This window comes from Pseudomonas izuensis (genome assembly GCF_009861505.1).
GTDB classification, from domain to species: domain Bacteria; phylum Pseudomonadota; class Gammaproteobacteria; order Pseudomonadales; family Pseudomonadaceae; genus Aquipseudomonas; species Aquipseudomonas izuensis.
Map to the genome: position 1 here is coordinate 1 of NZ_WTFT01000034.1, position 57,111 is coordinate 57,111.

Sequence of the window (57,111 nt, forward strand, 5' to 3'; positions counted from 1 at the left end):
GCCTCTCGATGGGGCAAGAAAGTCAAAAGCCAAAGCAACGCGAGGCGGCCTGACAGCCGACCTGTTTTCACGAATGTACGCATTCCCCCTGTAGGAGCTGGCTTGCCAGCGAAGACGGCGGCACAGACAACATCCGTGTTGACTGGCAGTCCGCTTTCGCTGGCAAGCCAGCTCCTACAAAGACCGGGGTTGATTGAAAGGCGTGGGTTTGACGCAACACCTGTAGGAGCTGGCTTGCCAGCGAAGACACGGCGGCACAGACAACATCCGTGTTGACTGGCAGTCCGCTTTCGCTGGCAAGCCAGCTCCTACAAAAGACCGGGGATGATTGAAAGGTGGGGGTTCGACACAACACCTGTAGGAGCTGGCTTGCCAGCGAAGACGGCGGCACGTTCAACATCCGTGTTGACTGGCAGTCTGCGTTCGCTGGCAAGCCAGCTCCTACAAAAGACCGGGGATGGTTGAAAAAGGGTGGGGCTGACGCAACACCTGTAGGAGCTGGCTTGCCAGCGAAGACGGCCGTGAGTCATGCGGCTCCAGCGAAAACGCCTTCGCCGGCAAGCCGGCTCCTACAGGTTTGGTGTCGTCCAGAACATCATCGTGTGTACGCACTTACCGGGGATGATTGAAAAGCGTGGGGCTGACCCAACACCTGTAGGAGCTGGCTTGCCAGCGAAGACGGCGTCACAGACAACATCCGTGTTTACTGGCAGTCTGCGTTCGCTGGCAAGCCAGCGCCTACAAAGGCCGGGGTTGATTGAAAAGCGTGGGCTTGACGCAACACCTGTAGGAGCTGGCTTGCCAGCGAAGACGGCAGCATGGTCAACTCAAGGTTGACTGGCAGACCGCTTTCGCTGGCAAGCCAGCTCCTACAGAAGCAGGTCGGGGACGTTAGCAGGCCACCTGCGCGGCTAATTGTGTGCAGTGTCTGTCGCGACAGCTGTCAGGGTTGTCGACAGGGGGACGCTCTGTGTGACTTTGGCCATCTGGGTGATTTCCACGTGCAACTTATCCTTGCCCAGCAGGTAGTCGGCCAGTTTCTGCGAAAACGGCCAGTAGTTCAGTTCGGCAGACAAGGTGAGGGGCCCGACGGCATCGGCCGGCACCAGGAAGTTGAAGTCCTCGATAGCGTAGCCCTTGGGCAGAATGCGGTTGTCCGAGAGAATTTGCGTGGCATTCCAGACCTCGACGTCCAACGGATTGCCGTCCTTGTCGCCGATGTGCACTTTGAAATTACGTGTGTTGTCCTCGGTCTTGCCGTCCTTGATCGAGCCGAGCCGGTAGAGCTCGCGACCAGTGGCATCCAGCACCCGAAAATCGATCCACATCTCCCGTCCTTCCGGAAAGCCGGTTGGCAACTTGTGCCCGGCGCCGACATTGGCCACTTTCACCGATACCGAGGTGTATTGTCCGGGATTGATGGCTATCGGCAGTTGCTGGAATTTTATTTCCCCCGCGCTCGAAAGCATGTCGCGCCCGCGTTGCGCGCCCGCGTCCTGGCCGAGATGCTGGAGCATCATGGCGTTGGCGCCGCTGAACCAATGCGAAGCGACCTGCTCGCGGTCTGGCCCCATGATCGCGGCCTTACCCGCAAAACCCGGCATATGGCAGCTCTGGCAGGTGACATCGTTAAGGCTGTAGGAGCTCTCTTGCCATTCGTCATAGGTTCGCTCGACCGCCACGCTGCTGAACGGGTGCGTGACGTTGTGGCAGGTGCCGCAAAAGTCCGAGCGCGTGTGCAGCGCGGAATACACGGTGTCGTGATAGGGCGAAACGGCATCTTTGCGCGGGCCGAACTTGGTCGGTTTACCGTGCGCTCGAGGGCTCATGACATAAGCGCCGTTATCGAGGCCCGTGCGGGCGCTGATGTTGTGGCAGGTCTCGCAATCGACCCCGGGCATCGGATGATCTTTCGCGCTGTCTTCAACCGAGGAACGGTTGATATCCGAAGTGATCTGCCCGGTCGTGAGACCAATTGGGGTATGGCAGCCGGTGCAGAAGTTATCGACCTTGCCGTCGGTGGCCGCACTTGCACGCTTGAGCAAGGCCCGATAGATGGGTTCATCCCAGGCTTGGGACATCATCGACGAGCGCCACTGCTTGTAGATCTCCGTATGGCAAGCGCCACAGACCTGGGCATTGTCGAAGTCTTTTACATTCAAAACCAGGTTGCCGGTGGTATTGGCCCGATGCGGAAAGAACGGCATCGCGCCAGTCACGTGCATGAGTTTGGAGCGCGCCGGCTCCAGCCACTTCTCATTCGCCTGATCGTCATTGCCCTGAGGTTCATCGGCCGCCACCAGGGTTACGGTAAGCAGGCAGACCAGAAAGCATAAAAGACGACTCATATATCCAGGGCGGTTCATAAGCGATTCCCCAAGACGGTTGCAGAGGATGACTGCAGCACTTCCATCGAGTTGCAGGGGTACTTCCTGCTGTAAGCCAATGGTCATAGGTGCAACTCCTCGACGTTCCACCTTTCAGGAACGGGAGAAGCTCACTGGGTCTTTGCGTTGCAAGGAATGTGACAAAATGTGTCGGCAGCCTGAAGATCCCGTTGGCAGGGTCAGAGGCTGAAGCTTTGTGCTGATCGAGGCGCGAATACGGCTGGGGGACGGTACCCAATGTTGGGGGTACTCACTCCGAAGTCGGGGGCTGTGTGGCCGCCACTTTCCATCACCGCTTGCTAAAGGCCAGCCGCGCGGCGAACAGCACAAAGACCAGGCCTGTTGTGCGATCCATCCACGTGATGACTTTCTCGCGCCGCAGAACGCCGGCGAGCTGTTGAGTGGCGCCAATCAATGTCGACGACCACAACAAACCGAGCACCACGTGAATGCTGACCAGACCAAAGGTCCAGGCAATCAGGTTGTGCCCTTGGGGAATAAACTGCGGAAGAAAGGAGACGTAGAAAATTCCGACCTTGGGATTAAGGACGTTGCCCATCATGCCCTTCAGGAACCAGTTTGCATTCGGTCTTGCGTCCGCTTCGGCGGGCGACAACGCGCTTCGCGGGCGCAAAAGCATATTCAGCCCAAGCCAGGCCAGGTAAGCGGCACCGCAATATTTCAAGCCGTTGTACGCAAGCTCCGATACCGCAATCAGGGCGCCCAGGCCAAAGGCGACAGCGGCGCCCCATAACAGGCAGCCGGCGTTGATACCCAGTGCCGCGCGGAACGCCTGTTGCTTGCCTTCCACGGTTGCGGTTCTCAACACCAGCGCGGTATCGAGGCCCGGTGTCAGCGTCAGCAGAGTGGCTGCGAAAGTAAAAGCGAGGAGGTTGTCTGCAATGGACATTGGCGTATGACTTTAAAGTGATGACACGCGAACGTTAGCACAGGGCGAGTAGGCGTCAGCCAACATGACCGGTCACCTGGGCGCATAGTTTTGTCAGCTGTTCGGCCAAATCAATCACGCGGCGGGGGGCGTCGGGGCGCAGGTGCAGTGCGATTTCCAGCGGCGTCAATTCGGGGAAGGACTCGGCCACGCCCAACCGTCGGTGGCCGGGCAACGCCAGTCGCGAGGGCAGCACGCTGACGCCCAGACCATCGGCGACTGCCGAGCGCACGCTCGCCAGGCTCGCGCTGCTGTAGCCGATGCGCCAGCGTCGGCCGGCGCTCTCGAGCGCGTGGATCATTTCATCGCGATACAAGCCGCCGACCGGAAATACCACCAGCGGCAGCGGATCGCGTTCATAGGTCGGCTCGTTGAGGCTGTCGAACCAGGCGAGCGGTTCGGGCCAGGCGGCGTGCCCCACCACCTGTCCCGGGCGTTGCTTGACCAGCACCAGGTCGTAGTCGCCTGCACAAAACTGTTGCCATAGCGTGTTGCTCAGCCCACTGCTGATCTCAAGCCGTATGGACGGGTGAGCCCGTGCGAAGGCGCCAAGCGTCGGCGTCAACAAGTCCGAGGCGAAGTCTTCCGGCACGCCGATGTGCACTTCGCCCTGCGCGTGGCCCTTGCGTAACTCCTCCACCACCTCTTCCATCAGCCCCAGGACCCGGCGCGCATAGCCGAGCAACCGCTCGCCGTCCTCGGTGGTGACGACGTAGCGCCCGCTGCGGTTGACCAGCTCGCAGCCGAGTTGCTCCTCAAGTCGCTTCAACTGTTGGCTGATGGTCGACTGGCTCAAGTGCACGCGTTCACCGGCGCGCGTGAAGCTGCCGCTCTCCACCACCGCGACGAAACTCTTGAGCAGCAACGGATCGATCAGTGCTGACGTCATTACATTCCCCACTAATGGTCATTCGAACATTTCATTTCCGAATAATAGCACCTGCTTTTACTCTCGCAGAACAGCCGCTGAAGCGGCCCGTTGACCTGAATGACCAAGGAAAATCTGATGACCAGTGACGTGACGCTGATGCAGCAAAAGGCTGCCGAGCCAGCACCCGCAGCGGCGGCTTGCATCGCTGCGAGCGCGTCACCCACGGACAAGGTGTCATTGGCGGCATTGGTACTGCTGGTATTGCTGGGCCTGAATTTGCGGCCATTCCTGACGTCGGTAGGCCCGGTACTCGATCTGGTGCGCGCCGACATCGGCCTCGATTTTCGCGCCGCGGCAATGCTGACCACTTTGCCCTTCGTGCTGATGGGCCTGATTGCCTTCATGGGCATCGGTGTCGCACGTCGCTTCGGCGAGCGGCGGGCGCTGGCCGGTGCATTGTTGCTGTTGATGCTCGGGTGCGGGTTACGCGCCGTGGTCCGGGACGGCGCGCAGTTGATTGCCAGCGCCGGTATCGCCGGTATCGGCGTGGCGATGATCCAGGCCCTGATACCGGGTGTCGCCAAACGTTGGTTTGCTGATCGGATAGCGATGGTGATGGGGCTCTATTCGGCGGCATTGGTTGGCGGCGGGGCGCTGGGCTCGTTGGCCAGTACCTGGCTGAACGCGTATGGCGGCTGGAGGCTGGGGCTTTCCATCTGGGCGTTGCCGGCACTTGCCGTGTTCCTGCTTTGGCTGGTGTGCGCGCCACGTACTGCGCCGATAGCCGCTGGCGGACCTGCACCGGTCCTGACCGGCAGCTTCTTCAAGAATCGGCGCGCGTGGCAGTTGGCCGCCTACTTTGGGCTTACCAACAGCGGCTACTCAAGCCTGGTGGCATGGCTGCCGTCCTTCTACCAACAGCAGAGCATGAGCCTGCAAACCTCGGGCAACTTGCTCGCGTGGTTGGCGATGTTCCAGGCGACGGCGGCGTTCGCGATGCCGATGCTCGCCCGTAGCAGCATTGACCGGCGCGCGGCCTTGTGGCTGACGATCGCGCTGCAGGTCGCCGGGTTCACCGGCTTCGCGCTGGCGCCCAATGCAGCGCCGTGGTTGTGGGTCGCACTGGCCGGTTTCGGCCTCGGCGGGTTCTTCTCGCTCAGCCTGATTGTCAGCCTCGACCACTTGCCCAACGCACAAGCGGCCGGGACCTTGGCAGCCTTCGTTCAAGGGATCGGTTTCCTGCTCGCCTCGAGTGCGCCCTGGTTGATCGGCTGGCTGCGCGACGCCGGAGGGAGCTTCATCACCGGTTGGTGGTTGCACATTGGCGTGCTCGCGGCGATGGCAGTGCTGACGGTCACGTTCTCCCCGGCAAGTTATCGACGCAGCATGCAAGGGCTGTGATGAATACCTGTAGGAGCGAGCCCTGCTCGCGATGTACTTGAGAGCACCGCGTTTAATCAGCAAACACGCGTAATCGTTAACGACCATCGCGAGCAGGGCTCGCTCCTACAGGGAGCGGTGTTATATACAGGGTTGGCCATTTTTATAACCGCAATACCCACGTGCATACGGAGAATAAGATGAAGAAGTTTGCAGTTTCAGTTGTTCTGGCCCTGGCCGCCAGCGGCGTCTACGCGAAAGACTTGCAAGTCATTCGCTTCGGCGTCGACCCCACTTACGCCCCGTTCGAGTCGAAGGCGCCCGATGGCCAGCTCGTGGGCTTCGATATCGATCTCGGCAACGCGATCTGCGAAAAGCTGAAGGTCAAATGTGTGTGGGTCGAGAATTCATTCGACGGCATTATCCCGGCGCTGAAGGCCAAGAAGTTCGATGGCATTCTTTCCTCCATGAGCGTGACCGAGAAACGTCAGGCGCAGATCGCCTTCTCCGACAAGATCAGTAACGTCCTGCCCCGTCTCATTGCGAAAAAAGGCTCCACTCTGCTGCCAACCCCCGAATCCCTTCAAGGCAAGCGTGTCGGAATCGAGCAGGGCTCCACCCAGGAAACCTATGCCAGGGCTTACTGGGCACCGAAGGGCGTCACCGTCACGACCTACCAGAACCAGGACCTGGTTTATCAGGACCTGATCGCCGGTCGCCTGGATGCGGCATTGCAATCCTCGGTCCAGGCCGATCTGGGCTTTTTGAAAACCGAGAGCGGACGTGATTTTGCTTTTGCCGGCCCGGAGTTGCGCGATCCGAAAACGCTCGGCGTGGGAGCCGGGATCGGTTTGCGCAAGGAGGACAATGAACTTCGCGAACAGATCAACGGGGCGCTTGCCGAGATTATCAAGGACGGCACTTACCAGAAGATCTCGGATAAATACTTCTCCTTTGATGTTTACAACTGATTGATTTCAAGTCGCGGACTTGAATCTCTGACGAATCCAGACTTTTGCGGCATTCAAAAACAATAAAAGCACGATTGAACAAGATAGTCGGCATCGGCTGAATTATCGGGTTCAAGGAGAATGTAATGTCCTTGGCAGACTATGGGCCGCTGATCGCAAGTGGCACCTGGATGACACTCAAGCTGGCCATATTATCGCTGCTGGCTTCGGTAATGATTGGATTGGCAGGCGCCAGTTCCAAGTTGTCGGGTCATCGGTGGTTGCGCAATATCGCCACCCTCTATACCACGATGATACGCAGTGTTCCCGACCTGGTGACCATGCTGTTGCTGTTCTACAGCATTCAGATCCTGCTCAATCAGGTCACCGAAGGGCTTGGAATGGATCAAATCGATATCGATCCCTTCCTCGCGGGTGTCGCGACGCTCGCGTTCATCTACGGCGCTTATTTCACCGAGACCTTCCGCGGTGCTTTCCAAGCCGTCCCGCGCGGTCAGCTGGAGGCGGCCATGGCCTATGGCCTCAGCCCATGGCAGGGGTTCTACCGCATTTTATTCCCGCAAATGATGCGCTTTGCCTTGCCCGGTATCGCCAACAACTGGCAGGTCATGATCAAGGCGACGGCTCTGGTATCGATCATCGGCCTGTCCGATATCGTCAGGGCCACCCAGGATGCCGGAAAGAGCTCCATGCAGCTGTTTTACTTCACCGTGATCGGTGCCCTGATCTATCTCGCCATTACCACGGTTTCAAACGGCGTCCTGGCATGGCTCAAACATCATTACTCCGTCGGAATCCGGGAGGCTGAACTGTGATCGCTATTATCCAGGAATATTGGCAAGCGTATTTGTGGTCGGACGGCGCCAACTTTTCCGGCCTGGCAATCACCTTGTGGCTGCTGGTGCTGTCGATCGCAATCGGCTTTGTGCTGTCGGTGCCGCTGGCCGTGGCCCGCGTGTCGAAAAACCGCTTTATCCGGCTTCCCGTCTGGTTTTACACCTATGTGTTTCGAGGCACGCCGCTTTATATACAACTGTTGATCATCTACACCGGTGTCTACAGCCTGAGCGTGGTGCGTGAGCACGCATTTCTCGACATGTTCTTTCGCGAAGGCTTCAACTGCACGGTGCTGGCGTTCGCGCTCAACACCTGCGCCTACACCACGGAAGTCTTCGCCGGCGCGATCAGGTCGGTGCCCTACGGCGAGGTCGAGGCGGCGAGGGCTTTCGGCATGTCCCGGTTCAATCTGTACCGCCGCATCATCCTGCCCTCGGCGTTGCGTCGCGCACTGCCGTACTACAGCAATGAGGTGATCATGATGCTGCATTCGACCTCGGTGGCGTTTACCGCCACGGTGCCCGACATCCTGAAGGTCGCCCGCGACGTCAACTCGGCCACCTATGCGTCGTTCGAGGCTTTCTTCATCGCCGCATTGTTGTACGCGGTGATTGCGCTGTCGCTTGTCTGGCTATTTCGTCGCGGTGAAACCCGCTGGCTGGCCTTCCTGAAACCCCAGGCCGCCTGAAGGCCGCATACCCAGGGCATCACCATGTACAAACTGACCGTAGACGATCTATACAAGAAATATGGCAACCACGAGGTGCTCAAGGGCGTGTCGATCAAGGCCAGGGCCGGCGATGTGATCAGCATCATCGGCTCCTCCGGATCGGGCAAGAGTACCTTCTTGCGATGCATCAACTTCCTCGAACAGCCGTGCGCCGGGCGCATCACGGTGAACGCCGAGGAAATCCGCACCGAGAAGGACAGGAACGGCGGGCTGCGCGTGGCCAGCCAGAAGCAGTTGCAAGGCATGCGCACCAAGCTGTCCATGGTGTTCCAGCACTTCAACCTGTGGGCGCACATGTCGGTGCTGGAAAACGTGATCGAGGCGCCGATGCATGCGCTTGGCCTCAGCCGCGACGAGGCGGTGGCCCGCGCGCGCAAGTACCTGGCCAAGGTCGGCCTGCCGGCCAGCATGGAGGCCAAGTACCCGTCGCACCTGTCCGGCGGCCAGCAGCAGCGCGTGGCAATCGCCCGGGCCCTGGCGATGGAACCGGAAGTGATGCTGTTCGACGAGCCGACCTCGGCCCTCGACCCGGAGCTGGTCGGCGAGGTGCTGAAAGTGATGCAGGCCCTCGCCGAAGAGGGCCGGACCATGGTGGTGGTGACGCACGAAATGGCCTTTGCCCGCGAGGTGTCCAACCACGTGATCTTCCTGCACCAGGGCAAGATCGAAGAAGAAGGCAACCCGGAGCAACTGTTCAAGCACACCAAAAGTGAGCGCCTCAAGCAGTTCCTGGCCGGCAACTTGAAATAGCCCTTTGGGTCCCGTAAAGAGTGCCCCGTCGGCCACCTGGCGGCGGGGCACGCTCAATCAGTGATGAGGTTCAAATGACGTTCTGGTTGCGTAACGTCCGCCCCTATGGCGGCGAAATCGAAGACATACAGATTATTGAGGGTCGCATCGGCGATCGTCGGCCAGCCAGCGGCCATCCGGTTGCCAGCGCTGACTTTGACGGGCAGGGTCAATTGCTCGTTCCGTCGCTGGTGGAAAGCCATATCCATCTGGACAAGACTCTGTGGGGTCAGCCTTGGCGCCCGCATAGCGCAGGCCCAAACCTCAAAGCGCGCATAGCCAACGAACGGCAAATCCTGCGCGAGCTCAAGTCACCCATTGCCGAGCGTGCAGGTGCTTTGTTGGAACAATGCATCGCGCGCGGCTCGCTGCTGTTGCGCTGTCATGTCGACGCCGATCCCGAGTTGGGCATCGAGCATGTGCAAGCCATGCTGGCGCTGCGCGAACGCTACGCCGACCTGGTGGAAATCGAATTCGTCACCTTCCCACAGGTGGGCCTGGTCAATCGCCCCGGCGTTGAAGCATTGATGCGCGAAGCCCTGGCGCTGGGCGTCGAGGTCGTCGGGGGGCTGGACCCCTGCGGCATCGACAATGATCCCATCGCGCACCTGACGACCCTGTTCGAGCTGGCGAGCGAGTTTGATCGCGGTATCGATATCCACCTGCATGACGGTGGCGAGCTGGGGCTTTGGCAGATCGCGCGCATCGTGGATTTCACCGAGCGCTATCAGCGTCAGGGGCGAGTCATGATCAGCCATGCGTTTTGCCTGGGCATGAAAGACTGGGCCCAGGTGCAGCCGTTGGCTGAACGCCTGGCGGCCAATCGGATTTCCCTCATGACCACGGCGCCTTCGGATATTGCCATCCCGCCCTTTAACGAGCTGCGCTCGATCGGGGTCAACGTGTGCCTCGGTTCGGATGGCATTCGCGACGCCTGGACCCCCATGGGCAATGGCGACATGCTCGAACGCGCGATGTTGCTCGCCTTGCGTTGCGGCATGCGGACGGACCTGGAGATCTGCGCAGCATTTGACGCCGCTTCCGGCAATGGGGCGCGGGCACTTGGGCGCAGTGATCACGGCCTGGCAACCGGGCAAACCGCCAACCTGTTGTTGCTGCCGGCAGAGACGCTGAGTGAGGCCGTTGTGTCTCGCCCGCTGGCGCGCACGGTGATCAGCCGCGGCGTCGTCGTGGCGAAAAATGGCAGCCTGCTGCACAGCCGTCTGTGATCCCAAACATTTTCACCGGATGCCTTGTATGACACATCACTACGACGTCAACGCCCCCCTCAACAAAGTCGACCTGCTGATCGAACACGGCGTGGTCATCACCGTGGATGACCAGCGGCGCGTCATCGAGGACGGCGCAGTGGCCGTGCTCGGCAATCGCATCGTCGCGGTGGGGCGCACGGATGAAGTGCGGGCTCGCTTCACGGCTGAAAAAGTCATCGATGCCCGCAACAAGGCGGTGCTCCCGGGCTTGATCGACAGCCACGCCCATGCCGGCCACGCCATGCTCAAAACCATCGGCGGCGCAGAAGGCAATGCCTGGATGGAGGCTTGTCAGACCATTTATACCTCGGCCTCCGGCGTGGAGTTCTGGGAGGTCGACGCCAGGTTGTCGGCGCTGGAGCGGCTGAAATGCGGCACCACCACCGGCGTGTCGCTACTGGGCGGAGGCGATTCGATCATGCGGGTCGACGATCCGGTTTACGCGCAACGCCACGCCCGGGCCATCGCCGAAATCGGTACCCGTTCGGTGGTGGCCGTCGGCCCGTCGCGGCCACCAGCGCCGCGCACCTACCTGGACTGGTCGACCGAACCGCCCACTCGGCGCGACGTCAGTTTCGAGACCATGTTCGAAGTCTGCGAAGAAGTCGCCAGGACCTGCGACGGTATGGGTGATGGCCGGGTGCGCATCGCCATCACGTTGCCGGTGTACGCGCCACAATACGAGCCCGACCATCGGCAGTTGGCCCCTCTGTTTCGCCAGCAGGCACAGGATTACCGGGCGCTGGCCAATCGTTATGGCCTGACGTTCACCCAGGATGGCCACCGCGCCGGTACGCTGGCGCTGGCCCACCGCGAACTGGGCCTGCTCGGCCCGACCTCCTTCATGTCGCACTGCATTGATTTGACCGAGGAAGACATCGCCCTGTGCCGCGAGACGCAGACCAAGATCGTGCACAACCCGAGCGCCATCATGTCGATCCTGGGTCGCTGCCCGGTGCCGGAACTGATCGAGGCCAATGTCACCGTTGCCATCGGTTCCGACGGCGCCGCCCCGGACCGTGGTTACGACATGTTCCGCCACATGTTCCAGTGCATGCACTACCACCGCCGCCATTTTCGCGACCCGGACATCCTGCCCCAGGGCAAAGTGCTGGAAATGGTCACGATCGACGCGGCCAGGGCGCTGTCGATGGAGCATGAGATCGGCTCGCTGGAAGTTGGCAAGAAAGCCGACATCATTCTGATCGACCTGTTCAAACCGCACCTGATGCCGATGAACATGCCGGTCCACCGTGTCACGTGCTTCGCCAATGGCGCGGACGTGTGTACCACCATCGTCGATGGCAGGATCCTGATGGAAGACTACGTCGTACGCGCCGTCGACGAGGCGGCTGTGTTGGCCGCCGTGCAAGAGGAATCGGAACGCATGCTCGACCGCAGTGGCTTGCGCCATCTGACCGCCGAATCGAAAAACCTCTGGCGGGCGGCCCGCTATCACTCGGCAGGTTGAGTTACCTTGGGGCAGCGGGGCTTGTACAAAGCGACGAGTCTACTGTCACCTGCCCGGTGTCAGTCGTCTGGCCACGACGGACCTTGAACCATGCGGCGTACAACGCCGGGACGAAGAAAATCGTCAGCAGTGTTGCCACGGTGAGACCACCCATGATCGCGATCGCCATCGGCCCCCAGAACACACTACGTGTGAGTGGAATCATGGCGAGCACGGTGGCCAGCGCCGTCAGCATCACCGGGCGTGCTCGGTGAATGGCGGCATCCAGTACAGCATTCCACGGGTCGCGCCCCTCGGTGATCTCGATTTGTATTTGATCGATCAGGATCACCGCGTTGCGCATGATCATGCCACCCAGTGCGATAATGCCCAGGATCGCGACAAAGCCCAGCGGCGACTGGAACACCAGTAGCGCCGGCACTACGCCAATCAGGCCCAGCGGCGCGGTGAGCATCACCATCCACATGCGGGAAAAGTTCTGCAATTGCAGCATGAGCAACAGCAGGATGGTGACCAGCATCAACGGGGCTACCGCGACCAGCGCCTTGTTGGCCTTGTCACTTTCCTCAACCGCTCCGCCTACATCGATGCGGTATCCGGTCGGCAGCCTGGCTTCGATGTCCTTGAGCAATGGCAGGATTTCCTGCGTCACCGATACACCCTGTTCACCATCCTTCACGTCCGCACGCACAGTGATCGCCATATCGCGGTTGCGGCGCCACAGTACCGGCTCTTCCAGCTCAGCGCGCACCTGGGCGACTTGCGACAGCGGCACCACCGTGCCTTGGCGTGTGTAAAGGTTGATGTTTTTCAGTGTGTCGAGGTTCAAGCGTTCCTCTGGCACGGCACGGGCCACGATGTCGATCAGGTCCTCGCGCTCACGCAGCTGCGACAGGGTTGCGCCGTTCATCACGGTCTGGGTCGCCAACGACACATCGGCCGGCGTGAGGCCGAGCGCACTCGCCTTGTCCTGATCAAGCTCCACTTTCAGCGTACGCACCGGGTCGTTCCAGTCGAGTTGGAGGTCGCGCACCTTTTGGTTGGACGCCACTACCTTCTCCACGTCTCGGGCGATCTTGCGCACTACCTGGGTATCAGGGCCTACAACGCGGAACTGTACCGGGTAGCCGACGGGTGGCCCCAACTCGAGCCGGGTCACGCGTATCCACGCTTGTGGGAATTGTTGGTTAGCCGTGTCCACCAGCCGCGCACGTACTCGCTCGCGTGCATCCAGATCTTTGGTCATCACAACGAACTGGGCAAAACCCGGATTGGGCAGCTCGGGGTTGAGTGAGAGATAAAAGCGCGGTGCGCCGGCGCCGGTGTAGGCGGTATAGAAACGCACGTCCTCGTCCTTCGCCAGGATCTCCTCCATGTGTTTGACCTGCTCGGTCGTCGCGGCGAACGAGGAGCCTTCCTTGACGCGCAGGTCAATGACCAGTTCAGGACGCGAACTGTTGGGGAAGAATTGCTGCGGCACTAGCTTGATACAGGCCAGGGCAAGCACCAGAGCGCCCACCGTCGCACCAATGACCACCCAGCGGCGCTCGATGGCGGCGTCAATCAGGCGACGCAGGCTGCGGTAGAACTTCGTATCGTGCGGATCAGCGTGCTGGTGCTTGCCCAAGTCGTTGGGCAGCATCTTGACCGCCAGGTACGGTGTGAAGATGCCAGAACAGATCCACGAGAACAGCACCGCGGCGCCAACGATCCAGAAAATGCCCCCCGCGTACTCGCCGGTGGTGGACTTCGACAGGCCGATCGGCAGGAAGCCTACGACCGTGATTAGCGCGCCGGTCAGCCGTGGCATGGCGGTGGACTGATAGGAGAAGGCGGCCGCCTTCACGCGGTCCATGCCGGTTTCCATCTTCGCCACCATCATCTCGATAGCGATGATGGCGTCATCCACCAGCAGCCCCAATGCGATAATCAGCGAGCCGAGCGAGATACGCTCGAGGTTCCAGCCCATCGCCAGCATCACCAGCGCCACGCCACCCAGTACCAGCGGCACCGTGGCCGCGACCACCAGGCCTGCGCGCCAGCCCAGGCTGGCCAGACTGACCGCAATCACGATGACCAGCGCTTCGACCAGCGCGCGCCCGAAGTCTAGGATTGCATCCCTTACTGTGGTGGGCTGATCGGCCACCAATTCCAGCTCCACACCATGCGGAAGTTCCGACTGGATCTTGGCGACTGCCGTGTCCATCGCCTTGCCAAGGTCCACGATGTTGCCGTCGCTGGTCATCGTGATGCCGAGCATCAGCACGGGCTGGCCGTTGTGACGCACCGTGTAGGTCGGTGGATCCTCGAAGCCACGGGTAACGGTCGCGACGTCGCCGAGCTTGATCAGCCGCCCGCCCGCGGAGATCGGCACGTTGCGGATGGCCTCTTCGCTGGCGAACTGGCCACTCACGCGCACCATGACGCGGTCGCCATGGGTGTCGATCTGGCCGGCGGGCAGCATGGCGTTCTGGCTCTTGAGGCTTTCGGCGATGGCCAGCGGTGTAATGCCCAGCGCTGCCAGGCGCTCGTGCGAGAACTCGACGTAGACACGCTTGGCCTGCTTGCCGATGAGATCGATCTTCTTGACCATCGGCACCTTCAACATCTGGCGCTTGATGTCCTCGGCCGCGTCCGACAACTCGGCGTGGCCGATGCCGTCGCCTTTGACCGCATACATCAGGCCATACACGTCGCCGTACTCGTCGTTCAGGATCGGGCCGATCACGCCGTCAGGCATTTCCAGGCTCAAATCGTTGAGCTTCTTGCGCGCCTGGTACCAAGCCTCGCGCTGGTCAGCCTTGGAGGTGCCGCCACGTACGGTGAGCGTCATGCCGGCATAGCCTTGCCGCGCATAGGTAACCACCTTCTCGAAGTTGTCGATCTGCTCGAATTTCTTCTCCATGCGGTTGAGGACCTGGTCCTGCAACTGTTGGGCAGTGGCGCCTGGCCAGATGACCATAGCGGTCATGGAAGGCACGGAAAAGTTCGGGTCTTCCAGTTGGCCAAGCCGGGTGAAGCTGAAGGCACCGGCCACTGCAACGATGAGCAGCATGAACAGGACAATGGCGCGGTGGCGCAATGCCCAGTCGGTGAGATTGAAGTTGCTCATCGGGCGGCCTGCTGCGTGGTGTCTGTTTCATTGATTGCGGCGTTGGGGAGGGCGACCTTTAATCCTGAGGTCATCTTCTGTACACCGGCCGTAACGACCAATGTGCCAGCCCGCGGCCCAGTGACGAGCACCTCGTCATTGCGATAGCCCCAGACGGCCACCCGCTCCAGATCGACCACACCTTCCGGCGAGACGGTCCAAAGCGCTGGCTGACCGCCACTTTGCGTGAGTGCCGTCGCCGGAACCGTTGCCACTGCGACACTGGTCATCACGCGCTCGGCCGTTACCGTTGCGGTGGCACCCAGTGGCAGGGCCTTGGCTGGTTTAAGTCGAGCGCGGTAGGTGCGCGTTTGCGTCGCAGCCTGTGGCGACAATTCGCGCAAGGTGGCATCGAAGCTTTCGTTTGGCGCACTGGCCAGCGCACCTTTGAAATGCGCCTCCTTGAAGACAGACAACTGGTCTTCGGGGACATCGATGACGACCTCGGATTCGTCCGGATTGGCAATCGTAATAACCGGTTGGCCTTCTGCCACGACTTGTCCATCTTCGATGCGTACCACCGTGACTACGCCGCTACGGGAGGCGCGCAGTACGGTGTACTTGAGGCGGTTGCGTGCGAGCTCAAGCTTTCGCGCTTCAGCCTCGGCAGTCGCATGCGTGGTCTGGGCATTGGTATGTGCACGCTCATCGTCGGCCGCGCTGACTGAGCCATCCGCCTTCAGGGCCGTCAGGCGCTGGCGATCGGATTCTGCCTGGCGCGTCTGCTCCACGGCAGCGGACCACTGCTGTTGCGACGCTTCTTCCGCGAGGCGGTAGTCGTTGTCATCCAGCACAGCCAGGATGTCGCCTTCGTGCACCAACTGACCCACGTCGACCTTGCGTTGGGCTACCTTGCCGCCCACACGGAAGGATTGGTCGACTTCATGGCGCGACTGCACGGTTCCCACGTAGCGACTGACGTCGCGGGCATTGTCGTAGTTGATTTCAACGGTACGTACCGCTCTGGGGACCGGCACGGACGGCTGGTCCGGGCTGCACGCGCACAGCATGGCGACGACGGCCAGGGTGCCGACCGCAGTAAGGGAATTCTTCAAGACGGTTCCTCTTTGGAAAACGACAAATGCTTAGGAAAGTGGTGGCCGGTCGGCTTTGACGGATGCGGTTGGGTTGGAGGGTTGTTCGAACACCTGCCAGCCACCGCCCAGTGCCTTGTAGAGCTGCACGCTGTCGAGCAGCAGTCGGGTGTTGCTTTCGTTGGAATTCAGGCGTGCCGCCAGTCGCGCCCGCTGCGAATCCAGTAAAGGCAACAGGTCAATCTGCCCGCGGTTATAGAGCGACTGGGCGCGACTTTGAGCCGACTCCGCGGAAGCAGCGGCCAATTGCAGCGACCCCGAGCGGCGGCGCTCCTGCGCAAGCGTGACAAGGGCGTTTTCCACATCCTCGAGCGCTCGCACGATGCCGTCTTCGGCGCGTAGTACTGCCTCTTGTTGAGCGCTTTCTGCCGCTTCGTTGATGGCTTGCGTGCGTCCGGCGTTGAACAGCGGCATAGCCAGCAGACCCGCGACATTGGTGAAGCGCGCAGCCCCAAGATCGGCACCGTTCAGGTTTAGGCCCTGGCGGCCGAAGGACGCGCCGAGAAAGAGTTGCGGGAACCACTCGGCTTTCGCTTGCTGGCGACGTGCATTGGCGGCATCGAGCTGCGCCATCAACGCCAGGACGTCAGGTCGGCGTTGTAGCAATTCGGCCGGCTGCCCGGGCTTGGCCTCAGGCACATCTGTCATGTCGCTGTTCGAGGGTTGAATGTTGGTGGTGTTGAAAGACTGGTCGGCGATCAGCACCGCGATACGGTGGCGCGCCACCGTCACTTGAGTTTCCAACGGCGGAATTTGCGCCCGCGCGGACAAGGCGTCGGTTTGTGCGCGTTCGACGTCGAACGCGGAGGCCAGCCCCACCTGTTGACGCGCGGTGACCAGACGCAGCGTCTCGTCCTGCATCGCCGAGATAGCGCGCAGTGTTGCGACCTGGCGCTGTGCACCGACCAGTGAGAAGTAGTTGCTGACGACATCGCTCATCACCAGCAGGCGCACACCGCGCATGCTGTGTTCCGCGGCTAGCGCATCGGCATCCGCCGCCGCTGCGCCGGCTCGCAGGCGGCCACTCAGGTCGAGTTCCCACGAGACGTCCAGGCCCGCACTGGCGGTCTTGATATCCGGATAACCCTGTTTGACGGCCGAATTGAAGCCGGTGCTGTGGTCACTGCCGGAGACCGACGCACCGACGCTCGGAAGCAGCCAGGACTGGCTGACCGTTTCTCCGGCCCGCGCGGCACGCAGTCGCTCGGCGGCAATCTTGACGTCGCGATTCTCCCGCGCGGCTCGGCGCACCAGGTCCGTCAGCAATGGGTCGTGATAGACCTCCCACCAGGCCGCCTCGGGCTCCATCTCGGACGCCGTACTGGCGGCGAAGTTGTTTGGCACGTCGATCGAGGGTTTGAGGACCGGTGTGGAGCAGCCAGAAAGGGCGAAGGCGATCGACATGGCCAAGGCAGCCGCCATGGCAAACGCGGTCGGGCACTTGGTACGTAGTAAGGTTGTCCCACCGGCATGGCAAGGCAGCGGATGGAGGGGGGAAGGTTGGCGCATTAGAAATGGACTCGTGTCGTTCGAGGTGGCGTCAGCGTAGGGGGACTGTGTAGGCAAAGTCGTCAGCGAACCGTCAGCGTTCGGTCGCGATGTGCTTTGTCTGTCGATGCGGGAAAGGATCATTCACCATCGACGTCTACCGCCTGCTCACTGGCGGCTGTCACCAGATCCGCATCAATCGACTCCAGCAACTCTTTGCCGGACGAGAACTCGCGCTGACGTCCGGTGACCAGGTTCTCCAAACGACCCACCAGGGCGCCCGGTTCGGCATCACTGCGCAGCTTGAGAACGTAGGTGCGGCGGCTCGGGTATTTGGATTCAGGGTTAAGGCTCATCGCAGACCTGGGATCAAGAAAGTTCGATGCCAGCGTAAGCCGTCCCCCTGGGTCGAGTCGTAAGCAAAAGGTCAGACTTCGGTCGGTTCACCTTTGCTCTCACAACCGTCACTTCAAGCCCGCTTAGCAGCCTCAAGCAGCGAGCGTGCACGTTTTACCTGTTCGGTTCCGTGCGTTTCGGGCAATTGGCCAATCAGCATTGCCAATGCCTGGTGATCCTCTGGCCCGGCATCGTGGTACTCACACAACTCAACCAGTGCGAGCAGCTCCAACCATGATGCTTCCTGGGCGCGCGCCTCCTCAATCGCACGCCGCACCGTCGCGTTGCTGACGTCCGGCCGGCCCTGAGCTCGCGCGAGCGCGGCCTCCAGCAGCAACAGCTGCGGCAGGTATACACGCTCGCCCAGTTCCTCACCTGTCCGGAATGCTTCCTGCAATTGGACTTGTGCTGCATCGTAATCGCCTGCCAGGAGCAGCGCCTCGGCGGCATAGCCGAGTACTTCGCTGGCACCGGAGCGCATACCGAGGCCGGTGTGTTCCTCATAGGCCTCACGGATGTGCCGGTAGCCGTCGTGGGGGGCACCGTTGCGCGCGTCGGCCCATCCGCGCCACCAGCGACAAGCCGTACGACCGAGTGCGAGCGAATATTCGTCGACGAGTTTCTGCATGTTGTCCGCCAGCGCTGCCACCCGCACAGGGTTTCCCAGTCGCACTTCGATCAACACCTCCTGCCAGGTAGCGACCAGCCATGTCATGGGTTGTCGGAGCGTATGTGCGCGGGTTCGGGCCTGCTGCATATGGGAACGCCCTTGCTCAATCAGGCCAGACCGCACCAGCTCGATGGCCAGCATACCGTGCAGCATGACCTGGGGATCTGCGGCAAAGATCTCGTTTGTCCCAATGCCCAGCGGCTCGGCGATCGCGAGGGCGCGCTCCAGCCAGCTGCGTGTCGTTTTCGTGCGGCCCTGGAGGTGATGTATCTCGCCCTGAACGATGCACGCTGCCAGCATGAGCGCTTGATCGTTTGCGTTCAGGGAGAGCGCTTCAGCACGCTCAGCCACTTCCAAAGCCTGCGAATAGTCGCCGCGCAGGCCGAGCAGATAACCGAACCCATGCAGGAGGCGTCCGCGCATGGGGTGCTCGGGTACATCCGTGAGCAACGTGTACGCCCGTTCGAAAGCGCCCTTGGCTTCGCTGCCGACACCGAACATGTGGAAGGCCGAAACCCCCTGCAACGTGGCCAAGGTAATTTCGAGCGTATCGCGCTCCGTCCCTTCGGGTGCCTGCATAAGAAGGATTAGGCCACGCTCGGTGAGGCCGATGCACAAGTCCGGGCTGAAGTGCAGTAGCGCGGCTTCTGCGGCCTCGGCGTAATAGCGCAGCGCGAGCATCGGCAGTCGAGCACGGTCGAAGTGCATCGCCAATTCCGAAGCCGCAACCGGCGCACCGGCGGTGCGTTCACGTTCGAGGGCAGTACCAACCTGGCGATGCAGATCGATGCGCAACGAACGCGGCGTGCGGTCGTACAGCACCTGGCGAAAAAGGGCGTGACGGAACGAGTAAGGTAGCTCTACCGCTTCGTCAACATCAGATGCCCGCGATTGTGTGAGCCATACCTGCTCACGCATCAGTTCCTCACAGGCGCCGATCACCGAAGAGAGATTGCGCTCGAGGGCCAGCGAAACCGTCTCAGTCCGGAAATCGGACCCGCACACTGCCGCCGCGCAGAGAAGTGTTCGTTGCTCGGGAGCCAGCTTGGCAATGTAGTGATCGATGATGGCCGCCAGGTTGTCGGGAACCGCCAGATCGGCCAGCCGAGCTTCGATGGTGGTTTCGTCCTCTTTCGCATCCATCACTTCAGTGATGATCGAGGAAACGAACAACGGCACGCCGTCGGTCCGTTCGTGCAGGGCGCGCACGAAGGCTTCATCGCATGCCAGTGAGGCTGAACGCAACGCTACATAGTCGGCGACCTCGGTTTCGGAAAACGGGTCGAGCACCACTTCCTCGCACAAGCGTTGCAGACGCAGTTCGTGGCGCAATGAGCTGAGCGGATGGTCGAGCGCCACCACTTCGGCAAGGCGGAAGCTTGACAGCCACATGAGCCGTGCGGGGCCACGGCGTCGGGCCATGTAGTTGATGAGCTGGAGCGTTGCCCGGTCGCTCCAGTGCAGGTCTTCGGTCACCAGCAATAGCGGGCGCAGCGCTGTATAGCGGTCCAACAGTTCGCCGAATTCCCTCAGCATGCGTTCCGGGCCGACGCCGGCCAGCTCGCGCCGCAACGCGTCTCGCTCCTGCGTACTACTGAGCCATGGCAATTGCAGCAGCCAGGTGGGTGCCACTTCGCGCAATAACGCCGGCAGGGTCGGGTCGCTGCGGCACAGATCGGCCAACGCCTCCAGGACCGGCAGGTACGGTTCGCCGGTGCCGAAGTGCTCCATGCAATGGCCGCGTGCGCAAGCGATGTCGCCAAGGCCGGCGAGGAAATGTTCGATCAACGTGGTCTTGCCGATCCCCGGTTCTCCAGCCAGCCAGACCACGGCCCGCCGGCCGCCACCGGCTCGCTCCCATGCCCGTTGCAGCCTGGCGACTTCGGCAATGCGACCGATGAATGACGGCAACCGAGGTGTGTCGGGCGCCGGAACCGCCGTGGATGCAGGAGGCACCGAAGCAGCAGGGGGCGACACGGCGATAAAGCGATAGCCGCGCCGCGACACTGTCTCGATAAAACGAGGGTGCCTGGGGTCATCGCCCAACACTTTGCGCAGATCGCTGATGGCGGTCTTCAGGACTGATTCACTGACAAACCGATGCCCCCACACGGCATCCAGCAAGGCGTCTTTGGATACCAGCGACCCTGTCTGGCGGGCGAGAACGCATAACAGCAGGAAAGGGGTTGGCGCCAACGCCACCGCTTGCCCATCGCGCAACAAACAAGCGTTGGCCTCGTCGAGCTTGAACTCGCCGAAGTCAAGCAGGACGGAGGTCGGATGGGACTGCGGACGTGCCACGGTTGATTCCTGAAAACCTGAAACAGGGTGCTGAATATTCGCACGGATCGGTCATCTTCGACCTTACGCAAATTACAGTCTGGTATTGGGTTGGTCCGTTGTTCAAGCCGGGGGGCTGTCAGACGGTAGCAACAGCTCGACACCCTGTTTGCGAATGCCATCGGCGGCGGCTGGGGTCAGCGCGTCGTCGCTGAGGATGATGTCGAACTGCTCCAGCCCAGCGATCTTGTACATACTGAAAGTCCCGTACTTCGAACTACTGGCGATCAGCACCACTTGCGACGCCGATTGCATCGCGGCTTGCTTGACCTCCACCTTCAGCGCCGAAGGTGTGGTGAGGCCACGACGCAAATCCCAGGAGCTGGTCGAGATGAACGCGATATCGGTGACAACCTGGCGCAAGGTGGCAACCGCCAGACCGCCCACGCATGATTGATTGGAGTGATCCAACTGCCCGCCGGTGTGAATGACTGTGACATGGGGTGCATCGATCAATGCCTGCACAATTCCGAAGTCGTTGGTCACCACGGTCACGCCCGTCAGCGCCTTGATATACGGGACGATCTCCAGCGTGCTCGTTCCCGCATCCAGATAAATCGTCATGTCCGCATGCAGTAACCGCGAAGCCATCCTGGCCATCGCCTGCTTCTGCGGCAACTCGACCACCGCCTTGGACTGATGGCTGGGCTCGCTGTGGAGCTGGCTCGCGATTCGCACGCCACCGGTTACCGAGTAAGCACGGCCTTCCTGCTCCAGCAGCGCTATATCACGGCGTATGGTCATGTGCGAGCAGTCGAACATCTCTATCAATTGATGAACGCTCAGCACCTGATGCTTGCGCAACTGGCGCAGCATCAACTCACGGCGCTGTTCTGGAATCATCGGTGCGCCGCGTTCGTCGGCGATGTCCTTTTGACTAGGCATCCGGGCTCCAAAGTAAAAATCCGCATGAAAGGAAAGCGGGAAAACATAGTAGCGAATCTACGGTGAAGGGACGAGCTGTGGCGAATGTTTGTTCTCATGAGGCAAGGAGCGGGGTTCCCTTTGGATGACCCTTCCATGGTAAAGGCTCAGATGCAGTGTTAAAAAATGTTATTTCAAAAAAATACTTCACATAATCTGCTCATTGGGGGATTATCTACCCAACCTGTATGACGACCTGATTACAAGACAAAAACAGGGTGGCCAAGATGTTCGATAAGGTCCCGACTCACGTGCTCAGTGACAGTGTCGCTCAGCAGCTGCTGGACAAGATTGCAGCCGAAGGCGTGCTGCAATCCCGACTAGGGCGCGGCATCTTCGTCACGGCCAATGCCAATATCCGCCCGCTGCGAATTGATTACGCAGAAGGCGATCGTCGCGGCCATTCGGCTGGGCGACCCGCTCGCCGCCGGGCATGCCGCCCGCGCACATATCTACAATGCGGCCTGCCGTCTGCGCCTTGCTGGCGTTGAATAAGCCGCTGTTTTTCTCAGGAGTCTTCCCAATGAATAACAAGAATGTCGGTGTTGTCGGTCTGGGCGCGATGGGTCTGGGTATTGCCCGATCGTTGTTGCGCAGCGGCTTCAATGTGCATGCCTGTGATGTGCGCACTGCCGTCACAGAACAGTTCGCGGGGGAGGGCGGGGTGGCTTGCCCTTCGCCGTCACACATGGCCGCTGAGTGTGACGTGATCATTACCGTGGTGGTCAATGCCGAGCAGACCGAAACCGTATTGTTCGGTGAGGAGGGGGCCGTGGCTTCACTGCGGCCGGGCAGTCTGGTGATCGGTTGCGCTACCGTAGCGCCGACCTATGCCGTGGACCTGGGCCAGCGCCTGGCCGCGCTGGGGCTGCTGTATCTGGATGCACCGATTTCCGGGGGTGCCGCCAAGGCTGCCGCTGGCGAGATGACCATGATGACCTCGGGGCCGGCCGACGCCTATGCCAGGGCCGAGTCGATCCTGGCTGGCATGGCCGGCAAGGTTTATCGCCTGGGTGACGTCCATGGCCTGGGTTCGAAGGTCAAAATCATCAACCAGCTCCTCGCCGGGGTACATATTGCCGCCTCTGCCGAAGCCATGGCGCTGGGCCTGCGTGAAGGGGTCGATGCCGATGCGCTGTATGAGGTGATCACCCACAGCGCCGGTAATTCCTGGATGTTCGAAAACCGCGTGCCGCACATTCTCAAGGCTGACTACACGCCGTTGTCCGCCGTGGATATTTTCGTCAAGGACCTGGGCCTGGTGCTGGATACCGCCCGGGCCAGCAAATTCCCGCTGCCGCTGTCGGCGACCGCTCACCAAATGTTCATGCAGGCGTCCAGTGCCGGGTTCGGCCGTGAGGATGATTCGGCAGTGATCAAGATTTTTCCGGGCATCGAATTGCCGACTGCCAAGCCCCAGTCCGTTTGAAGCCTGAACCCGTTTGAGGAACACCCCATGACAAAATCCACCGCCCGCCCGCTGCTGGGCTGCATCGCCGACGACTTCACCGGTGCCACGGATCTGGCCAACATGCTGGTGCGCGGCGGCATGCGTACCGTGCAGAGCATCGGTATCCCGAGCGCGGAAATTGCCGCCGGGCTTGATGCCGATGCGATCGTCATTGCCCTGAAATCGCGTACCACGCCGGTCGCCGAAGCCATCGAGCAGTCCCTTGCCGCGCTGGCCTGGTTGCGCGAGCAAGGTTGCGAGCAGATCTTTTTCAAATACTGTTCGACGTTCGATTCTACCGCGGCCGGCAATATCGGCCAGGTCAGCGAAGCGCTGCTGGCCGCACTGGATAGCGACTTTACCCTGGCGTGCCCGGCGTTCCCGGAAAATGGCCGGACGATCTTTCGCGGTCACTTGTTTGTGCAGGATCAACTGCTCAACGAATCGGGCATGCAGCATCATCCGCTGACGCCAATGACCGATGCCAATCTGGTTCGGGTGCTGCAATCGCAGACCCGCCTGAATGTCGGTCTGTTGCGCTACGACACCATTGCCCGCGGCGCTGAACAGGTGCGGGCACGAATCACAGAGTTGAAAGCTCAAGGTGTCGGCATGGCAATCGCTGATGCCCTGTCGGACAGCGATCTATATACCCTCGGTACCGCCTGCGCCGATCTGCCTTTACTGACAGGTGGTTCGGGGCTGGCCTTGGGCCTGCCGGAAAACTTCCGTCGCGCCGGCAAGCTGCGCGACCTCGATGCCTCGAAACTCCCGGCGGTGTTCGGCGGGGAAGTGGTGTTGGCCGGTAGTACTTCGATCGCCACCAATGGACAAGTGGCGGCCTGGCTCGAAGCCGGCCGGCCGGCCTTGCGCATTGATCCATTGGCCCTGGCGGCGGGTGAACCGGTGGTCGCGCAAGCCCTGGCCTTCGCTCGTGATAACGAACAAACCGTATTGATCTACGCCACCAGCTCACCGGAAACGGTCAAGTCGGTGCAACAGCAACTGGGGGTGGATCAAGCCGGAAGTCTGGTGGAAAACGCCTTTGGCGAAATTGCACGAGGTCTGCGCCAGAGCGGCGTGCGCCGTTTTGTGATCGCCGGCGGAGAAACCTCGGGTGCTGTGGTGCAGGCACTGGGCGTACAGCTGCTGCAGATCGGCGCGCAAATCGATCCGGGTGTCCCCGCGACCGTCAGCAGTACTGACGAACCTTTGGCGCTGGCACTCAAATCGGGCAATTTCGGTGGCCGGGATTTCTTCAGCAAAGCCTTGAACCAACTCGCCGGGGGTGTGCAGTGAGTAACGAAAACGCCTTGCGCGAAGAAATCTGCGAGACAGGCCTTAGCCTTTATCAGCGCGGTTACACCGTCGGCAGCGCCGGCAACATCAGCGCGCGCCTGGACGACGGCTGGTTGATCACCCCGACTGACGTCTGCCTCGGACGCCTCGATCCGGCAACCATCGCCAAGGTCAATTTGGCGGGTGAATGGGTGTCCGGTGACAAACCTTCAAAAACCCTGGCGTTGCATCGCCAGGTCTACGATCGCAACCCAAGTGTCGGCGGCGTGGTGCATACCCACTCCACTCACTTGGTGGCCTTGACGCTGGCCGGTGTCTGGCAGGCGGATGACATCCTGCCACCGCTGACGCCGTATCAGGTCATGAAAGTCGGCCACATCCCGTTGATCGGCTACCAGCGACCCGGTTCGCCGAAGGTTGCCGAACAGGTCGCCCAACTGGCCAACAGCGTTCGCGGCGTGATGCTCGAACGGCTGGGCCCGGTGGTCTGGGAGAGTTCGGTGTCCAGGGCCAGCTACGCCCTGGAAGAACTCGAGGAAACCGCGCGGCTCTGGCTGATGAGCAATCCCAAGCCTGAACCGCTCGACCAGGCGGCGCTGGAAGAGCTGCGAGCGGCTTTTGGTGCGCACTGGTAAGGCGTTGGCTTAACACGACCGATCGATAAAGCAGGCCCTGACCGGGAGACGCGCAGCGACTCTCGACGGACTCGGCTGGCCAAAAAATACAATAACAAGAGGAAAACCAGGCATGACTCATCTTCATGGCGGCATGTTCAGATCCACTGGCGGAACCGTTTCGTTCACCCGGTGCGGAGGGTGTGTGCAATGAGCCCGCTAATCCTGCTGATTACCGCGGGGCTCGGAATCGCTCTGCTGTTGTTCCTGGTGCTCAAGTACAAGTTTCAGCCCTTCGTGGCCTTGATGCTGGTGAGCATTCTGGTGGCGTTGGTGGCCGGGGTGAAGCCGGCCGATCTGGTCGCCACCATCGAAGGCGGCATGGGCAAGACCCTGGGTCATATTGCGATCATCATTGCCCTGGGCGCGATGATCGGACGGATCATCGAGCTCTCCGGCGGTGCCGAGGCGCTGGCCAGGACGCTGATTACCCGTTTCGGCAGTCGACGTACGCCGCTGGCGTTGACGATGGCCGGCTTCATGGTCGGGGTGCCGGTGTTCTTCGAGGTGGGCGTGATCATCCTCATGCCGCTGGCCTATGGTGTTGCGCGCAGTGCGCGCAGGCCGCTGTTGGTGTTCGCGTTGCCGATGTGCGCGGCCATGTTGACGGTACACGCCTTTCTGCCGCCACATCCCGGCGCAGTGGCCGCTGCCAGTCAGTTGGGCGCGGATCTGGGCCGGGTGCTGATGTTCGGTCTGCCGATCACCGCGTTCCTCTGCTATGTCGGCTACCGCGTGGCCGGACGCATGACCCGTCGGGTGTATCCGATGACCGACGATGTTCGTGCCGAGGTCTATGGCCCGCATGTCACCAACGAAGATCTGGCCGCCTGGTCCAATGGCAACCACACGAACACTGCGCAAGCAGCCGTGGCTGCATCACATATGGGTCTGGAGGAGTCCACGAGCAGCATCGTTGCCAAGTTGCCGCCGGCACCCGCACCGGGGTTTGGTTTAATCGTCAGTCTGATCCTGCTACCCATCATTCTGATATTGCTGGGAACGCTGTCCACCTCGTTGCTGCCTGCCGATTCGGTCCTGCGCGGCATCATGACCGTGCTCGGTGCCCCGCTGGTGGCGTTGCTGCTCGACACCTTGCTGTGTGCCTGGCTGCTGGGTACGCGTCGGGGCTGGAGCCGCAGTCAGGTTTCCGATGTGATCGGTTCGGCGTTGCCTGGCGTGGCCATGGTGATCCTGATTGCCGGTGCCGGGGGGGTGTTTGGCAAGGTACTGGTGGACACCGGTATCGGTGCGGTGGTTTCCGACATGCTGCGCACCACCGGTCTGCCGGTGCTGGCGCTGGGCTTTCTGCTGACCCTGTTGCTGCGCGCAGTGCAGGGTTCGACCACCGTGGCGCTGGTGACCACTGCCGGCATCATCAGCCCGCTGATTGCGACCCTCAATCTCACCCCGAACCACATGGCCTTGCTCTGCCTGGCCATGGGCGGTGGCGGATTGGCCATGTCCCATATCAATGATGCCGGTTACTGGATTTTCACCAAGCTGTCCGGGCTGAACGTGGCGGACGGCCTGCGTACCTGGACCGTGCTGACCACCTTGCTCGGCACCTTGGGTTTCTGTATTACCCTGCTGATCTGGCCCTTTGTCTAACCCGCTATCTCAGGAGCTACCATGCCTCGTTTTGCTGCCAACCTCAGCATGCTCTACCCGGAACATGCGTTTCTGGATCGCTTCGCCGCCGCGGCTGCTGATGGTTTCGAAGCGGTGGAGTATCTGTTTCCCTACGACTACAGCGCCGAAGAGCTCCAGCAACGCTTGAGCGACAACGGCCTGGTGCAGGCACTCTTCAATGCACCGCCCGGTGATTGGGCGGCGGGCGAACGCGGCACGGTATCGTTGCCCGGCCGGGAGACTGAATTTCGAAGTGGTTTTGATCGCGCCCTGGAATACGCCGGCGTGCTGGGCAATTCACGCATCCATGTCATGGCCGGCCTGCTGCCCGCCGAGATTGACCGGGCACGGCATCACGGCATTTACCTGGAAAACCTCGCCTATGCCACCGCTCAAGCAGCCAAGGCAGGCGCCACGGTACTGCTCGAGCCAATCAATACGCGTGACATGCCGGGCTTTTTCCTTAATCGGCAGGATCAGGCTCAAGCCATCTGCAAGGAAGTGGGTGCCAGTAACCTAAAGGTCCAGTTCGACTGCTACCACTGCCAAATCGTCGAGGGCGACCTGGCCACCAAACTCCGCAGGGACTTCGACGGCATCGGCCACATCCAGATCGCCGGCGTGCCGGACCGACATGAGCCGGACCTGGGAGAAGTCAATTATCCTTATCTGTTCGAGCTGATCGATCAGTTGGGCTATGACGGCTGGGTAGGGTGTGAATACCGGCCGCGTGGCAATACCTCGGCCGGCTTGCAGTGGTTACGCGACTGGAAATCGCGTTAAGCGCTAGAAAAACCAATCTATTGAAGCGTTTCTCCAGCAATGGTCCGACATCACGACATGAGCCATTTCACCCACGGCGCCCATGCTGTGCCCGCTCAAACGGTAAAAATCATCGGCGTACCTGCACATTTTGATCATTAAGTTGTCAGTTACGGTCATTGAGCGGTCTTCGCGGTGCTCATAGTCTGTAACCCATGACTGAGGGGCGCCGAAGAGCGCCCGCTTTTTTCCGTGATCGCTCGATGTGGAGTTACCGATGACCGCCGCTCATTACCCGCACCTGTTGGCCCCGCTGGACCTGGGTTTTACCACGTTGCGCAACCGTACCCTGATGGGCTCGATGCACACCGGTCTCGAGGAGAAGCCGGGTGGCTTCGAGCGCATGGCGGCGTACTTCGCCGAGCGTGCCCGTGGCGGTGTCGGCCTGATGGTGACCGGCGGTATCGGTCCGAACGATGAGGGCGGTGTGTACTCCGGCGCCGCCAAGCTGACCACCGAGGCAGAAGCGCTCAAGCATCAGATCGTGACCCGTGCGGTACACGAGGCGGGCGGCAAGATTTGCATGCAGATCCTTCACGCCGGCCGTTATGCCTACAGCCCGAAACAGGTCGCGCCAAGCGCCATCCAGGCACCGATCAACCCGTTCAAGCCTAAAGAGCTGGACGAGGAAGGCATCGAGAAACAGATCAGCGATTTCGTCACCTGCTCGACCCTGGCGCAACAGGCCGAGTACGACGGCGTCGAAATCATGGGGTCCGAAGGCTACTTCATTAACCAGTTCCTGGCCGCTCACACCAACCACCGCACCGACCGTTGGGGTGGCAGCTACGAAAACCGCATGCGCCTGCCGGTGGAAATTGTGCGCCGGGTGCGTGAAGCGGTCGGCCCGAACTTCATCATCATTTTCCGCCTGTCGATGCTTGATCTGGTGGAAGGCGGCAGCACCTGGGAAGAAATCGTGCAGTTGGCCAAGGCCATCGAGCAGGCCGGGGCGACGATCATCAACACCGGTATCGGCTGGCACGAAGCGCGGATCCCGACCATTGCCACCAAAGTCCCGCGTGCGGCGTTCAGCAAGGTCACGGCCAAGTTGCGCGGTTCGGTGAACATTCCGTTGATCACCACTAACCGCATCAACACCCCGGAAGTGGCCGAGCAAATCCTCGCCGAAGGCGATGCCGACATGGTTTCGATGGCGCGGCCGTTCCTTGCCGACCCGGACTTCGTCAACAAGGCCGCTGAAGGTCGCGCCGATGAAATCAACACCTGCATCGGTTGCAACCAGGCGTGCCTGGATCACACCTTCGGCGGCAAGTTGACCAGTTGCCTGGTGAACCCGCGAGCCTGCCACGAAACCGAACTCAATTACCTGCCGGTGCAGCAGCTCAAGAAGATTGCCGTGGTCGGTGCCGGCCCTGCCGGTTTGTCTGCCGCGACCGTGGCGGCCGAGCGTGGTCATCAGGTCACGCTGTTTGATTCGGCCAGCGAAATCGGCGGCCAGTTCAACGTTGCCAAGCGCGTGCCGGGCAAGGAAGAGTTCTATGAAACCCTGCGTTTTTTCGGCCGCAAACTGCAAACCACCAACGTCGAGGTGTGCCTGAACACCCGCGTGGATGTGGCCGGACTGGTCGAGGGCGGTTACGACGAAATCATCCTGGCCACCGGCATTGCGCCACGGCTGCCGGCGATTCCCGGCGTGGAGAATGCAAAGGTATTGAGCTACCTGGACGTGCTGCTTGAGCGCAAACCGGTCGGCAAGCGTGTCGCGGTGATCGGCGCCGGCGGTATTGGTTTCGACGTCTCGGAATTCCTCGTTCACCAGGGCCAGGCCACCAGCCAGAATCGCGATGAATTCTGGAAAGAGTGGGGCATCGATACGCACCTGGAGGCGCGTGGCGGTGTCGCCGGGATCAAGGCCGCGCCCCATGCACCGGCCCGCGAAGTGTTCCTGCTGCAACGCAAGAAATCCAAGGTCGGCGACGGCCTGGGCAAGACCACCGGCTGGATTCACCGCACCGGTCTGAAGAACAAGCAGGTGCAGATGCTCAACAGCGTCGAATACCTGAAGATCGATGACGATGGCCTGCACATCCGCATCGGCGAAACCGGCGAGCCGCAAGTGCTGCCCGTGGACAATATCGTGATCTGCGCCGGGCAGGACCCGCTGCGTGAGTTGCAGGAAGGCCTGGTGGCGGCGGGGCAGAACGTGCATCTGATCGGCGGCGCGGATGTCGCGGCGGAGCTGGATGCCAAGCGCGCGATCAATCAGGGTTCGCGGTTGGCTGCCGAGTTGTAACTTACAGATCAGCCAAGCCAGACACATATCTGTGGCGAGGGGATAAATCCCCTCGCCACAAGTACTGCTAAGATGCCGGCTCTTTACCCGGAACCGGCATCGATGCTTTTCCCTCCCAACGACTGGCTCAAAACCGCCGGCATCGAGGCCGCGATCCTGCGCCTGGACCTGATCGACCCACTGATCAGCGGCAATAAGTGGTTCAAGCTCATCGAGCATCTCAAGGCCGCTGACCGGGCGGGTGCCGAAGGCATCATCAGCCTGGGTGGCGCGCACTCCAATCACCTGCATGCACTGGCCGCGGCCGGCAAGCGGTTTGGTTTTGCCACGGTCGGCCTGTTGCGCGGCCATCCTCAGGAGACGCCTACGGTTAAGGATTTGCAGGCGTTCGGCATGCAGTTGCACTGGCTCGGCTACGGCGGCTATCGGGCGCGGCATGAGGCGGGATTCTGGGAGCCATGGCACACGCAGTATCCCCATCTGTTTCCGGTCCCGGAAGGTGGCGGCGGTTTGCAAGGCGCAACGGGTTGCGAACAGCTAAAGACAATGGTCAGCGCACAACTGGACGGATTGGGGTGGGATGACTACGACGGTTGGTGGCTGGCCTGTGGAACCGGCACCACCCTGGCCGGACTGGTGTTGGCCGAAGCGGGGGAACACCCGGTTTATGGTGCGTTGGCGGTGCCTGACGATCATGGTGTGGCGCAACAGGTCGAGCGGATCGTGGAGGAGGCGGGCGTGACGGGGCCGGCTCATGAACTGTTTGACGCCAGCCGTGGCGGCTTTGCCAAGGTCGATCCGCTGTTACTCGAGTTCATCGAGCAGATAGAAACAGCCAGCGGCGTTCCCCTGGAACCGCTGTATACCGGCAAGGCATTGCTGGCATTCAAAGAACAAGTCGAGGCGGGGAAGTTTGCCGCAGGCACGCGATTGATTTTCGTGCATACCGGCGGTTTGCAGGGACGGCGGGGGTTCAATCCACAAATCTGAAAGGCACCGCAATCCCCCTGTAGGAGCGAGCCTGCTCGCGATGGCGGCGGTACATCCGGCACCGATGTGTCAGACAGTCCGCTATCGCGAGCAGGCTCGCTCCTACCGTTGTGATTCGTTGGGTTCAGGTACTGCGATTTACCCCTTTGGGCATCATCCGCAACAAGGTGTTATCGCCCACCACATAGTGGTGATACAGCCCGGCCACGGCATGCAGGCCGATCAGCCAGTAGCCAATGGTTCCGGCCAGCTCGTGCCATTCCTGCAGTTGCCTGGCGAATGCCTTGTCTTCAGCCACCAGCAGCGGCAGGTCGACGCCGTAGAACATCACTTGATTGCCTTTGGCGCTGGTGGTCAGCCATCCGAGAATCGGCGTGGCGATCATGAACAGGTAAAGCGCCCAGTGCATCAGCCTGGCCAGCATCGTCTGCCACTGAGGCGATGCCGGAAAAATCTGTGGTGCCGGGCCGAAGCTGCGCGCGAACAACCGCAACCAGACCAGGACAAACACCGTCAGGCCGAGCATGAAGTGCGACTCCACAATCAGCGCTCGACCACCACTGCCTTTGGGGAATATCCCACGCAGTTCGATGCAGGCGTAAACCAGCACCAGCAGGACCAGCATCAACCAATGCAGCACGATCGATACGGTGCTGTAGCGCGACGCGGAATTTTTCCATGGCATACGGCGTTCCTCACAGGTCGGGTCAAGCCACCGTTCCTGGTCAACGGTGTGCTTTAACTGTAATCCTGTTTCAGCGGATTTGCCTCGGGCTGTTTAACGCTGAAGGCTCTGTTCAGGTAATTGACAGGAAGACGCAATACCCCGGCTTTACCCCTGTAGGAGCGAGCCTGCTCGCGATGGACGAAAGGACAACGCGGGGCATCAGGTAGCCAGCGTTATCGTTGACGTCCATCGCGAGCAGGCTCGCTCCTACAGGGTGGGCCGTGGTGAATCAGCTGTTTTGTGGCATCTCACCACGGGCCAGGCGCTTGTTGATGTCGGCGATCACTTCAGGCAAGTCGGTGATGGTGTCGATCATGTAATGCGGGCGAGAGCCTTCGAACATGGCGTGGATACGTTTGCGTTCGCTGTCCAGTGTATCGCTGCCGAGGGCGCGATAACCCTCATAGTCCAGACCCAACGCGTTGCCCGAGCAGATCAGTGCCACGGTCCACATACCGGCGCGGCGCCCTTCGAGAATGCCCGGCACGGTGTCGTCGATCTTCACGCAGGCGGCAACGTCGTCGATGCCCAGGGCGATCACATTGGCCAGGGCCTGGGCCGGCCATGGGCGGCCGTTCGGTACTTCATCGGTGGCGACGACGTGGTCGGCGACGTAACCGTTGGTGGCGGCCAGCTCGACAACCTTGTCCATGACCTGTTTCGGGTAGCCGGAGCAGGAACCGATCTTGATCCCTTGCCGGCGCAGGTTGGCGATGGTGTCCAGGGCGCCTGGAATCAACGCCGAGTGCTCGGCGATTTTCTCGATCTGCAACGGCATGAAGCGCTGGTAGATGGCGGTGACGTCATCGTCGGTCGGTGTGCGGCCGAACACCTTGCGATAACGCTCGGCGACTTCCGGCAGGTTGCACAGGGTACGGATGTGGTCCCACTTGCCCATGCCCATCGGGCCACGGGCTTCTTCGATGGACACCTGCACGTCGAATTCGGCGAAGGCTTCGACAAAAATCTGCGTCGGTGCGAAAGAACCGAAATCGACGACGGTGCCGGCCCAGTCGAGGATGGCGGCTTGCAGCTGGGTTGGGTTGGTGTAGTTCATGGTGATCAAATCCTGAATTGGCAATACGGTTCAATGTAGGAGTGAGCCTGCTCGCGATGAGGCTCGGTCAGTCGACATCAATGGTGGATGTCAGACCGAAATCGCGAGCAGGCTCGCTCCTACAGGGGAATGGGGTGGGGTTTAGATCTCGAGTACTTCCATCTCGCGCAACACTTCGCCGATGGCCGCCACGGCTTCACGCATTTCCGCCGGTTGGACGTGGCCGATGCAGCCGACGCGGAAGGTTTCGACCTGGGTCAGTTTGCCGGGGTAGAGGATGTAACCCTTGGCCTTGACCCGCTCGTAGAATTCCTTGAACTGATAGCGTGGGTCTTTCGGCGCGTGGAAGGTGGCGATGATCGGTGCCTGGATCGCGGCCGGCAGGAAGCTGCGCAGTCCCAGTTTGGCCATCTCATCCATCAGCGCCTGGCAGTTGGCGGCATAACGCGCATGCCGCGCCGGCAGGCCACCTTCTTCGTTGTATTGCAGCAGGGCTTCGTGCAGCGCCGCGACCACATGGGTCGGCGGGGTGAAGCGCCACTGGCCGGTTTTCATCATGTAGGCGTGCTGGTCGAACAGATCCATCGCCAGCGAATGGGAGTTACCGGCGGATGCGGCCAGGGATTCTTTGTTGGCAAACACGAAACCCATGCCCGGTACGCCTTCCAGACATTTGCCGGAAGCGGCGATCAACGCGTCGAACGGCACCTGTTGCGCATCGACCGGCAGCGCGCCGAAGGAACTCATGGCGTCGATGATCAGGCGTTTGCCATGCTGCGCGACGACCTGGGCGATGTCCGGCAAGGGGTTGAGGATGCCGGTGCTGGTTTCGCAGTGGATCAGGGCGACGTGGGTGATGCCGGCGTCGGCCCGCAGCAGGCGGTCGACATCGGCGGCGGTAGTCGGTTCGTCTTCGGCGGTTTCGAAGGTGCTGAACGAGCGGCCGAGCACTTCGCAGATTTTCGCCAGGCGTTTGCCGTAGGCGCCGTTGATCAGCACCAGGACTTTGCCATCGCGAGGCACCAGGGTGCCGATGGCCGCTTCCACCGCGAAGGTGCCGCTGCCTTGCAGGGGCACGCAATGGTGGCTGGCGGCGCCGTTGATGATCGCCAGCAGTTGCTCGCAGAGGCTGGCGGTCAGTTGGTTGAAGCGGTCATCCCACGAACCCCAGTCGACCATCATCGCCTGGCGGGTGCGGGCCGAAGTGGTCAACGGGCCGGGGGTGAGCAGGATGGGGGCGGCAGTACTCATTCTCGTGTCCTCGCAATCGATGGGATGAAGCTACGGGGCTTAAATTGCAATTTGCCGAGCTATCAATCAAATTGTTTATTGTTATGCCAGCCATCAGTGAGGGTTATTCATGAACCTGTTTCAGCTCCGTGCGTTCGATGCCGTGGCCCGCGAGGGCAGCTTCACCCGCGCCGCCGCACGACTGTTCATCAGCCAACCGGCGGTGACCGGGCACATCAAGGCGCTGGAAGAGCATTACCAGATCACCCTGTTGCGCCGCACCGCGCGACGGGTGGAGTTGACGGAAGAGGGCACCAAACTGGCGGCAATCACCCGGGCGATGTTCGGCCTGGCCGAAGAGGCGCAGGTGATGCTGGAGGCCAACCGGCAGTTGCTCACCGGGCGCCTGGAAGTGGCGGCGGACGGCCCGCACATGGTCATGCCTATGCTCGCGAGCCTGCGGGCGCGCTATCCGGGGATCACCGTGAACCTGCGTCTGGGCAATGCCCAGGAAACCCTGGCGGCGCTGTTATCCGAGCATGCCGACGTGGCAGTGCTGACCGAAGTCGAGCCGCGCAAGGGCCTGCATCTGCAGGCGCTGAGCGAGTCACGCATTTGTGCATTGGTGCCCGACGGCCATCCTTGGGCGCAACGGAGCAAGGGTGTGCCGCTCAAGGAGCTGGACCAGGTGATTATGGTGCTTCGTGAACCGAGCTCGATCACCCGGCGCACCTTTGATGAAGCCTGCGTCCAGGCCAAGGTCAATCCACGGGTGCTGTTGGAACTGGACAGTCGTGAAGCCGTCACCGAGGCGGTGGCGGCCGAGTTGGGGGTAGGCGTGGTGTCGTCGGTGGAAGTCAGCCACGATCCGCGGGTGGCGGCGGTGCCGATCATTGGCGAGGGGTTGGTGAACCGGCACATGATGGGGTGCATGGAGCGGCGGCGGGATTTGCGGTTGATCCAGGCGTTTTTCGGCTTGGCGCCGGTCAGGTAGACCGTGGTGCGGCCATCGCGGGCAAGCCTTGCTCCCACAGGTTTTGCGCCGCACACAAAATAGGTGGTCAGCCTCAATCCCTGTGGGAGTAAAGCTTGCTCCCACAGGTTTTGCGCCGTACGCAAAATAGGTGGTCAGCCTCAATCCCTGTGGGAGCAAAGCTTGCTCCCACAGGTTTTGCGCCGCACACAAAATAGGTGGTCAGCCTCAATCCCTGTGGGAGCAAAGCTTGCTCCCACAGGTTTTGCGCCGTACACAAAATAGGTGGTCAGCCTCAATCCCTGTGGGAGCAAAGCTTGCTCGCGATGGGGCCAGACCTGCCTATACAAGACTCTCGCGGACCATCTCCAGAAACGTCGCCACAATCCGCCGCGAACTCTGCTCGCGCAAGCACACCAGCGTCTCGGTCAAACGCCGTTTGCAATCGGTGATCGGCAACGCGCACACCCTGGAATCCGCACCGAATTCGGCCGCCGAGACCACACCCACGCCAATCCCCACCACCACCGCCTCCCGCGCGGCTTCGCGTCCTTCCACCTGAATTGCCGGGCGGATGCGAAATCCCGCGCCGGCCATTTCTTCTTCCAGGGTCTGGCGGGTCACCGAGCCGATTTCCCGCAACACCAGCGGGGTGTCGTCGAGGTCCGCCAGGCAGATGGACTCGCGATCGGCCCAGGGGTGCGTGCGCGAGACGAACGCCACCATCGGGTCATTGCGCAGCGGCAAGGAGATCAGGCGCTCATCGCTGACATCACGGCCCAGCAACGCCAGGTCCGCCTGGTAATTGAATAGCCGAAACAACGATTCATCGGTGTTTCCGGTTTCGATCTTTACGCTGATGCCAGGGTAGCGCTCACAGAACCGGGCGATCTGCGGCAATACATGCACCGGCGCATCCACCGCCAGAATCAGGCTGCCGGTCTGCAACGCCTGGGAGTCCTGCAACAACTCCTGGGCCTCGGCTTCGATCACGAACAGTTTCTGGGTGACGCCGAGCAAGCGCTCACCCAGGTCCGTGAGACGTACCGAGCGCTTGTTGCGGTGGAACAGCAACACACCGTAGCGCTCTTCGAGTTTGCGCACCTGGTCGGAAATGGCCGGTTGCGTAAGAAACAACCGCTCGGCGGCTTTGGTGAAGCTTCCATGGACGGCCACGGCGTGGAAGGCTTTGAGCTGGGCGTGGGAAACCGACATCGAAATCTCCAGGTACAAGCTGAGCTTATATTGGAAATACGATAAATCGATTTAACTTATTAATCAGTAATTGTTTTTATCACCTCAACCCGCTGACTGGTCGGTCGAACAGCAGCGAGTACCATGAGCCCGTGCGTGCAACAGCAGGACTCATCTGACCGCAATCGCCCACAGGGATCAGGCGATTTCGCAGTGCTCAACAATAAAAATACAGGCGTTTTCTTCCAATTCTGCCGGCACACTCACACCCTGAGGTCAGAACCACAATGAACAAGCACATCGGCACCATCAAGCGCTGGCGCGTGCAGATCTTCGCGATCACCTGGCTCGCCTACGCCGCTTTCTACTTCACCCGCAAAGCATTTTCCGTCGCCAAACTCGGGATCGGCGAAGACCCGACGTTCATGCTCGACAAAATGGCCATGGCCAACCTCGACGCCATTTACCTCACCGCTTACGCCATCGGTCAATTCACCTGGGGCATCCTCGCCGACCGCTTCGGTCCAAGGGTTGTCGTCCTCGGTGGGTTGCTGATTTCTGCGGCCGCGGCGCTGGTGATGGGCAGCTTCGCCACGTTGCCGATCTTTGCCTCCTGCATGCTGATCCAGGGTCTGGCGCAGTCCACGGGATGGTCGGGGCTGTGCAAGAACCTCGGCAGTTTCTTTCCCGCCGAGCAGCGCGGGCGGGTACTGGGGCTGTGGAGTTCCTGCTACGCCTTTGGTGGTCTGGTGGCGTCGCCGTTTGCCGGTTGGTGGGCGTATACGCTGATGGGTACCTGGCACGCAGCATTCATTTCCAGTGCGGCGGTGGTTGGGCTGGTCGCCGTGCTGTTTTTTATTTTTCAACGCAACAAACCCGAAGACGTGGGCTTGCCGGCCGTGGAGCCGGAGCCCGAGTTGACCGCTGAAGAGGCGTACGCCCAGAGCAAGATCAGCGTCCTGGAGCCGTTGAAGGAAATCCTGCGCAACCGCACGGTGCTGATTCTCGGTCTCGCGTACTTCATGTTGAAGCCGGCGCGTTATGCGATTCTGCTCTGGGGCCCGGTGATCGTTTTCGAACAGATGCCCTCGGTGGGCAAGGTGGGCGCGGCGATTATCCCCACCGCATTCGAACTGGCCGGGTTGCTGGGGCCGATCATGATCGGCCTGGCCTCGGACAAACTGTTCGGCGCCCGCCGCATGCCGGCCTGTGTCCTCAGCCTGTTGGCGCTGACCGTATCGCTGGCCTTCTTCATGGGCGCCTTGCATACCGGTAGCGTGGTGCTGGTGGTGGCATTACTGTTCGTCATGGGCCTGACCCTGTATGGACCGGACTCGATGATCAGCGGCGCGGCCGCCATCGATTTCGGCACTGCCAAGGCCGGTGCCACGGCGGCGGGCTTCGTCAATGGCTGCGGCTCGGTCGGCGCGATTCTCGGCGGGCTGCTGCCGGGTTACTTTGACACCGTCACCGTATTCATCGTCTTCGCCGGCTGCGCGATGTTCTCCGCGCTGGTGCTGATCCCGCACTGGAACAGCCGCCCCGGTGGCCTGAAAACCAACTATCCGTTCGTGCCTGACCGGGCGATGAATGTAAAACCCCTGCGTACCTGAACCCGGCATTGTCGGGAGTCCGAGCCTGGACGTGCGCCTGGCGAAGTTCGCCGCGGCGGCAGGCAAGGCTGATAAGGGCTGACGGTCAGGGTGCAGGGTCCGTGGGGTTGATCAGCCAGTCGAGCAGCAGGCGGGATTCGCCACGCGATGTTCCGGAACGGACGGGTCGAGGCGTGGGGCGCTGCCTGAGACTTGCACAAAACATCGGACGGTCGGCGTCGCCGTCGAGGAAACAGACCAGCCCGTCGCTGCCAGCCAATGGCAGCACGGACGGATCAATACGATTGTCCGACGCCCCCAGGGCAATCGGTATCCAGAGTCCGTCGGACTCGGGATCAGCGTCCGCCGTGGGCCATAAATCCACCTGTATTCGGCCATGGTCATCCAGCGTAGCCGGTTGCCCCATCGGGCCGCACACTCGGGCAGGCTGATAACCGGGAATACCCGGCCTGACCTGTTCGAGTGCTGGACGCAATACCGTCGACCAGGGAATGGCGGTGAACTGATTGTGGTAACGCGGCGGCGTGTCCGGTGCCAGAATCGAGCCCTGTTGCCCCTGATGCCGCGTCTGGATCACCAGCCATTGATCGTTGAAACCTGGCAGGGGGTGTTCGGCGACCTGGACGATCCGGCCGCTGCGTAATTCGTGATGATTGCTTTTGCCGTGGATTTGCACTTGCCGGCAACGCAGGCGCTCCAGGTGCCGGCGGGTGCGTTGATCGCGATGACGCAGTTCGACAGCGGGGCGGGGCGTGGGCGGCATTGCCGGGGCAAGGGGCTGATTGGCCGCGCTGTCGTTACATCCTGCCGCACCGCGATCCCTGGGATCCAGTCGTGGGGACAAGGGGGGCGCATCATGGCGCTGGAACAGTTCGGTGATGGTCGCAGGGCCGCCTGCCTCGGGGGCATCGCCGTCAAACGGCATCAGGAGCGGTTCTTGCGGGAGGCTCAGGCTGTCTTCGGCGAAAACCAGCACATGGGCATCGCGATGATGTTCAAAGTGATAGTGAATGCCTTCTTCCTCGCACAACCGTTGCAGCAGGGTCAGGTCGGATTCTTCGTACTGAATGCAAAATGGCCGCAGCGGATAGTGCCCGGTCCCCAGTTCAAAGCGGTAACTGCTGTCGGGCAGCTTATGTTCCTCCAGCAACCGGCGCAGGAGCATGGGCACGCTGAGATGCTGAAAGACACGCCGTGATCTGTACGTGTCCAGTGCTTGCAACGCGGGCACCAGCACCAGTTTGTAGCAGATCCAGTGCGGCCCGCGATGTTCACGACTGACGCTGTGCAGCACGCCATGAATTCCCTGACCTTGCCCCAGGCTCAAGTGCGCCGGTTGTTGCAGCAGGCGATTGAGGTCCATGACCGCTGCCAGGCCGAGCACCTCGATGTCGAATCGATAGGGTTGGTTGAGGGCCTCGTGACCGCTGAACTGCACCACCTGCAAACTCAGGTCGTCGTCGAGGAGGGTCAGGGTGAAGGGACTTTCCTTGTCGTTGTGCATCGAATGCGCTTCTGCCATGGGATACGGGCACAAAGGGTACGAAACCGCAGTACTTTATAGTCATCGCAAACTGAAGTTTCAGAATCGCCCTACAACGGTGGGTGAAGATGTCGATCCTGAATGCCGATCAGAGACGCGGGGGGCAAGTCATATTTTTTGGTCGATTGCCAACTTTAGGCCGTATAAACTTGGCACCATGCGTCGGCCAATAGATGTCTCGGCGCCATAGACAAGAGAGTGAGTAATGGGCGCACAGTGGAAGGTTAAACACAAAGAAGCGGCAGCCAATGCCAAGGGCAAGATCTTCGGCAAACTGGTGAAGGAAATCACCATTGCTGCGCGCAACGGCGCCGATGTTGCCACCAACGCACACCTGCGCCTGGTGGTCGAACAGGCCAAGAAAGCTTCGATGCCCAAGGAAACCCTGGATCGCGCCATCAAGAAAGGCGCGGGTTTGCTGGGCGAAACCGTGCAATACCATCGCGTGACCTATGAAGGCTTTGCGCCGCATCAGGTGCCGCTGATCGTCGAGTGCGTGACCGATAACATCAACCGCACCGTCGCTGAAATCCGCGTCGCGTTCCGCAAGGGCCAGTTGGGCGCTTCCGGTTCGGTGGCCTGGGATTTCAACCACGTCGGCATGATCGAAGCCTCGCCGGACACCCCGGATGCCGATCCGGAAATGGCCGCCATCGAAGCCGGTGCCCAGGATTTCGAGCCCGGTGAAGACGGCGCGACCCTGTTCCTGACCGAGCCAACGGACCTCGATGCGGTACAGAAAGCCCTGCCTGAGCAAGGCTTCACTGTGTTGTCGGCCAAGCTGGGCTACCAGCCGAAGAACCCGGTCAGCGGTCTGAGCGATGAGCAGATGGCTGAAGTCGAAGCCTTCCTCGAAGGCCTTGATAACCATGATGACGTGCAGGACATGTTTGTCGGGTTGGCGGGTTAATCTGTTTCTTCAGTGACACCCTCATCGCGGGCAAGCCCGCTCCCACAGTTGACCGAGTTGCCTGGACGGACACGGTCCAATGTGGGAGCGAGCCTGCTCGCGAATGACCGCGAAGCGGTCACCAGCTATTCAACTCCGTAACAATTTCGCTGAACCCCGGCCGCGCCAGCACCTCCGACTGACAACAGCATTGCTGCAACGCGTTCAGCTGCACACGCCGTTCATCGCTCAACCCCGAGTCGATCCGCTCCAGCAATTCCCCCAGCAAGATCCCGAACGCTCGCACTTCGATCCGTTGCAATGCACGGCTTTCCAGGCTGTCCGTCGTGGCGTGGAACGACGCCGCGCCAAAATCGCCCAACAGGCAATCACCGTGCTCGTTCCACAGGATATTGTGACCATAGAGGTCGCCGTGGGTGATGCCCTGGTGGTGCAAATGGCCGGCCACCGAAGCAATGCCACGGGCGATGCGTAGCGCGACTTCGGCAGTGAAGCGAGTGTCGTCGGCGTAAACGTCGCGGCTGCAGGTGGCCAGGCTCGGCAGCGCGGCGAGGTTGCGGTAGCTCGGCTCGATCAACTGCATCACCAGCCCGGCCGTTTGCTGTGGGTGATCGATAATCCGCCCTTCAATGCGGATCAGGTTGGGATGGGTGCTGGCGGTGATGCAGGCGTTCATTTCGTGCAGCGGCGAGCCATCGCTGGTCATTTCGCCTTTGTAGAGTTTGACCGCCACCGGCGTGTCCGGTTGTCCCGGTCGTGCCCATGTCGCCCGATGAATCACCCCGGAAGCGCCTTCGCCGAGTTTTTGCTCCAGCTCCAGCGCCGTCCATGGAATGCTAGCGGTGGCTTCAAGGGCGGCCGCATCGGCTTCGGTTTCCAGCGGGTTACCGGCGTAGGCCAGCCAGGTCAGGCCTGGCAGGGAGAGCAGCCACTCGGGCAACTCAGTCAAGCAGTTGGCGGCGATGCGGATCAGCTCGAGCCGATGGCAGTTGCGCAAGCTGTCAGGCAAGCGCTGCAAGCGGTTACCCGCCAGCATGAGTTTTTGCAGATAAGGGCGCTCACCCAGCTCGGTTGGCAGCTCAGTGATGCGGTTATCCGTCAGGATCAGCCAGCGCAATAATGGCGGCAGGGCCTCACCCGGTACGTGTTCGATGCGGTTGGCCTTGAAGGCGACCATGGTCAGTGTCGCGCATTGACCCACGCAAGCAGGCAGTTCGGTGAACTGGTTATCGGAGCAAAACAGCACGCGCAGGCGCGTCAGGCGGTGCAAGTCATCCGGCAGGCTGCTCAAGGCATTGCCACTGAGGTTGAGCACTTCCAGGGAGTCCGCCAGGTCGAAGATTTCCCGGGGGAACTCTGTCAGGCCGCAACTAAGGTCCAGGCGAGTGATGCCTGTCAGCGTGCCGGCGCGCAGTTGTGCAAGGGTGTGCATGAACGGGTTCGCTATCGGTCGAAGGAATGGGCGGCATGATAGCGGGAATAGTGTGCTGCCTGCTCGCGAAGAGGCCGGTACTGCCACACAAAACCAGCGTTTAAACCGATTCCCGGACCTCAACCAACTGCCCCAGCCGACTGCGCGTGCGCGCCAGGTCGATGGCCTCGCCGTCCAGGCTTTCGCGCAACGAGCGCTGTCCGAGCAATATCAGGTGCTTGTCCTGATCGTATAAAACGTCCACCAGATTGATAAAGCGTTGCTGGGCGGCAATCGAACAGTCGGCCAGGCTGGGCAGTTCGTCGATGATCCAGTGATCGAAACGCCGGCACAGTTCCAGGTAATCCATGACGGCGGTGGGGTGGTCGCACAGGTCGCTGAAGGTAAAGCCGATGGTACGTCCTTCGCAGTAGCGAGCGGGCAGGTGGCGGGTGCCGACCGGCAGGGCAATGGCCGGGGTTTGGGCGGCAGGCAGGTTCGAGGCCTGGCGCTGTGCCGGCGTGGCGGGCCAGACATACTGCCCCTGGGTAAACAGTTGCTGCGCGTGAGTCCGGGCCTGGCTGCGGTAGTCGTGCGGCCCGCCGACTTCCATCACCTGCATGCGCGCGTTGATCAGGTCGATCACCGGTTTGAAACGCGCGTGGTACAGCGGGTTGGGCAACAGACCTTCGGGCGGGTAATTGGAGGTGACCAGCAGCAGGATGCCTCGGCGGAACAACGCCTTGAACAACCGCGTGATCAGCATCGCATCGCCGATGTCGTGGACATGGAACTCGTCGAAGCACAGCACGCGGCAGTCACGCAGTAACTCATCCAGCGTGGTGGCCAGCGCATCCGGTTGATCGCGATGAGTGAACATTCCCCGATGCAACCGGGCAAAAAACTCGTGGAAGTGCAGGCGCTGTTTTTCCGCAAGGGGGATGGCCTGGAAAAAACCGTCGAGCAGCCAACTCTTTCCGCGACCCACAGCACCATGCAGGTAAAGCCCCGGCAGGGTTTTCGCCCCGGCACCCAGCAGCGTCGCGGCGTGCTGCGCCATGCAGTCGATCACGCGCTGCTGGCTGAGGCTGAGGGTGTAACCCTGGGAATGGGCCTTGTGGTGAAAGTAGTCGTGGATGACCCGACCGCTCGCGACACCGTTGGCGGGTGCAGTCGTTGCCTTGCCGAAGAGGCGGCGCAGCGATGGCCAGCGGTTGGGCGGTCGAACGGCCACTGTGATGTCACCCCGTGATCTTCAGGCAGGCTCCCCGAGCTGCGGCGGCATAGTGTAACCAGAGGCGGGAATTCGCATCCAGTTGTGTCTGATTTTTGCGGATGTCCCCGATCTCCTGTAGGAGCAAAGCTTGCTCGCGATGGCGGCAGGTCAGGCACAGCGTCGTTGACTGTACTGGCGCCATCGCGGGCAAGCCATGCTCCCACAGGAGATTTGTGTCGTTTGCGAGAGGGTGTTGTGCCAGTGATTTAGCGCTCGATACTCCGATTCCACCGCGCGTTCCACGCCGGGCGCTGTTCGTTGACCTGATCCCAGTCCACCGCGATCGCCGTCTGCAGGTACTGCTTCATCGCCTCTACCTGCCCGCGGGTACGGTCTGTGGTCGGGGTATTGGGGTTGGACGGAATCTGGTCGCCATCCTCAAGCGCGGCAGCCTGGGCTTCGGGGGTCAGCAGGAACGCGGCGAGCTTTTGCGCCAATTGCGGCTGCGTGTTGTTGGCGATGGCGCACTCGGCGACGTTGAGCACCACGGCACCTTCTTTCGGTTGTGCGTATTCCACCGGCATGCCCTTGAGTTTCAGGGCGGTGACCTGGGTCGGGGTCAGCGGAAAGAGCGCTGCTTCGTCGGTCTGGAGCATTTCGGAAATCTTCGCCGAGCTCGGAATGTATTCCAGCACGTTGCGCCCGACGCTGTTCGGCCAAGCCTTGAACCCCGGTTCGACATCGGTCTCGCTGCCGCCCTGGATACGGTTGAACATCAGGAAACCATGCAGGCCGAAGGTGGAGGAGGCCATCGACTGGAATACCACCTTGTCCTTGAAGCGCGGGTCGGCCATGTCCATCCACGAAGTCGGCGCACTCCAGCCTTTTTCCTTGAACAGGCGAGTGTTGTAGGCCAGACCGGTCACGCCGAGGCTGACGGCCACCGCCTGATCCTTGATCCGGCCCTTGGCCGGGATCTGCGCCAGGGTCGGGTTGTCTTCGAGCTTGTCGCACAGGCCCATGCCGATGGCGCGGTACATGATGCCGTCGTCGAGGAACATCACGTGCATCTGCGGGTTGCCCTTGCTGGCCTGGACCTTGGCCAGGATATCGGCAGAGGTGCCAGGCACGATCACCACTTTGACGTTGTTGGCCTTCTCGAAAGCCGGCAGTACCTTGTCGGCGTACAGCCGCTCCATGGTCCCGCCGTTCATGCCCAGGTACAGCGTCGGCTCGGCGTGGGCCTGGGCGGCGGCGAGCAGGGCGCTCATGCAGGACAAACCGAGCAGAGCAGTGCGTTTGACGTTATTCATTGGCGCGACCTTCCTCTATCAAGCTACGGAGATGGAGTGAAACCGGGTGATGGAAAACGCATCCAGCGACGTCTTTGACGCGCCGCTACAGATGATCTCGGTGAGCGCCTGGCCCACCGCCGGGCCGATCTGGAAACCGGCGCCGGCAAAGCCGAACGCATGCAACAGACCGGGCTGGGTATGGCTGTGCCCGATCACCGGTTGGCGATCGGGCAGATAACCTTCGGTGCCGCTCCAGGTGCGAATGGCCTGGGCGCCCTCCAGAAACGGGTAAAGTTCGACGGCCTGGCGCAGGATTTCCAGCACCGCGCCTTGACCGGGGCGGGCGCGGGCATCGTCGAGGGCAAAGCCCTGGCCGCCGCCCAGCACGCAATTGCCGCGCGCGACCTGGCGTGCATAGATACCGCCGCCCTCGACGCCGGTGCTGGCATCCATCACCAGAGGCAAGGGCTCGGTGACCAGCATCGCCGGGTGTCCGGAATGCATCGGCACCGGTTCATCGAACTGCGCGGCCAGGCTGCCGGCCCAGGCGCCAGCGCAGTTCAACAACCAGGGCGCATGCAACTCCAGGCCGGTTTGCGTGCGCACGCGAAAGCGCTGGCCGTCGTGCTCCACGGCCGTGACTGCGCATTGCTCATGCACCTGTACGCCATGGCGTCGCGCGGCCCGGGCGAACGCGGGGGACACCAGGCGCGGATTGGCATGACCGTCATCCGGACAATAGGAGGCGCCCACCGCGACGTCTCCCACCCATGGAAAACGCCTGCGCAGTTCGGTGCGGTCAAGCACCTGCAAATCGAGGCCGAAGCCCTGGCTGCTGACTTCATAGTTCTGTAGTGCTCGCAAATCGTCGAGGCTGCGAGCAAGTTTGAGGTGACCGCTGCGTTGATATTCACCGTCGATGCCAATCAATTGCGGCAACTGCGCCCAGATGGAATGGGCACGTTGCGACAGCGGCAATTGCGACAACGGTCGGCCTTGGCGACGGACGCCGCCGTAGTTGACGCCGCTGGAATGCGAACCGCAGAAGTCCCGCTCCAGCAGCACCACGCGGCGGCCGGCCTTGCCGAGAAACAGCGCCGCCGAAGCGCCGACAATGCCGCCGCCAATGATCACTGCATCGACTTCGATCATGCTTCGACCTCCAGGCCAAAGGGCAGCGGTTTGATGGGAGCCTGGGCTCGCAGCCGGCCAATGTCGGACACGTCGCGCCGGCTTTCGCAGGCAATGATTTCCGCTGCGGCCGCGCCACACATCCGGCCCTGACAGCGACCCATGCCGACCCGGCAGTGGGCCTTGACCCGGTTGATTTCCCAGTGCCCTTCGCGTACCACCTGACGAATATCGCCGGCACGAACTTCTTCGCAGCGGCAGACCATCACGTCATCGTTGATGCCCGCAGCCCAGTCCTCGGGAAAGGCAAAGGCACGCTCCAGGCCCTGACGAAAATCGCCGATGCGTTCCAGCGATTGTTCAAGCTGCGCGGGGCGTTGCGCCGGGATCAGGTGGCCGGTGTCTTCGAGCAACGCCAGCGCGGCGCGCTCGCCGGCCATTTCCGCAGCGTCGGCGCCCATGATGCCGGCGCCATCACCGGCCAGGTACACCTCGACGACACTGCTGCGACCGGCGCGGTCGCGTTGTGGCAGCCAGGCGCGGTTGAGTGGGTTCCAGGCGAACTCGCAGCCAAGCAGGTCGGCGAGCTGGGTTTCGCTGCGCAGGCCGTGGGCGAAGGCGGCGGCATCGCAGTCCAGTCGATGTTGGCCTTTTGCGTCCGACCAGATCAGCGCCTGCGCCCGTTGCTCGCCTTCGACGCCTTGCAACGTCGTGCCCTGGTGCACCGGGATGCCATGGGCGGCGAGCCAACCGCGGTAATAGAGCCCTTTGGCCAATGTGGCCGGTTGCGCCAGCAGGCCGGGCAGGGCGCGGGCCTGGGCGCTGAAGGGGGAGCTGTCGAGCACCGCGACCACCTTCGCGCCAGCCTTGGCGTATTGATAGGCGACCAGATACAGCAACGGGCCGCTGCCGGCGAACACCACGCGCTCGCCGATGGCGCAGCCCTGGAACTTCAAGGCGATCTGCGCCGCACCGAGGCTGTAGATGCCGGGCAAGGTCCAGCCCGGTACCGGCAGAATCCGGTCGGTGGCGCCGGTGGCGACGATCACCCGGGAAAATTCCAGCCGCGCGGCACGCCCGTCGTGCAAGGTGTCGAGGGCACCGTCCTCGGCGTTCCACACCAGCGTGTCGGGGCGATAATCGAGTTGTTCGCGCAACTGATCGATGGTCTGGTGCAGGGCCTGGGCCTTGCGTGCTTCGAAGCCATACAGCTTGACCGGCGAGCGCTTGAAATTGGCCGGCTGGCGTCGATAAATCTGTCCGCCACCGCGTGCGGCTTCATCCAGCAGTACCGGGCGAACACCATGGGCGACCAGGGTTTGTGCCGCACGAATACCGGCCGGGCCGGCGCCAATAATAATTACAGGTTTCATACCCGTCCCCCTGTAGGAGCGAGCCTGCTCGCGATGACGGCGGAATAGGCACCATTGATTGAGGCTGACAGACCGCTATCGCGAGCAGGCTCACTCCTACAATGGATTGGAAGTTGCCGCAGCTTTTGTGCCCGACGCAGCGCCCCTGTAGGAGCTGGCTTGCCAGCGAAGGGGGCAGCACAGGCAACATTGATGGTGGCTGACAGACCGCTTTCGCTGGCAAGCCAGCTCCTACGGGGGATTGGGTGTTTGCAGGTGATAGAGGTGTTCATAGCGATCGCCCCGGCTCGCGGCTGATCTGTTGTCCGGCCTCGAGCAACGTCGAGCAGGCGCGGACCCGGCGGCCGTCGCCCAGGCGTACCCAGCAGTCCTGGCAGGCGCCCATCAGGCAGAACCCGGCGCGGGGCTCGGCGCTGAAGTCGCTGCCGCGCAGGTGTTCGCTGCAGGTCAGGACCGCCGTCAGTACGGTGTCGCCGAGCAGGCCGCTGGCCGGTTGGCCATCGAGGGTAAAGTCCAGGGCCGGGCGGTCGCCTTCGGCCAGTCGTTTCAGCAGAGCCATGGCGCCCTCATTGTTTGCCCACCAGAACCCGATCCAGGCCGTAGACCCGATCGAGCAGAATCATGGTCAGCGCGGTCAGCGCGATCACCAGTGCCGACACCGCCGCCATCATCGGATCGATGGACTCGGTGGCGTAGACGTACATGCGCACCGGCAAGGTCTGCGTGGCCGGCGAGGTGACGAAGATCGACAGCGTGACTTCGTCGAAACTGTTGATGAACGCCAGCAGCCACCCGCCGGCGACCCCCGGCAGAATCATCGGCAAGGTGATCTGGCGGAACAGCGTGAAGCGCCCGGCACCCAGGGATTGCGCGGCGTGTTCGGCGCTGCGGTCCAGGCCGATGGCCGAGGCCAGCACCAGTCGCAGTACATACGGGGTGATGACCAGCACGTGGGCGAAGATCAGCCACGCAAAGCTGCCGTTGACCCCCATCAGCGCGAACAGGCGCAGCAATGCCACCCCCAGCACCAGATGCGGAATGATGATCGGCGACAGAAACAGCCCGTTGAAGAAATCCCGGCCGGGAAATTCGAAGCGGGTGATCGCCAGCGCCGCGGGCACCGCGATCAAGGTGGCCAGCGAGGCGGCGCTGAACGCCAGGATCAGGCTGTTGTAGAACGCATCGACAAAGTCGGCACGCTCGAACACGGCGCGGAACCAGCGCAGGGAAAAATCGCTGGTCGGCAGGCTCAGGGTGTTCTCCGGGGTGAAGGCGACAAGGCACACCACCATCAGCGGCGCGAGCATGAACAGCACCACCAGAGCATGAAACAGCAGGGCGAAAGGACCGTTCCTGGACATGACGAATTACCCCAATGACTTCTTGTAGCGGCCTTCGATCATGCGGTTCCACGACAGCATGATCAGCAGGTTGATAAGCAGCAGGGCCACGGCGATGGCGGCGCCCATGGGCCAGTTGAGTTCCGACAGGTATTGGTCGTAGATCAGCGTGGCGACCATCTTCAGGCGGCGTCCACCGAGCAGGCCGGGAATGGCAAAGGAGCTGGCGGCGAGGCCGAACACGATCAGGGTTCCGGAAAGGATGCCGGGCATGACCTGCGGCAGCACCACCTGGCGAATCACCGTGAAGTGGCTGGCGCCCAGCGACAGCGCGGCTTGCTCGGCGGCCGGGTCGAGCTTCTGCAGCGAGGTCCAGACCGGAATGATCATGAACGGCAGCATCACGTGGACCAGTGCGATCACCACGGCGAACGGCGTATAGAGCAACTTCATCGGTGAGCCACCGAAGGCTTGCAGGACCTGATTGACCAGGCCGTCGGCACCGAGCAGCAGGCTCCAGCCAAAGGCGCGCACCACCACCGAAATCAGCAACGGGGTAAGGATCAGGATCAGGAAAATCGAGCGCCATGGGGTGCCCATGCGGCTGAGGATGTAAGCCTCGGGCACGCCGATCAGCACGCAGAGCAGCGTGGTCAGCGCGCTGATCCACAGGGTGCGCAGGAAGATCTCGTAGAAGTACGGATCGCCCAGCAGGCTGCCGTAATGCTCGGCGGTATAGGCGTCGGCGTTGATGCCCGAGCCGTAGTCGAAGACGTTGAACGACAGCACCAGGGTCAGCAACAGCGGGATCACCAGCAGGCTGACGTACAGCGTCAGGGCCGGTGCCGACAGCCAGTAACCCTGGCGTCCCTGGCGGATGGCGGCGAGGGTGCTCATGCTGTCACCTCGTCAATGCTCAGTACCCGCAACAGCGCCGTATCCCAATCCAGGCCCACCGCTGTGCCTTCGTTCAGCGGGGCCGAACCGTCGTTGCGGCGTACCACACTGAGTTCGCCGAGGTTCGTCGACACACCGTACAGCCATTGGCTACCCAGGAAGAAGCGGCTGCTGACCTTGCCTTGCAGGCGCCCGTGACCCGCCTCGCGCAGGTCGATTTTTTCCGGACGCAGGCTCAGGGTCAGTTCGCCGGCGCCATAGGTGCACACCTGAACCGCGCCGTTCGCGTCGCGTTCACCGGGCAGCAGATTGGCCTTGCCGACGAAGCCGGAAATGAACTCGGTGCGCGGGTGTTCGTAGAGGGTGTAGGGCGCGTCGATTTGAGTGATACGCCCGGCCTGCATCACCACCACGCGATCGCTGATCGACAGCGCTTCGGACTGGTCGTGGGTGACCATCAGTGTGGTGATGCCCACTTCGCGTTGAATGCGGCGGATCTCGAACTGCATCTCTTCGCGCAGGTTGGCGTCGAGGTTGGACAGCGGTTCATCCAGCAGCAACACCGGCGGCTGGATTACCAGCGCACGGGCCAGGGCGACGCGTTGGCGCTGGCCACCGGAAAGCTCCCGTGGATAACGCTCGGCGTGCTGATGAAGGCGTACCAGCTTCAGCACCCGATCGACCCGCTGCTGGATCTCAGCATTGGGCACCTTGCGCATGCGCAGGCCGAAGGCAACGTTGGCCTTGACGGTCATGTGCGGGAACAGCGCGTAACTCTGGAACACCACCCCCAGGCCGCGACTGGCGGGTTTGGCGTGGGTGATGTCGCGACCATCCAGCACGATGCGCCCGCTGGTGACGTCGACGAAGCCGGCGATCATTTGCAGGGTGGTGGTCTTGCCGCATCCGGAGGGGCCGAGCAGGGAAACGAATTCGCCTTTCTCCACCGAGAGATCGGTGGCGACCACGGCGTCGATTTCACCGTAGCGTTTGCCAAGTTTTTGAAGTTGCAAAAAAGCCATGACTGCGCCTCCACCTGAGATTGTTATGCGCGCCTCGGGGCGCGCTCTTTTGTATGGGCAGATACGAAAAAATGTTTGCGGGGTGCGTTGGCGCTCGACTTGGGTCGGCTGCCGCTGTTGTTCGAATCGCCCCTGTGTGGACGCAGATTAGGACGAAGACTAGGATGGGCTCAATGGCCTATTTCACTGAATCGATGACTATTTTCTGTTTCATTCGGTGAGTAAATTAATATGCGAGAAAACTCATGTCAGATTCCATTGAGCGGAATGAAAACAAAAATGAAGTCGGCGTCGGCGCCGTCTCAAGGTTGTTTGCGGTGTTGCGGGCATTGGGCGATACCGTCGAGGGCGGCGAGCGCGTGACGCAACTGGCCCAGCACATCGGGTTATCACAACCGACCACCCACCGCTTGCTGCGCAGCCTGATGGACGAGGGCATGGTCGAGCAGGATGGGCGCAGCAAACGCTATCGGCTCAGCCTGGATTTTTTCGCCCTGGCGGCTCGAGCGGGCAACAGTGGCAACCTGCGCGAACTGGTGCGCCCGGCTTTGCTGCGGCTTTCGGCGTCGCTCGGCGATTCGTTGTTTCTGCTGGCACGCAGCGGCTTCGATGCGATCTGCCTGGACCGCAGCGAAGGGCCGTTTCCGATCCGCACCTTCACCGGTGACATCGGTGGCCGGGTGGCGCTGGGCGTGGGGCAGGGCAGCCTGGCGATCCTGGCGTTTCTGCCGGAAGAAGAACGCGAAACAGTGATCCACTACAACCTGCCGCGGCTCAAGGATTTCCATCTGTATGACGAGGTGTTCCTGCGCTCGGAAGTCGAGAATGTGCGCAAGCTCGGTTACGCCGGACGCAACACCGGTGTGTTGCAGGGCATGGCCGGGGTGGCAGTGCCGATCCTCGATCGTGAAGGCCGGGCGGTGGCGGCGTTGAGCGTGGCGACCGTGAGTGACCGTCTGGGGCCTGATCGCTTGCCGACAGTGGTGGAGATGCTCAAGCGTGAAGCGGCGTTGATCGGGCCGCGGATCAATCCGTTTGATCCTTTGCTACGGCGGCCGTCTCAAGTGTTTGGGCAAAGCTGAAAAGAAGGCGAACGTGCCCTGTAGGAGCTGGCTCGCCAGCGAAAGCGGTCTTCCAGTCGAAAGAAATGTTGTCTGACCCACCGCTTTCGCTGCGGTGCGGCGATCCGACAAGCCAGCTCCTACAGGGGGGGGTGATCAGAATTGTGTGGTCTGCCTGAGCATCTGCGCCGCCGGCGTATCCGACGGGCTGACCATCGCATAGTTGTAGCCACCCCCCGACCAGTATTCGGCCTGCAGCCCGCCATCACTGCGACTGCCCCTGGGTAACATGAAGTTCTTTGGCCCCGGTGGCCGCACATAGAAGCTGATCTTGTGCCCGCCCTGATCCTCATAAACCACCATCGCCGCTGGCCCTTGCTCTGTGCTGAGCAGGCGGCCGCTCACCGGTTTGAACCCGGCGCCGGTCAGGTCCGGCAAGCGATTGGCCTGGGTGAAATAACGGTCGAGCCAACCCTGCATGTCGCTGTATTCGCCGGCCTTGTAGTCCGCTGGCAGCAGCCCCTGCTCGGCAATCAAGCGGTAAGCCTGCATGGCATCGGCCATCGGTTGCGCTGCGCTGAGGAGCGTCATCTCCCGGGCCTGCCAGCCGCTGACCCCGCCGAGGCTGACAGCAATCAGCAACACCGCGGCGCTGGCTAGGTGGCGCCGGGACTGGCGTTTAAGGCGCTGGCGAATCAGCGCCGGATCGAGGTCCGGGTTGGCCGGTTGCTGCAAGGCGCCACCGAGGGCGGCTCGCAGTTGTTGGGCATCCTGCTGCCAGGCGCGCACTTGTGCGGCAACTTGCGCATTGCTGGCGAGAAAAGTCTCGACCAGGTGTCGATCGTCCTCGTTGAGTTGGTGGTCGACGTAGGCGTGCAAGTCGCGCTCGCTGGGGGGCATGCTGATCATTTGAGTCTCCGCAGGGCAGGGCGGGTGATTTCGCCATCGCTGAGTTGGCGCAGGGCCTGGCGGGCCCGGGACAGGCGGGACATCACGGTGCCGGTGGGTACGTCGAGAATCTCGGCGACCTCTTTGTAACTCAGGCCTTCCACCGATACCCACAGCAACAGCGCGCGCTGTTCGGTGGGCAGTTGGTCGAAGGCATTGAGGGTGGATTGGGCGATCACGGTGCGCTCCACCGACGGCTGCGCATCATCGCGCCCGGTGAAGAATTCGAGCATCCGCGCATAGCGTCGGGAGCGGCGATGCGCATCGAGAAACTGTCGATACAAAATCGCAAACAGCCAGGCGCGCAAGTCGCCCTCGACGCGTTTATTGCCCCAGCTCGACAGTGCACGCTCCAGGCACGATTGCACCAGATCGTCGGCGCTGCTGGCGTTACGCGTCAATGACACGGCAAATCGCCGCAATCCGGGAATGATTTTTCTCAGTTGTTCGTCGATATCGTTCATGAAGTGCTGACTAGTCACTACGCTAGGGACTAGGAAGACGCCCGATAACCGAGGTTATTCCACACCCGAAAAAATAAACACCGCACGATGGAATAAACCTGTGTGCGGTTCGTCTGCTTGATTCTTCTCACTTGTGGCCGATGGCCCTGGAGTCTTTCATGGTAGATCGATCATCACCGCCACCCTTGAGTGCCGCCAGCGTTGCGTTGCGTCTGGCGGGCATTGCCGTGGTTGTCGCTGTCGTGGCCGGGGCGTTTGCCTACGTCAACGGCACCTTGGACCCACAACGGTTGACGCCGAAAAAACTGATCAATGTGCTGGAAACCAATAACGGCGTGCACCCCGGATTCCGACGCAATCATGCCAAGGGTGTGTGCGTGATCGGCCATTTCGAGAGCAGTGGCGAGGCTCGCAGTTATTCCATTGCGCAGGTATTCAATGAGCCGCGCACGTCGGTGGTCGGTCGTTTTGCCTTGCCGGCGGGTAATCCCTACGCGCCGGACAGCGCCGTGCCGATTCGCAGCCTGGCGTTGCGCTTCACCCAGGCCAACGGCCAGCAATGGCGCACCGGGATGAACAGCATGCCGGTGTTTCCAGTGGGCACGCCCGAAGCGTTCTATCAATTTCAGCAGGCTCAGTCGCCGCTTCCCGCGACCGGTAAACCGGACCCCGCCGCAGTGCCGGCGTTCTTCGGCTCGCACCCGGAATCGGCACCGTTCCTGGCATGGATCAAGACCGCCAAACCCTCGGCCAGTTACGTGACGGAAACCTACAACAGCGTCAACGCGTTCTATCTGGTCAACGCCACCGGCCAGCGGCAAGCGGTACGCTGGAGCATGGTGCCGGTGGCTCAGGACGCGCCCGGCGCCACGGCACCGCAGGGCAGCGATTTTCTAGAGAAAGACCTGGTCCAGCGGATCACCGCCGGCCCGTTGCGCTTTCAGCTGAACATCACCCTGGCCAACCCCGGCGACCCGGTCAACGACGCCAGCAAGGCCTGGCCCGAAGGGCGCAAGGTGTTGAATGCCGGCACCCTGGTGCTGGAAAAAACCCAGCCACAACTCAACGGCGAGTGCCGTGATATCAACTATGACCCACTGGTATTGCCTGCCGGCATCGAAGGGTCCGACGACCCATTGCTCGCCGCTCGTTCAGCCGGCTACTCCGATTCCTACCTGCGTCGCACCAGCGAAGTCAGCCAGTTGCCCGCCGCCAAGCAGGAGGTTCAACAATGAATACTCAACCCAACCATTTCGCTCCCTTGGCGCGACTGCTGCACTGGCTGATGGCGCTGATGATTATCGCCATGCTGTTCATCGGCGCAGGCATGGTTGCTTCTGTCTCCGAACGCCATGAATGGCTGATCCACCTGCACAAGCCCTTGGGCGTGGCGATTTTGTTGCTGGTAATCGTGCGCCTGGTGGTGCGCTTCTCCACGCAACAGCCGCCGTTGCCCGCGGACCTGCCGGGTTGGCAAGCGCTGGCGGCGAAGGCTTCGCATGTGTTGCTGTATGCGTTGATGCTGATTCTGCCGTTGCTCGGTTGGGCGATGATTTCGGCGTCGGGTGAACCGGTGATGCTAGGCAGTTCGATGCATTTGCCGTCGATTGTGCCGGCCAATGCCCAAGTGTTTGCCTTCCTGCGCAAGGCCCATGGGTATCTGGCGTATTTGTTGTTTTTGACGGTGTTACTGCATTTGGCAGCGGCGTTATTTCATGGGTGGATACGCCGTGATGGTGTACTGGAGAGCATGTTGCGGGGCAAGGATCGCGGTTAAAGACTGGTATACCTGTCAACTTTGACAGTATCGAATCCCTGAAAAAGCACGTTCAATGCTCACAGACTGCAGTGGCCCGGAAAAGGCCAGTCGAACCGCACTGATCGTGTCATTCAGGGAGACGTATCATGTTCAAAACTGCAGGTATGCGTTTCATGCAGCGTGGTTTTTCAGCGCTGTCGATTGTGTCGTTGGCTGCGTTGCTCGGTGCTTGCGCGCAACAACCGACGAATGAGTCCGGTAAGCCGGAAAACTGGGTTGTCGAGAATGTTAAGAATAAAACTACGGCAGATTTGACTGCGGACTTCATTGCACCGGGCGTTTTTGTACGTTCGAATTCAAAGGTTATTAATGGTTATACCGTCGAAAGTGGAATGTTGCGGATGCCAGATAAGCCCGAGGGTTCGTTGGTTACGGTTCGCTCGGCCGATGGAAGCTTGACTGCCTTGATCGACACCCCGGAGAAGGGTGGTTTGTTGCGTGTTGATAGTAAGGGAGGGAGTTATTTCATTTCTGAACCTCAAACCGATCCACGTATCGACGACTGGGTGGAAGATGCGAAGGGCAAGGTCGCCTCTTCGCCCGTAGATCCAGCCTCGGCAGAGACTTATGTGATAGATCTTCTGATGGGCTACTCCCAAGCAGGACTTGATCGTGCAGGTGGAGATGCATTGGCCGATTCTTTGGCAAAAATAGAGTACATTAATATGGCACTCCGAAATTCATTAGTAACTAATGTGTCGTTTAGGCTGATTGGTATTCAAGTTGTCGAGCAGGATTATCTGGTTACTACTGAAACGCTCGGTAAAATTTCGACTATTTTTGCTGAAGGTATTTCGACATTTAAGCCAGATGTGGTCTACGGAAATTTTCTAACTACCGAACCGGGAGGGGCTATTGGGTGGGCTAATCGGCCCGGGCGGTTTGGAATAGGGATAGCGAGCGGTCATGTTACATTCGCGCATGAACTTGGGCATAACGCGGGCAGCACTCATTGTAATGTACAAGGAGTAAATGACTATAGATTCGGGTACTTTAACGGAAGGTCGGGTAGTCTTTTATGCGGAGCTAATCGTCAGCCTTACTATTCGAATCCCGATGTCAAAGACGAACATGGCCTGCCACGAGGAGATGCTGTAACTGCAAATACAGCGCGTGTTTGGCGCGAACAAGCCCGACGACTCTCTTCCTACGCGCCACCGCCGACCCCACCTACAGCCCCAGGAAACTTTGCCAAAGTGGGTTCAACTGCTAACACTATTACCTTTAGTTGGAGTCCATCGCCTAAAGCTGTTCGATATGAAATATACAGTGCGAAAACCATTGGAAGCCCCACACCAAAAAAAATCGGGGACAGTATAGGGTCAACATTTACAGCGACTAATATATCTGGAGAGGCATTGTACTTCGTTAAGGCCGTTAGCTTGATTGACATGGTATCAGTGCCAAGTAATACCGTAGTTACAAGGCCCTAGCAATTCCAAAAAATGGCATGACCTGGGTTTCAGGTCATACCGTTTTTTCTATAAGTTAACGCAGTACTTCGACCATCTCGGCTACCGTCGTCAACACATCCTTGCCCAACTGCTTCGAACGCTTGCCGGACCAGCCGGTCTCCGCGTTCGGATGATCGTCATGATCCTTGAACGGCATTTCCAGGGTCAGGGACAGGCAGTCGTATTTCTGGCCAACGGCGTTGCAGGCCAGGGTCATGTTGGCTTTGCCCGGTTCGTCGCGGGTGTAGCCGTGCTTGGTCTGGAAGTCCTTGGTGGTTTTCTTCAGATGGCTGCGGAAGTGCTCTTCGAGTTTTTCGATCCGCGGCGTGTAGCCCGGATTGCCTTCGCAAGCGGCGGTGAAGACGTGGGGGATTTCCTCGTCACCGTGAACGTCGATGAACATATCGACGCCGTACTTTTCCATTTGCTGCTGTACGAAAAAGACTTCCGGGCTGATTTCCTGGCTGGCACTCTGCCACGCGCGGTTCAGGTCCTGGCCCATGGCGTTGGTGCGCAGGTGGCCGTGGAAAGCACCGTCCGGGTTCATGTTCGGCACCAGGTACAGGTCGGCGCTGGCCAGCAGTTTGTTCAACACCGGGTCGTCGTGCCGTTCCAGGCGTTCGATCACGCCTTCCATGAACCACTCGGCCATGTGCTCGCCCGGATGTTGCTGGGCAATCATCCACACCTTGCGCCGGCCTTCGGCGCCCGTGCCTTTGCGCAGCAGTTGAATGTCACGGCCTTCGACGCTCTTGCCGGTGGCCAGCAGTTCGGTGCCGGCCTTGGTCAGCGCCTGCTCGATCAGCCAGTCATGGCGGCCGCGGCTGTAGGGTTCGAAGTAGGCGAACCAGGCGTGGGTTTGCGTGGCTTCAAGGCAGAAGCGCAGGCAGTCGCCTTCGAAGATGGTCGGTACGCGGAACCAGTTGACGTGATCGTAGGAGGCTACGGCCTGATAGCCGGTCCAGGCCTTGTTGTACGAGGACTGGCTGGCATTGTTCAGGCGGAACCAGTGCTCCTGGCCGACATGCAGACCGCTGGCCTTGAAGTGGAACCATTGAAAGTGATTGCTTTTGGTATCGGGTCGAATGGCCAGCAGGGGCTTGAGCGGGTCGCTGACATCGATGACCTGGATGTTGCCGCTGTCGAAGTTGGCACTGATGTCGAGAGTTTTAGCCACGGTCAGGGTTCCTGATTCAGATTTTTATGGTGGCTACTTTACACGCAAGAGAAGGGCGTTAGGAGCGCAGAAAAACGTTTCACCCAACGTGTCGAAGATTGGGTTCGTGGCTTGGGGGGTAGACTGGTTTCTACGGGTATTGCGATCGATGATCGGCGGGATGTACGAAGCGGCAGCAGGAGGATATGGGCTTGAAATAGGGGGGGGCGTCCTCCCTGACGCCGACGCAGCTTAGAGACTGTCCAATTGATTCTCAAGCGCTATCTGCGATTGGTTTTTCCTTAATGATCAACGGCTTCTCTTGCCAACAAATATTCTTTTGATATCATCCGCGCCATCGAATTTGCAGCACCTACAGACTTCATTAGCCTGAAGCCATAAGCCAGAAAACTGGCAAAAAAAGACCCGGCAAA

General features: G+C 61.1%; 48 protein-coding genes. 22 read left to right on the plus strand and 26 right to left on the minus strand.

What is annotated here, in order from left to right:
• Positions 1–911 precede the first annotated feature (911 nt).
• From GPL81_RS23955 to GPL81_RS23965, 3 genes are all read right to left on the minus strand, one after another.
• Positions 912–2,366 carry a multiheme c-type cytochrome gene (locus GPL81_RS23955; protein WP_160108726.1) on the minus strand — a complete coding sequence of 485 codons (1,455 nt, stop codon included), beginning with the start codon at positions 2,364–2,366 and terminating at the stop codon, positions 912–914.
• 310 nt (positions 2,367–2,676) lie between these two features.
• Positions 2,677–3,297 carry a LysE family translocator gene (locus tag GPL81_RS23960; protein ID WP_160108727.1) on the minus strand — a complete coding sequence of 207 codons (621 nt, stop codon included), beginning with the start codon at positions 3,295–3,297 and terminating at the stop codon, positions 2,677–2,679.
• Positions 3,298–3,352: 55 nt separating this feature from the next.
• Positions 3,353–4,225, minus strand: coding sequence for a LysR family transcriptional regulator (locus GPL81_RS23965; protein WP_160108728.1), 873 nt, complete (start codon positions 4,223–4,225; stop codon positions 3,353–3,355).
• A 117-nt stretch (positions 4,226–4,342) separates the two neighbouring features.
• On the opposite strand from GPL81_RS23965, the gene GPL81_RS23970 reads away from it, so the two are divergent.
• The 7 genes from GPL81_RS23970 (at position 4,343) to GPL81_RS24000 (ending at position 11,656) form a co-directional block, all read left to right on the plus strand.
• Positions 4,343–5,608, plus strand: a complete 1,266-nt coding sequence (locus tag GPL81_RS23970; protein WP_246218974.1) for a cyanate transporter — start codon at positions 4,343–4,345, stop codon at positions 5,606–5,608.
• A 179-nt stretch (positions 5,609–5,787) separates the two neighbouring features.
• Positions 5,788–6,558 (plus strand): ABC transporter substrate-binding protein, encoded by a 771-nt coding sequence (locus tag GPL81_RS23975; protein ID WP_096510045.1) that lies wholly within the window; start codon positions 5,788–5,790, stop codon positions 6,556–6,558.
• Positions 6,559–6,683: 125 nt separating this feature from the next.
• The gene (locus GPL81_RS23980; RefSeq protein ID WP_096510046.1) at positions 6,684–7,373 is read left to right on the plus strand and encodes an ABC transporter permease; all 690 of its coding nucleotides are present in this window, start codon (positions 6,684–6,686) and stop codon (positions 7,371–7,373) included.
• On the plus strand, positions 7,370–8,083 hold the full coding sequence (locus GPL81_RS23985) for an ABC transporter permease (protein WP_160108729.1): 714 nt from the start codon (positions 7,370–7,372) through the stop codon (positions 8,081–8,083). The genes GPL81_RS23980 and GPL81_RS23985 overlap by 4 nt, the downstream gene beginning before the upstream one ends.
• 24 nt (positions 8,084–8,107) lie before the next feature.
• Complete coding sequence (locus tag GPL81_RS23990; protein WP_096510048.1) at positions 8,108–8,875, plus strand: ABC transporter ATP-binding protein; 768 nt, start codon at positions 8,108–8,110, stop codon at positions 8,873–8,875.
• Between the two features lie 74 nt (positions 8,876–8,949).
• A complete protein-coding gene (locus tag GPL81_RS23995; protein ID WP_160108730.1) occupies positions 8,950–10,143 on the plus strand; it encodes an amidohydrolase family protein in 1,194 nt (397 codons plus the stop codon).
• Between the two features lie 28 nt (positions 10,144–10,171).
• Positions 10,172–11,656 carry an amidohydrolase family protein gene (locus tag GPL81_RS24000; RefSeq protein WP_160108731.1) on the plus strand — a complete coding sequence of 495 codons (1,485 nt, stop codon included), beginning with the start codon at positions 10,172–10,174 and terminating at the stop codon, positions 11,654–11,656.
• Between the two features lies 1 nt (position 11,657).
• On the opposite strand, the gene GPL81_RS24005 is transcribed toward GPL81_RS24000, so the two are convergent.
• The 6 genes from GPL81_RS24005 to GPL81_RS24030 all read right to left on the minus strand — a co-directional run bounded on the left by GPL81_RS24005 (position 11,658) and on the right by GPL81_RS24030 (position 21,680).
• Positions 11,658–14,768 carry an efflux RND transporter permease subunit gene (locus GPL81_RS24005; protein ID WP_160108732.1) on the minus strand — a complete coding sequence of 1,037 codons (3,111 nt, stop codon included), beginning with the start codon at positions 14,766–14,768 and terminating at the stop codon, positions 11,658–11,660.
• Positions 14,765–15,784, minus strand: coding sequence for an efflux RND transporter periplasmic adaptor subunit (locus GPL81_RS24010; protein ID WP_246218975.1), 1,020 nt, complete (start codon positions 15,782–15,784; stop codon positions 14,765–14,767). The genes GPL81_RS24005 and GPL81_RS24010 overlap by 4 nt, the downstream gene beginning before the upstream one ends.
• Before the next feature lie 108 nt (positions 15,785–15,892).
• Positions 15,893–17,410, minus strand: coding sequence for a TolC family protein (locus GPL81_RS24015; RefSeq protein ID WP_160108734.1), 1,518 nt, complete (start codon positions 17,408–17,410; stop codon positions 15,893–15,895).
• 119 nt (positions 17,411–17,529) lie between these two features.
• Positions 17,530–17,745, minus strand: coding sequence for a hypothetical protein (locus GPL81_RS24020; protein ID WP_160108735.1), 216 nt, complete (start codon positions 17,743–17,745; stop codon positions 17,530–17,532).
• A 113-nt stretch (positions 17,746–17,858) separates the two neighbouring features.
• On the minus strand, positions 17,859–20,756 hold the full coding sequence (locus GPL81_RS24025; RefSeq protein ID WP_160108736.1) for an AAA family ATPase: 2,898 nt from the start codon (positions 20,754–20,756) through the stop codon (positions 17,859–17,861).
• A 102-nt stretch (positions 20,757–20,858) separates the two neighbouring features.
• Entirely contained in the window at positions 20,859–21,680 is an 822-nt protein-coding gene (locus tag GPL81_RS24030) for a DeoR/GlpR family DNA-binding transcription regulator (RefSeq protein ID WP_096510056.1), read from the minus strand.
• Between the two features lie 266 nt (positions 21,681–21,946).
• Between GPL81_RS24030 and GPL81_RS24035 the strand changes: the two genes are divergently transcribed.
• The 8 genes from GPL81_RS24035 to GPL81_RS24070 all read left to right on the plus strand — a co-directional run bounded on the left by GPL81_RS24035 (position 21,947) and on the right by GPL81_RS24070 (position 30,843).
• Positions 21,947–22,210, plus strand: coding sequence for a hypothetical protein (locus GPL81_RS24035; RefSeq protein WP_246218977.1), 264 nt, complete (start codon positions 21,947–21,949; stop codon positions 22,208–22,210).
• Positions 22,211–22,242: 32 nt separating this feature from the next.
• The gene (ltnD, locus tag GPL81_RS24040) at positions 22,243–23,148 is read left to right on the plus strand and encodes an L-threonate dehydrogenase (protein ID WP_160108737.1); all 906 of its coding nucleotides are present in this window, start codon (positions 22,243–22,245) and stop codon (positions 23,146–23,148) included.
• A gap of 27 nt (positions 23,149–23,175) precedes the next feature.
• A complete protein-coding gene (gene otnK, locus GPL81_RS24045; protein WP_160108738.1) occupies positions 23,176–24,468 on the plus strand; it encodes a 3-oxo-tetronate kinase in 1,293 nt (430 codons plus the stop codon).
• The gene (gene otnC / locus GPL81_RS24050) at positions 24,465–25,103 is read left to right on the plus strand and encodes a 3-oxo-tetronate 4-phosphate decarboxylase (RefSeq protein ID WP_096510059.1); all 639 of its coding nucleotides are present in this window, start codon (positions 24,465–24,467) and stop codon (positions 25,101–25,103) included. Before otnK ends, otnC begins: the two co-directional genes overlap by 4 nt.
• Positions 25,104–25,292: 189 nt before the next feature.
• Positions 25,293–26,753 (plus strand): GntT/GntP/DsdX family permease, encoded by a 1,461-nt coding sequence (locus tag GPL81_RS24055; RefSeq protein WP_160108739.1) that lies wholly within the window; start codon positions 25,293–25,295, stop codon positions 26,751–26,753.
• Positions 26,754–26,774: 21 nt separating this feature from the next.
• Positions 26,775–27,557: a 2-oxo-tetronate isomerase gene (gene otnI / locus GPL81_RS24060; protein ID WP_160108740.1), complete on the plus strand. Its 783-nt coding sequence runs from the start codon at positions 26,775–26,777 to the stop codon at positions 27,555–27,557.
• A gap of 256 nt (positions 27,558–27,813) precedes the next feature.
• Entirely contained in the window at positions 27,814–29,853 is a 2,040-nt protein-coding gene (locus GPL81_RS24065) for an oxidoreductase (RefSeq protein WP_160108741.1), read from the plus strand.
• Between the two features lie 102 nt (positions 29,854–29,955).
• Complete coding sequence (locus GPL81_RS24070; RefSeq protein WP_246218978.1) at positions 29,956–30,843, plus strand: 1-aminocyclopropane-1-carboxylate deaminase/D-cysteine desulfhydrase; 888 nt, start codon at positions 29,956–29,958, stop codon at positions 30,841–30,843.
• Between the two features lie 124 nt (positions 30,844–30,967).
• On the opposite strand, the gene GPL81_RS24075 is transcribed toward GPL81_RS24070, so the two are convergent.
• From GPL81_RS24075 to GPL81_RS24085, 3 genes are all read right to left on the minus strand, one after another.
• On the minus strand, positions 30,968–31,528 hold the full coding sequence (locus GPL81_RS24075) for a cytochrome b (protein ID WP_160108743.1): 561 nt from the start codon (positions 31,526–31,528) through the stop codon (positions 30,968–30,970).
• Between the two features lie 271 nt (positions 31,529–31,799).
• Entirely contained in the window at positions 31,800–32,627 is an 828-nt protein-coding gene (gene phnX / locus GPL81_RS24080; protein WP_160108744.1) for a phosphonoacetaldehyde hydrolase, read from the minus strand.
• A gap of 141 nt (positions 32,628–32,768) precedes the next feature.
• The gene (locus GPL81_RS24085; protein ID WP_160108745.1) at positions 32,769–33,878 is read right to left on the minus strand and encodes a 2-aminoethylphosphonate--pyruvate transaminase; all 1,110 of its coding nucleotides are present in this window, start codon (positions 33,876–33,878) and stop codon (positions 32,769–32,771) included.
• A gap of 109 nt (positions 33,879–33,987) precedes the next feature.
• Between GPL81_RS24085 and GPL81_RS24090 the strand changes: the two genes are divergently transcribed.
• A complete protein-coding gene (locus GPL81_RS24090; protein ID WP_160108746.1) occupies positions 33,988–34,851 on the plus strand; it encodes a LysR substrate-binding domain-containing protein in 864 nt (287 codons plus the stop codon).
• Between the two features lie 321 nt (positions 34,852–35,172).
• Here the strand turns inward: GPL81_RS24090 and GPL81_RS24095 are convergent, their stop codons facing one another.
• Positions 35,173–36,045 (minus strand): LysR family transcriptional regulator, encoded by an 873-nt coding sequence (locus GPL81_RS24095; protein ID WP_160108747.1) that lies wholly within the window; start codon positions 36,043–36,045, stop codon positions 35,173–35,175.
• Positions 36,046–36,311: 266 nt separating this feature from the next.
• Between GPL81_RS24095 and GPL81_RS24100 the strand changes: the two genes are divergently transcribed.
• Entirely contained in the window at positions 36,312–37,637 is a 1,326-nt protein-coding gene (locus tag GPL81_RS24100; RefSeq protein ID WP_160108748.1) for an MFS transporter, read from the plus strand.
• A gap of 85 nt (positions 37,638–37,722) precedes the next feature.
• Here GPL81_RS24100 and GPL81_RS24105 read toward each other — a convergent pair whose 3' ends face one another.
• Positions 37,723–39,141, minus strand: coding sequence for a type VI secretion system Vgr family protein (locus tag GPL81_RS24105; RefSeq protein ID WP_160108749.1), 1,419 nt, complete (start codon positions 39,139–39,141; stop codon positions 37,723–37,725).
• A 244-nt stretch (positions 39,142–39,385) separates the two neighbouring features.
• Here GPL81_RS24105 and GPL81_RS24110 point away from each other — a divergent pair, with 244 nt between their 5' ends.
• Complete coding sequence (locus GPL81_RS24110) at positions 39,386–40,090, plus strand: YebC/PmpR family DNA-binding transcriptional regulator (RefSeq protein WP_008020881.1); 705 nt, start codon at positions 39,386–39,388, stop codon at positions 40,088–40,090.
• Between the two features lie 118 nt (positions 40,091–40,208).
• Here GPL81_RS24110 and GPL81_RS24115 read toward each other — a convergent pair whose 3' ends face one another.
• From GPL81_RS24115 to GPL81_RS24155, 9 genes are all read right to left on the minus strand, one after another.
• Complete coding sequence (locus tag GPL81_RS24115; RefSeq protein ID WP_160108750.1) at positions 40,209–41,522, minus strand: leucine-rich repeat-containing protein kinase family protein; 1,314 nt, start codon at positions 41,520–41,522, stop codon at positions 40,209–40,211.
• Between the two features lie 100 nt (positions 41,523–41,622).
• Positions 41,623–42,735 carry a cell division protein ZapE gene (zapE, locus tag GPL81_RS24120; protein WP_160108751.1) on the minus strand — a complete coding sequence of 371 codons (1,113 nt, stop codon included), beginning with the start codon at positions 42,733–42,735 and terminating at the stop codon, positions 41,623–41,625.
• 248 nt (positions 42,736–42,983) lie between these two features.
• Positions 42,984–44,030 carry an ABC transporter substrate-binding protein gene (locus GPL81_RS24125; RefSeq protein ID WP_096510072.1) on the minus strand — a complete coding sequence of 349 codons (1,047 nt, stop codon included), beginning with the start codon at positions 44,028–44,030 and terminating at the stop codon, positions 42,984–42,986.
• Between the two features lie 18 nt (positions 44,031–44,048).
• Positions 44,049–45,164 carry an NAD(P)/FAD-dependent oxidoreductase gene (locus GPL81_RS24130; protein ID WP_160108752.1) on the minus strand — a complete coding sequence of 372 codons (1,116 nt, stop codon included), beginning with the start codon at positions 45,162–45,164 and terminating at the stop codon, positions 44,049–44,051.
• Positions 45,161–46,516 (minus strand): FAD/NAD(P)-dependent oxidoreductase, encoded by a 1,356-nt coding sequence (locus tag GPL81_RS24135; RefSeq protein ID WP_160108753.1) that lies wholly within the window; start codon positions 46,514–46,516, stop codon positions 45,161–45,163. The genes GPL81_RS24130 and GPL81_RS24135 overlap by 4 nt, the downstream gene beginning before the upstream one ends.
• A gap of 268 nt (positions 46,517–46,784) precedes the next feature.
• A complete protein-coding gene (locus tag GPL81_RS24140) occupies positions 46,785–47,075 on the minus strand; it encodes a (2Fe-2S)-binding protein (protein ID WP_059406554.1) in 291 nt (96 codons plus the stop codon).
• Between the two features lie 7 nt (positions 47,076–47,082).
• Positions 47,083–47,877 carry an ABC transporter permease gene (locus tag GPL81_RS24145; protein WP_160108754.1) on the minus strand — a complete coding sequence of 265 codons (795 nt, stop codon included), beginning with the start codon at positions 47,875–47,877 and terminating at the stop codon, positions 47,083–47,085.
• Between the two features lie 6 nt (positions 47,878–47,883).
• Positions 47,884–48,753 carry an ABC transporter permease gene (locus GPL81_RS24150; RefSeq protein WP_096510077.1) on the minus strand — a complete coding sequence of 290 codons (870 nt, stop codon included), beginning with the start codon at positions 48,751–48,753 and terminating at the stop codon, positions 47,884–47,886.
• A complete protein-coding gene (locus tag GPL81_RS24155; protein ID WP_160108755.1) occupies positions 48,750–49,775 on the minus strand; it encodes an ABC transporter ATP-binding protein in 1,026 nt (341 codons plus the stop codon). The genes GPL81_RS24150 and GPL81_RS24155 overlap by 4 nt, the downstream gene beginning before the upstream one ends.
• A gap of 245 nt (positions 49,776–50,020) precedes the next feature.
• Between GPL81_RS24155 and GPL81_RS24160 the strand changes: the two genes are divergently transcribed.
• Positions 50,021–50,857 carry an IclR family transcriptional regulator gene (locus tag GPL81_RS24160; protein WP_160108756.1) on the plus strand — a complete coding sequence of 279 codons (837 nt, stop codon included), beginning with the start codon at positions 50,021–50,023 and terminating at the stop codon, positions 50,855–50,857.
• A gap of 135 nt (positions 50,858–50,992) precedes the next feature.
• Here the strand turns inward: GPL81_RS24160 and GPL81_RS24165 are convergent, their stop codons facing one another.
• Together GPL81_RS24165 and GPL81_RS24170 are read right to left on the minus strand one after the other, a co-directional pair.
• Positions 50,993–51,745, minus strand: a complete 753-nt coding sequence (locus GPL81_RS24165; protein ID WP_160108757.1) for an anti-sigma factor family protein — start codon at positions 51,743–51,745, stop codon at positions 50,993–50,995.
• Positions 51,742–52,248, minus strand: coding sequence for a sigma-70 family RNA polymerase sigma factor (locus tag GPL81_RS24170; RefSeq protein WP_121103242.1), 507 nt, complete (start codon positions 52,246–52,248; stop codon positions 51,742–51,744). Before GPL81_RS24170 ends, GPL81_RS24165 begins: the two co-directional genes overlap by 4 nt.
• Positions 52,249–52,406: 158 nt before the next feature.
• On the opposite strand from GPL81_RS24170, the gene GPL81_RS24175 reads away from it, so the two are divergent.
• The 3 genes from GPL81_RS24175 to GPL81_RS24185 all read left to right on the plus strand — a co-directional run bounded on the left by GPL81_RS24175 (position 52,407) and on the right by GPL81_RS24185 (position 55,500).
• Positions 52,407–53,483, plus strand: a complete 1,077-nt coding sequence (locus GPL81_RS24175) for a catalase family peroxidase (RefSeq protein WP_160108758.1) — start codon at positions 52,407–52,409, stop codon at positions 53,481–53,483.
• A complete protein-coding gene (locus GPL81_RS24180) occupies positions 53,480–54,025 on the plus strand; it encodes a cytochrome b (protein ID WP_160108759.1) in 546 nt (181 codons plus the stop codon). The genes GPL81_RS24175 and GPL81_RS24180 overlap by 4 nt, the downstream gene beginning before the upstream one ends.
• 128 nt (positions 54,026–54,153) lie before the next feature.
• Positions 54,154–55,500, plus strand: a complete 1,347-nt coding sequence (locus tag GPL81_RS24185) for a hypothetical protein (RefSeq protein ID WP_160108760.1) — start codon at positions 54,154–54,156, stop codon at positions 55,498–55,500.
• Between the two features lie 55 nt (positions 55,501–55,555).
• On the opposite strand, the gene GPL81_RS24190 is transcribed toward GPL81_RS24185, so the two are convergent.
• A complete protein-coding gene (locus GPL81_RS24190) occupies positions 55,556–56,704 on the minus strand; it encodes a M14 family metallopeptidase (RefSeq protein WP_160108762.1) in 1,149 nt (382 codons plus the stop codon).
• Positions 56,705–57,111 lie beyond the last annotated feature (407 nt).

Bases quoted from the DNA above. Each gene is read 5' to 3' on its own strand.
- ltnD (WP_160108737.1), top strand. From the start codon at position 22,243: ATGAATAACAAGAATGTCGGTGTTGTCGGTCTGGGCGCGATGGGTCTG.
- GPL81_RS24175 (WP_160108758.1), top strand. From the start codon at position 52,407: ATGGTAGATCGATCATCACCGCCACCCTTGAGTGCCGCCAGCGTTGCG.
- GPL81_RS24070 (WP_246218978.1), top strand. From the start codon at position 29,956: ATGCTTTTCCCTCCCAACGACTGGCTCAAAACCGCCGGCATCGAGGCC.
- GPL81_RS24065 (WP_160108741.1), top strand. From the start codon at position 27,814: ATGACCGCCGCTCATTACCCGCACCTGTTGGCCCCGCTGGACCTGGGT.
- GPL81_RS24165 (WP_160108757.1), bottom strand. From the start codon at position 51,745: ATGATCAGCATGCCCCCCAGCGAGCGCGACTTGCACGCCTACGTCGAC.
- GPL81_RS24085 (WP_160108745.1), bottom strand. From the start codon at position 33,878: ATGAGTACTGCCGCCCCCATCCTGCTCACCCCCGGCCCGTTGACCACT.
- GPL81_RS24170 (WP_121103242.1), bottom strand. From the start codon at position 52,248: ATGAACGATATCGACGAACAACTGAGAAAAATCATTCCCGGATTGCGG.
- GPL81_RS24035 (WP_246218977.1), top strand. From the start codon at position 21,947: ATGTTCGATAAGGTCCCGACTCACGTGCTCAGTGACAGTGTCGCTCAG.
- GPL81_RS24140 (WP_059406554.1), bottom strand. From the start codon at position 47,075: ATGGCTCTGCTGAAACGACTGGCCGAAGGCGACCGCCCGGCCCTGGAC.
- GPL81_RS24145 (WP_160108754.1), bottom strand. From the start codon at position 47,877: ATGTCCAGGAACGGTCCTTTCGCCCTGCTGTTTCATGCTCTGGTGGTG.
- GPL81_RS24115 (WP_160108750.1), bottom strand. From the start codon at position 41,522: ATGCACACCCTTGCACAACTGCGCGCCGGCACGCTGACAGGCATCACT.
- GPL81_RS24015 (WP_160108734.1), bottom strand. From the start codon at position 17,410: ATGCGCCAACCTTCCCCCCTCCATCCGCTGCCTTGCCATGCCGGTGGG.
- GPL81_RS23990 (WP_096510048.1), top strand. From the start codon at position 8,108: ATGTACAAACTGACCGTAGACGATCTATACAAGAAATATGGCAACCAC.
- GPL81_RS23975 (WP_096510045.1), top strand. From the start codon at position 5,788: ATGAAGAAGTTTGCAGTTTCAGTTGTTCTGGCCCTGGCCGCCAGCGGC.
- GPL81_RS24130 (WP_160108752.1), bottom strand. From the start codon at position 45,164: ATGATCGAAGTCGATGCAGTGATCATTGGCGGCGGCATTGTCGGCGCT.
- otnK (WP_160108738.1), top strand. From the start codon at position 23,176: ATGACAAAATCCACCGCCCGCCCGCTGCTGGGCTGCATCGCCGACGAC.
- GPL81_RS24135 (WP_160108753.1), bottom strand. From the start codon at position 46,516: ATGAAACCTGTAATTATTATTGGCGCCGGCCCGGCCGGTATTCGTGCG.
- GPL81_RS24125 (WP_096510072.1), bottom strand. From the start codon at position 44,030: ATGAATAACGTCAAACGCACTGCTCTGCTCGGTTTGTCCTGCATGAGC.
- GPL81_RS24090 (WP_160108746.1), top strand. From the start codon at position 33,988: ATGAACCTGTTTCAGCTCCGTGCGTTCGATGCCGTGGCCCGCGAGGGC.
- GPL81_RS23960 (WP_160108727.1), bottom strand. From the start codon at position 3,297: ATGTCCATTGCAGACAACCTCCTCGCTTTTACTTTCGCAGCCACTCTG.
- GPL81_RS24005 (WP_160108732.1), bottom strand. From the start codon at position 14,768: ATGAGCAACTTCAATCTCACCGACTGGGCATTGCGCCACCGCGCCATT.
- GPL81_RS24075 (WP_160108743.1), bottom strand. From the start codon at position 31,528: ATGCCATGGAAAAATTCCGCGTCGCGCTACAGCACCGTATCGATCGTG.
- otnI (WP_160108740.1), top strand. From the start codon at position 26,775: ATGCCTCGTTTTGCTGCCAACCTCAGCATGCTCTACCCGGAACATGCG.
- GPL81_RS24030 (WP_096510056.1), bottom strand. From the start codon at position 21,680: ATGCCTAGTCAAAAGGACATCGCCGACGAACGCGGCGCACCGATGATT.
- GPL81_RS23995 (WP_160108730.1), top strand. From the start codon at position 8,950: ATGACGTTCTGGTTGCGTAACGTCCGCCCCTATGGCGGCGAAATCGAA.
- GPL81_RS24150 (WP_096510077.1), bottom strand. From the start codon at position 48,753: ATGAGCACCCTCGCCGCCATCCGCCAGGGACGCCAGGGTTACTGGCTG.
- GPL81_RS24185 (WP_160108760.1), top strand. From the start codon at position 54,154: ATGTTCAAAACTGCAGGTATGCGTTTCATGCAGCGTGGTTTTTCAGCG.
- GPL81_RS24055 (WP_160108739.1), top strand. From the start codon at position 25,293: ATGAGCCCGCTAATCCTGCTGATTACCGCGGGGCTCGGAATCGCTCTG.
- GPL81_RS24100 (WP_160108748.1), top strand. From the start codon at position 36,312: ATGAACAAGCACATCGGCACCATCAAGCGCTGGCGCGTGCAGATCTTC.
- GPL81_RS23980 (WP_096510046.1), top strand. From the start codon at position 6,684: ATGTCCTTGGCAGACTATGGGCCGCTGATCGCAAGTGGCACCTGGATG.
- phnX (WP_160108744.1), bottom strand. From the start codon at position 32,627: ATGAACTACACCAACCCAACCCAGCTGCAAGCCGCCATCCTCGACTGG.
- GPL81_RS24095 (WP_160108747.1), bottom strand. From the start codon at position 36,045: ATGTCGGTTTCCCACGCCCAGCTCAAAGCCTTCCACGCCGTGGCCGTC.
- GPL81_RS23955 (WP_160108726.1), bottom strand. From the start codon at position 2,366: ATGAACCGCCCTGGATATATGAGTCGTCTTTTATGCTTTCTGGTCTGC.
- GPL81_RS23970 (WP_246218974.1), top strand. From the start codon at position 4,343: ATGACCAGTGACGTGACGCTGATGCAGCAAAAGGCTGCCGAGCCAGCA.
- GPL81_RS24180 (WP_160108759.1), top strand. From the start codon at position 53,480: ATGAATACTCAACCCAACCATTTCGCTCCCTTGGCGCGACTGCTGCAC.
- GPL81_RS24020 (WP_160108735.1), bottom strand. From the start codon at position 17,745: ATGAGCCTTAACCCTGAATCCAAATACCCGAGCCGCCGCACCTACGTT.
- GPL81_RS24155 (WP_160108755.1), bottom strand. From the start codon at position 49,775: ATGGCTTTTTTGCAACTTCAAAAACTTGGCAAACGCTACGGTGAAATC.
- GPL81_RS24000 (WP_160108731.1), top strand. From the start codon at position 10,172: ATGACACATCACTACGACGTCAACGCCCCCCTCAACAAAGTCGACCTG.
- GPL81_RS24105 (WP_160108749.1), bottom strand. From the start codon at position 39,141: ATGCACAACGACAAGGAAAGTCCCTTCACCCTGACCCTCCTCGACGAC.
- GPL81_RS24160 (WP_160108756.1), top strand. From the start codon at position 50,021: ATGTCAGATTCCATTGAGCGGAATGAAAACAAAAATGAAGTCGGCGTC.
- GPL81_RS23965 (WP_160108728.1), bottom strand. From the start codon at position 4,225: ATGACGTCAGCACTGATCGATCCGTTGCTGCTCAAGAGTTTCGTCGCG.
- GPL81_RS24110 (WP_008020881.1), top strand. From the start codon at position 39,386: ATGGGCGCACAGTGGAAGGTTAAACACAAAGAAGCGGCAGCCAATGCC.